Annotated in this window: 51 protein-coding genes and 2 riboswitches (1 of these 53 cut by a window edge); of the genes, 37 read left to right on the top strand and 14 right to left on the bottom strand. The window is 36.0% G+C overall.

Annotation, left to right across the window (positions count from 1 at the left end):
- Positions 1-33: 33 nt before the first annotated feature.
- The 7 genes from MKX78_RS12430 (at position 34) to MKX78_RS12400 (ending at position 4237) form a co-directional block, all read left to right on the top strand.
- Positions 34-921, top strand: a complete 888-nt coding sequence (locus MKX78_RS12430; RefSeq protein ID WP_307313800.1) for a hypothetical protein — start codon at positions 34-36, stop codon at positions 919-921.
- Positions 922-949: 28 nt separating this feature from the next.
- Positions 950-1726: a hypothetical protein gene (locus MKX78_RS12425; RefSeq protein WP_307313802.1), complete on the top strand. Its 777-nt coding sequence runs from the start codon at positions 950-952 to the stop codon at positions 1724-1726.
- Positions 1727-1748: 22 nt separating this feature from the next.
- Positions 1749-2228: an NUDIX domain-containing protein gene (locus tag MKX78_RS12420; protein ID WP_307313803.1), complete on the top strand. Its 480-nt coding sequence runs from the start codon at positions 1749-1751 to the stop codon at positions 2226-2228.
- A 15-nt stretch (positions 2229-2243) separates the two neighbouring features.
- Positions 2244-2870 (top strand): NUDIX hydrolase, encoded by a 627-nt coding sequence (locus MKX78_RS12415; protein WP_307313804.1) that lies wholly within the window; start codon positions 2244-2246, stop codon positions 2868-2870.
- A gap of 12 nt (positions 2871-2882) precedes the next feature.
- Positions 2883-3257, top strand: a complete 375-nt coding sequence (locus MKX78_RS12410) for a VOC family protein (RefSeq protein ID WP_307313806.1) — start codon at positions 2883-2885, stop codon at positions 3255-3257.
- A gap of 54 nt (positions 3258-3311) precedes the next feature.
- Positions 3312-3770 carry a DinB family protein gene (locus MKX78_RS12405; RefSeq protein WP_307313808.1) on the top strand — a complete coding sequence of 153 codons (459 nt, stop codon included), beginning with the start codon at positions 3312-3314 and terminating at the stop codon, positions 3768-3770.
- Positions 3771-4084: 314 nt separating this feature from the next.
- A complete protein-coding gene (locus MKX78_RS12400) occupies positions 4085-4237 on the top strand; it encodes a hypothetical protein (RefSeq protein WP_307313809.1) in 153 nt (50 codons plus the stop codon).
- An 876-nt stretch (positions 4238-5113) separates the two neighbouring features.
- Here MKX78_RS12400 and MKX78_RS12395 read toward each other — a convergent pair.
- The 3 genes from MKX78_RS12395 to MKX78_RS12385 form a co-directional block, all read right to left on the bottom strand.
- On the bottom strand, positions 5114-5389 hold the full coding sequence (locus MKX78_RS12395) for a DUF3784 domain-containing protein (RefSeq protein ID WP_180213936.1): 276 nt from the start codon (positions 5387-5389) through the stop codon (positions 5114-5116).
- Positions 5390-5439: 50 nt separating this feature from the next.
- Positions 5440-5613: a hypothetical protein gene (locus MKX78_RS12390; RefSeq protein ID WP_163170603.1), complete on the bottom strand. Its 174-nt coding sequence runs from the start codon at positions 5611-5613 to the stop codon at positions 5440-5442.
- Positions 5614-5724: 111 nt separating this feature from the next.
- Positions 5725-6045 carry a hypothetical protein gene (locus MKX78_RS12385; RefSeq protein ID WP_307313810.1) on the bottom strand — a complete coding sequence of 107 codons (321 nt, stop codon included), beginning with the start codon at positions 6043-6045 and terminating at the stop codon, positions 5725-5727.
- Between the two features lie 838 nt (positions 6046-6883).
- Here MKX78_RS12385 and MKX78_RS12380 point away from each other — a divergent pair.
- The 3 genes from MKX78_RS12380 to MKX78_RS12370 are packed head-to-tail and all read left to right on the top strand — an operon-like array spanning position 6884 to position 10600.
- Complete coding sequence (locus MKX78_RS12380; RefSeq protein ID WP_307313815.1) at positions 6884-8365, top strand: spore germination protein; 1482 nt, start codon at positions 6884-6886, stop codon at positions 8363-8365.
- An 8-nt stretch (positions 8366-8373) separates the two neighbouring features.
- Positions 8374-9468, top strand: coding sequence for a GerAB/ArcD/ProY family transporter (locus tag MKX78_RS12375; RefSeq protein WP_307313818.1), 1095 nt, complete (start codon positions 8374-8376; stop codon positions 9466-9468).
- Positions 9469-9472: 4 nt separating this feature from the next.
- Complete coding sequence (locus MKX78_RS12370) at positions 9473-10600, top strand: Ger(x)C family spore germination protein (protein ID WP_307313820.1); 1128 nt, start codon at positions 9473-9475, stop codon at positions 10598-10600.
- 231 nt (positions 10601-10831) lie between these two features.
- On the opposite strand, the gene MKX78_RS12365 is transcribed toward MKX78_RS12370, so the two are convergent.
- Positions 10832-11254: a hypothetical protein gene (locus MKX78_RS12365; RefSeq protein ID WP_000061269.1), complete on the bottom strand. Its 423-nt coding sequence runs from the start codon at positions 11252-11254 to the stop codon at positions 10832-10834.
- 319 nt (positions 11255-11573) lie between these two features.
- On the opposite strand from MKX78_RS12365, the gene MKX78_RS12360 reads away from it, so the two are divergent.
- From MKX78_RS12360 to MKX78_RS12345, 4 genes are all read left to right on the top strand, one after another.
- A complete protein-coding gene (locus tag MKX78_RS12360; RefSeq protein ID WP_000668444.1) occupies positions 11574-12143 on the top strand; it encodes a recombinase family protein in 570 nt (189 codons plus the stop codon).
- A 1-nt stretch (position 12144) separates the two neighbouring features.
- Complete coding sequence (locus MKX78_RS12355; RefSeq protein ID WP_077210409.1) at positions 12145-15120, top strand: Tn3 family transposase; 2976 nt, start codon at positions 12145-12147, stop codon at positions 15118-15120.
- Positions 15121-15354: 234 nt separating this feature from the next.
- Positions 15355-15615 carry a hypothetical protein gene (locus tag MKX78_RS12350; protein WP_341051143.1) on the top strand — a complete coding sequence of 87 codons (261 nt, stop codon included), beginning with the start codon at positions 15355-15357 and terminating at the stop codon, positions 15613-15615.
- 474 nt (positions 15616-16089) lie between these two features.
- Positions 16090-17433 (top strand): FAD-binding oxidoreductase, encoded by a 1344-nt coding sequence (locus MKX78_RS12345; RefSeq protein WP_307313827.1) that lies wholly within the window; start codon positions 16090-16092, stop codon positions 17431-17433.
- A gap of 161 nt (positions 17434-17594) precedes the next feature.
- Here MKX78_RS12345 and MKX78_RS12340 read toward each other — a convergent pair whose 3' ends face one another.
- Entirely contained in the window at positions 17595-18137 is a 543-nt protein-coding gene (locus MKX78_RS12340; protein WP_341052750.1) for a cysteine hydrolase family protein, read from the bottom strand.
- Positions 18138-18734: 597 nt separating this feature from the next.
- On the bottom strand, positions 18735-19190 hold the full coding sequence (locus tag MKX78_RS12335) for a VOC family protein (protein ID WP_307313830.1): 456 nt from the start codon (positions 19188-19190) through the stop codon (positions 18735-18737).
- A gap of 76 nt (positions 19191-19266) precedes the next feature.
- Between MKX78_RS12335 and MKX78_RS12330 the strand changes: the two genes are divergently transcribed.
- Positions 19267-20175: a helix-turn-helix transcriptional regulator gene (locus tag MKX78_RS12330; RefSeq protein ID WP_341051141.1), complete on the top strand. Its 909-nt coding sequence runs from the start codon at positions 19267-19269 to the stop codon at positions 20173-20175.
- Between the two features lie 244 nt (positions 20176-20419).
- On the opposite strand, the gene pdxT is transcribed toward MKX78_RS12330, so the two are convergent.
- Positions 20420-21010, bottom strand: a complete 591-nt coding sequence (gene pdxT, locus MKX78_RS12325) for a pyridoxal 5'-phosphate synthase glutaminase subunit PdxT (RefSeq protein WP_341052749.1) — start codon at positions 21008-21010, stop codon at positions 20420-20422.
- Positions 21011-21012: 2 nt separating this feature from the next.
- The gene (pdxS, locus tag MKX78_RS12320) at positions 21013-21900 is read right to left on the bottom strand and encodes a pyridoxal 5'-phosphate synthase lyase subunit PdxS (RefSeq protein ID WP_322909365.1); all 888 of its coding nucleotides are present in this window, start codon (positions 21898-21900) and stop codon (positions 21013-21015) included.
- Between the two features lie 114 nt (positions 21901-22014).
- On the opposite strand from pdxS, the gene pdxR reads away from it, so the two are divergent.
- Positions 22015-23430, top strand: a complete 1416-nt coding sequence (pdxR, locus tag MKX78_RS12315; protein WP_340974981.1) for a MocR-like pyridoxine biosynthesis transcription factor PdxR — start codon at positions 22015-22017, stop codon at positions 23428-23430.
- A gap of 136 nt (positions 23431-23566) precedes the next feature.
- On the opposite strand, the gene MKX78_RS12310 is transcribed toward pdxR, so the two are convergent.
- The 5 genes from MKX78_RS12310 to MKX78_RS12290 form a co-directional block, all read right to left on the bottom strand.
- Positions 23567-24352 carry an energy-coupling factor transporter transmembrane component T family protein gene (locus MKX78_RS12310; protein WP_340974980.1) on the bottom strand — a complete coding sequence of 262 codons (786 nt, stop codon included), beginning with the start codon at positions 24350-24352 and terminating at the stop codon, positions 23567-23569.
- Positions 24349-25914, bottom strand: a complete 1566-nt coding sequence (locus MKX78_RS12305) for an ABC transporter ATP-binding protein (RefSeq protein WP_341051139.1) — start codon at positions 25912-25914, stop codon at positions 24349-24351. Before MKX78_RS12305 ends, MKX78_RS12310 begins: the two co-directional genes overlap by 4 nt.
- Positions 25889-26500, bottom strand: coding sequence for an ECF transporter S component (locus MKX78_RS12300; protein ID WP_095373259.1), 612 nt, complete (start codon positions 26498-26500; stop codon positions 25889-25891). Before MKX78_RS12300 ends, MKX78_RS12305 begins: the two co-directional genes overlap by 26 nt.
- On the bottom strand, positions 26497-27105 hold the full coding sequence (locus MKX78_RS12295; RefSeq protein ID WP_095373260.1) for a YkoF family thiamine/hydroxymethylpyrimidine-binding protein: 609 nt from the start codon (positions 27103-27105) through the stop codon (positions 26497-26499). Before MKX78_RS12295 ends, MKX78_RS12300 begins: the two co-directional genes overlap by 4 nt.
- An 87-nt stretch (positions 27106-27192) precedes the next feature.
- Positions 27193-27296: riboswitch (TPP riboswitch) on the bottom strand.
- A 206-nt stretch (positions 27297-27502) separates the two neighbouring features.
- Positions 27503-28072, bottom strand: a complete 570-nt coding sequence (locus tag MKX78_RS12290; protein WP_307313847.1) for a TetR/AcrR family transcriptional regulator — start codon at positions 28070-28072, stop codon at positions 27503-27505.
- 157 nt (positions 28073-28229) lie between these two features.
- On the opposite strand from MKX78_RS12290, the gene MKX78_RS12285 reads away from it, so the two are divergent.
- The 13 genes from MKX78_RS12285 (at position 28230) to MKX78_RS12225 (ending at position 44986) form a co-directional block, all read left to right on the top strand.
- Complete coding sequence (locus MKX78_RS12285) at positions 28230-30296, top strand: efflux RND transporter permease subunit (RefSeq protein WP_341051136.1); 2067 nt, start codon at positions 28230-28232, stop codon at positions 30294-30296.
- Positions 30283-32094, top strand: coding sequence for a YhgE/Pip domain-containing protein (locus MKX78_RS12280; protein ID WP_341051135.1), 1812 nt, complete (start codon positions 30283-30285; stop codon positions 32092-32094). The genes MKX78_RS12285 and MKX78_RS12280 overlap by 14 nt, the downstream gene beginning before the upstream one ends.
- A gap of 284 nt (positions 32095-32378) precedes the next feature.
- A riboswitch (cobalamin riboswitch) is annotated at positions 32379-32563 on the top strand.
- Positions 32564-32764: 201 nt separating this feature from the next.
- On the top strand, positions 32765-34447 hold the full coding sequence (locus MKX78_RS12275; protein ID WP_307313856.1) for an acyl-CoA dehydrogenase family protein: 1683 nt from the start codon (positions 32765-32767) through the stop codon (positions 34445-34447).
- Positions 34447-35358, top strand: coding sequence for an NAD(P)-dependent oxidoreductase (locus MKX78_RS12270; RefSeq protein ID WP_341052748.1), 912 nt, complete (start codon positions 34447-34449; stop codon positions 35356-35358). The genes MKX78_RS12275 and MKX78_RS12270 overlap by 1 nt, the downstream gene beginning before the upstream one ends.
- Complete coding sequence (locus MKX78_RS12265) at positions 35355-36812, top strand: CoA-acylating methylmalonate-semialdehyde dehydrogenase (protein WP_341051132.1); 1458 nt, start codon at positions 35355-35357, stop codon at positions 36810-36812. The genes MKX78_RS12270 and MKX78_RS12265 overlap by 4 nt, the downstream gene beginning before the upstream one ends.
- A 21-nt stretch (positions 36813-36833) precedes the next feature.
- The gene (locus MKX78_RS12260) at positions 36834-37880 is read left to right on the top strand and encodes an enoyl-CoA hydratase/isomerase family protein (protein WP_341051129.1); all 1047 of its coding nucleotides are present in this window, start codon (positions 36834-36836) and stop codon (positions 37878-37880) included.
- 362 nt (positions 37881-38242) lie between these two features.
- Positions 38243-38590: a DUF2294 domain-containing protein gene (locus MKX78_RS12255; RefSeq protein WP_341051127.1), complete on the top strand. Its 348-nt coding sequence runs from the start codon at positions 38243-38245 to the stop codon at positions 38588-38590.
- A gap of 38 nt (positions 38591-38628) precedes the next feature.
- Positions 38629-39003, top strand: coding sequence for a hypothetical protein (locus tag MKX78_RS12250; RefSeq protein WP_224936479.1), 375 nt, complete (start codon positions 38629-38631; stop codon positions 39001-39003).
- Between the two features lie 139 nt (positions 39004-39142).
- Complete coding sequence (locus MKX78_RS12245) at positions 39143-40267, top strand: NADH:flavin oxidoreductase (RefSeq protein ID WP_328199438.1); 1125 nt, start codon at positions 39143-39145, stop codon at positions 40265-40267.
- Between the two features lie 402 nt (positions 40268-40669).
- Complete coding sequence (locus MKX78_RS12240; RefSeq protein WP_340974964.1) at positions 40670-41572, top strand: sulfurtransferase; 903 nt, start codon at positions 40670-40672, stop codon at positions 41570-41572.
- A gap of 119 nt (positions 41573-41691) precedes the next feature.
- On the top strand, positions 41692-42366 hold the full coding sequence (locus tag MKX78_RS12235; protein ID WP_224936463.1) for a FadR/GntR family transcriptional regulator: 675 nt from the start codon (positions 41692-41694) through the stop codon (positions 42364-42366).
- Between the two features lie 134 nt (positions 42367-42500).
- Entirely contained in the window at positions 42501-44174 is a 1674-nt protein-coding gene (gene ilvD, locus MKX78_RS12230; RefSeq protein ID WP_224936462.1) for a dihydroxy-acid dehydratase, read from the top strand.
- A 656-nt stretch (positions 44175-44830) separates the two neighbouring features.
- Positions 44831-44986, top strand: a complete 156-nt coding sequence (locus tag MKX78_RS12225) for a hypothetical protein (protein WP_341051124.1) — start codon at positions 44831-44833, stop codon at positions 44984-44986.
- A 532-nt stretch (positions 44987-45518) separates the two neighbouring features.
- On the opposite strand, the gene MKX78_RS12220 is transcribed toward MKX78_RS12225, so the two are convergent.
- Positions 45519-46718: a nitrate/nitrite transporter gene (locus tag MKX78_RS12220; RefSeq protein ID WP_341051122.1), complete on the bottom strand. Its 1200-nt coding sequence runs from the start codon at positions 46716-46718 to the stop codon at positions 45519-45521.
- A 330-nt stretch (positions 46719-47048) separates the two neighbouring features.
- Between MKX78_RS12220 and nirB (MKX78_RS12215) the strand changes: the two genes are divergently transcribed.
- The 8 genes in view from nirB (MKX78_RS12215) to MKX78_RS12180 are tightly spaced (at most 60 nt apart) and all read left to right on the top strand, a layout consistent with a single transcriptional unit that may run on beyond the window.
- Positions 47049-49403, top strand: coding sequence for a nitrite reductase large subunit NirB (gene nirB, locus MKX78_RS12215; RefSeq protein WP_341051120.1), 2355 nt, complete (start codon positions 47049-47051; stop codon positions 49401-49403).
- 60 nt (positions 49404-49463) lie between these two features.
- Entirely contained in the window at positions 49464-51599 is a 2136-nt protein-coding gene (nasC, locus tag MKX78_RS12210) for an assimilatory nitrate reductase catalytic subunit NasC (RefSeq protein WP_341051118.1), read from the top strand.
- Positions 51600-51630: 31 nt separating this feature from the next.
- Entirely contained in the window at positions 51631-54045 is a 2415-nt protein-coding gene (nirB, locus tag MKX78_RS12205; protein ID WP_341051116.1) for a nitrite reductase large subunit NirB, read from the top strand.
- A 20-nt stretch (positions 54046-54065) separates the two neighbouring features.
- Positions 54066-54404, top strand: coding sequence for a nitrite reductase small subunit NirD (gene nirD, locus MKX78_RS12200; RefSeq protein ID WP_341051114.1), 339 nt, complete (start codon positions 54066-54068; stop codon positions 54402-54404).
- 34 nt (positions 54405-54438) lie between these two features.
- Positions 54439-55254 carry a uroporphyrinogen-III synthase gene (locus MKX78_RS12195; protein WP_341051112.1) on the top strand — a complete coding sequence of 272 codons (816 nt, stop codon included), beginning with the start codon at positions 54439-54441 and terminating at the stop codon, positions 55252-55254.
- Between the two features lie 22 nt (positions 55255-55276).
- On the top strand, positions 55277-56749 hold the full coding sequence (gene cobA, locus MKX78_RS12190; RefSeq protein ID WP_341051110.1) for a uroporphyrinogen-III C-methyltransferase: 1473 nt from the start codon (positions 55277-55279) through the stop codon (positions 56747-56749).
- Between the two features lie 20 nt (positions 56750-56769).
- Positions 56770-57513, top strand: coding sequence for a sirohydrochlorin chelatase (locus MKX78_RS12185; protein WP_341052747.1), 744 nt, complete (start codon positions 56770-56772; stop codon positions 57511-57513).
- A protein-coding gene (locus tag MKX78_RS12180; RefSeq protein ID WP_341051108.1) for a precorrin-2 dehydrogenase/sirohydrochlorin ferrochelatase family protein crosses the window boundary here: on the top strand, positions 57494-57671 show its beginning. The gene runs 428 nt beyond the window's last position; 178 of the gene's 606 nt are visible here — the first part of the coding sequence; its start codon is at positions 57494-57496; its stop codon lies off the right edge, out of view. Before MKX78_RS12185 ends, MKX78_RS12180 begins: the two co-directional genes overlap by 20 nt.

Raw genomic sequence — 57671 nt, 5'->3', positions numbered from 1 at the left:
TATTCAAGACGCTAAGATTAAGGAGGAGACAGGATGAATAAAAAAACGAAGATTTGGATGCAGCGTAATGCTCGTCCACTTGAATTGGCACGATGGGAATACCTATTTGATGGAGGGTCACGAGAAAGGGTCATTCAGTATTTAGCGTCCTACCAAAACGAAGATGGAGGTTTCGGCAATGGATTGGAACCCGATTTCTGGCTGCCAGATTCTTCGGCTATTGCTACATGGTCAGCGTGCCAACAATTAATAGAAGTGAATGCGACTAAGGATGAAAAGATGGTAAGGAATCTCGTCAACTATTTATTACTTTCTTATAATAGAGAAGCGGAACTTTGGCTCACAGTAACACCAGAACATAACCTTTATCCCCATGCCCCTCATTGGCAATATACAAAAGATGTTCAATCTAGGTGGATGTATAATCCATCAGTTGAATTAGCTGCCTATTTGATACATTGGTCGAACGAGGAGAGTGAAGCAAATAAGTTGGGATGGCAAGTAATTGCAAAAGCCTTCACCTATCTGCAGCAAGCGGAAGACATGGGGTTTCATGAGATTAATAATTATCAGAAGGCAGCTAACTTATTACAGGACAAAATGGGTGATTCCAAAAAAGTGCTTGCTAAAATCCATCAACTAGCAGAGGGAGCGATGAACAAATTACCAGATACATGGGGGAAAAGTTATGGCGCACTACCACTAGATTTAATTCATAATAAAGAGGACCTTCTATATCATCAATATCGCAATCTTGTAGAAGAAAATATTGTTTACCTACATAAAACAATTACAACGGAGGGGGTATGGAACCCTTCTTGGGATTGGGGAGACGATCAGTTGAATTTTGCTGTAGCTAAACAACAATGGATAGGCATTATTGCCATTAATAATCAGCAGAAATTACAGATTTTTCAATAAAATCTTTTGCTTCATAGGGGTTGTACATATGAACACGGATAAAAACCAATCCATTCTATCATATATTATGAATCTATTAACTACACTCACTTGCTTACTTATTCTACTAAATGTTTTCCTTCTAAGTAGTGTTGGTTTTGATTTATACGCATGGAAGCAGTCATATCAGTCATGGGTTTATCTTTACTGCATCATTTATGCTCTACTTGTTGCTGTGGTCATTGACGGGTTTTCGATTAAATTATCTTTATCCATATCAGCTCAGACCATCTTTTATACAGTCGCTGGCTTTATAGCTTTCTTTCCTCTTACGGGAATCAGCTTTTTTACCTTTTTCGCAGGTGTTTTCGCTGCATTTATAGCTGTTATCTTTTTCTTTTGCTATAAAATCGTGAAACACTATCATAAAAAGCTATGGGTAATTGTTCTACTTTTTCCCATGTTAGTTGCATTATCCACCATAGATTATACAGAGAAGAAAGACTGGCATGAACAAACGTCAGAAAACTCATTTTCTGCTCAATTTACTCATTTTAATGGTATGCACCCTATTCCTATTTCACTTGCCCGTGGTGAGATAGTCTACATAACCATTCAATTTTTACCTGAAAATGAGGGTGGCTATGGTTATTATATTTTAGACGAAAAAAATCAAGATGTGTCTTATCAGATGATAGAGGCAATCGATCAAGACGTGAACAATTTTCAAATCTATCTTACAGCAGATACAACAGGTCAATATCGTGTTTTCGTAACCGGTTCAGATTTAAAAGGGAGAATAAAAGTCAATTGGGAAGTGAAGTGATTACTGAGTGAGGTTAAGGCAAATGGCCGTTGCGTTTTTAACCAATCGAAATGGTGAAGTTTTACTATTACAAAAACCTTCCACGCACGCATTTCTTCCAGGGAAACTCGTTCCAATCGGTGGTCATATGGAGCCAGATGAGCTAAATGACCCAGAACGAGCGATTATAAGAGAAGTGCAGGAAGAGACTGGACTTATTTTAGAAAAACTACAGTTAAGGTATATTGTCCATAGATTAAAAGCAGATGAAAATGAGATAAGGGTTCAATATGTCTTTTTTGCAAGCTTAAAGGAGAATGGACCAATTATTTCAGGTGAGGAGGGAGAATTGTGCTGGATCAGGATGAAAAATTTGGAAAGAGAAAACGTTTCTGAAACGTCGAGGGCCATTGCCAGTCATTATAATGAACACCTGGAAAATGAATTAATCTATACCGGCACAATGAAATCAGACAACGGCAAACCCACTATTACTTGGAGTGTACTAGAAGATTGGTTGTAGGAAAGGACGGCATACATGACTAAAGAATTCTTGAAAATCTTTGATGAACATTATAACGAAATTGGTATAGCAACAAGAGACGACGCGCACGACAATGGCTATTGGCATGAAGTCTTTCATTGTTGGCTACTAAGTCAGGAAGGAGAAACAGACTACCTCATTTTACAGATCAGAAGTGCGCAAAAGAAAGATTATCCTAATTTGCTAGATATTACTGCTGCAGGGCATTTATTAGCGGATGAAACCATTGAAGATGGAGTTAGGGAAGTAGAGGAAGAGCTAGGCATCAATGTCTCTATAAAACAACTTTCCTCAATTGGTATGCTTCGCTATGCCATTGAAACCGAAAAGATGAAAGATAGAGAGCATGCACATGTTTTTTTATATCGTGGATTATTCAACTGGGATCAATTTTCTCTTCAAGAAGAAGAAGTAGCCGGCTTGGTTAAAGTAAAATGGACTGATTTTTGCCGATTATGGGTGGGGGAACAAGATACGATTCCCATTATAGACCGATCTATCTTAGATCCTAGGCAAAGTGATGAGCTGAACACTAATATCACTCAAGCACACTTTGTTCCGCATCCGCCTTCGTTTTATCAAGATGTCATCAGACTGATTCAACCATTACTAGTAAAATAAAGGAGGTAGTTGATGGCTTTCAAAATTGAATTATTTGTAATAGACTTGCACCAGTCGATTCATTTTTATCAAGAAATATTAGGATGTAGCCTTATGAAACAAGGGGAGAATAGTGCCTTGTTTAAGAATGAGGATACTTTTCTCTTACTCACAGGAGAATCCATTCTAGACGAGGACCATTACTTCAGAAAAAGGAATTTAGCAAATAAGGGAGTGGGCGTTGAGTTGATTCTAAGTGTGGATGACGTCAATGATTATTACGAGCAAATCACAAAAGTCGCACCAAAAGTCATAGAAACTCCTATTAAACACCAAAGTTGGGGGGCAACTGATTTTAGAGTCATTGACCCAGATGGATATTATATACGGGTAACTTCAAAAGGATAGACCTCTAGTACAGTTGAATATTCGTCTTATAAAAATTTTAGAGGGAAGAGAAACATGCAAAAAGTAGTTGAGGGGATCAATCATTGGATAAAAACATTACCAGATGAGTATAATTCTATGTCAGAATTAGAAATTTCTAATCGACCATTACCAAATAAATGGTCTAAAAAAGAAATTTTAGGACATTTATGTGACTCTGCGATAAATAATATTCAAAGGTTTATAAAAATTCAGTATGAAGAACAAGTGTATGTTATTCAATCATATAATCAAGATCAATGGGTAAAGGTTCAGAATTATCAAGATAGACCGCTGGGTGAAATAGTAAACCTTTTTCAGACATTAAATAAGCAAATTCTCACTATTGTTAAAAATGTTCCTAGCGAAAGCCTATCTAAACTTTGTGACATAGGCAATAATCAACATGAGACACTCGAGTGGCTTATTCAAGATTATCTTTCGCATATGGAACACCATATTCACAATCAAATTTTAATTAAAAATAACAATTGATAAATTTAGTTCTTATTAGAGAATAGGGCGCATTTTCGGAGGAAGGAGTGTGCTCCTTTTACATCTATGTATTTATAACAAAATCCAGCTAATGTACTGTCTAGGGATTAGCTGGTTTTTACTATTAATTGAAATAATGATTTAAGAGACTTTTAATAGGTAGTCGCTAACCCATATCAAGTTCAAAAGTTCCGTATGTATTTTTTTTATGGTTATTCCCTTATGAATGAATTATTTTTTATAATAAACTCGTTTTAATCCAATTTGAGTAGAATAAAATGAATAATATTATTATTCTATAGGAGGAACTATTTTTGGATTCTACATTTAAACAAAGTCGTTTACCCATGATATTAGGAGTAACGTCTATATTATTACCATATATCGGGATTATAGTTGGAGTATTCGGGATTTTGACTTCTTCAAAGGTAATGAAAGACAGGGAATACATTGAAGAAACTAAATGAGCATCAAGGGGTAGAATCCTTAGTATAATTGGAGTTTGCATTCAAATTATCCTTATTATTTTATTATGTTTATCGATTATATTTTATTACATTTTACATAGCATCTGATTCTAATAAAACAAGAGTATTTCTTGACAAATAAATATACAGCACCTATACAATCTAGTAGACATAACGTCACAATATTGGCAGTTACAAAAACCAGAACCCATGTGGAATTTGGCTTTTTCTTTGTGCTTTTGTTGGCCTAGTATATTATACATGTTAAGAAACAGTGATAAGGCACGGACGATTCGTTCTTTTTAAAGAACGAATGAAAACATGAATAAAACTTTCGTCACCTCCCGCTTTTGCTGCCTTTTTCTTAAGAAAAAAGCCACCTTAAGGTGGTTAATCAACGTTTGGGGTGATTTTCACTAAATACAAATGAAAATTTCTATTAATTGTTATGCACCCGTTTTTTTATCATTTTTATTCAACCTTTTTCTTTTTGTCTTCTTTCCAACCTATCCAAATAGCTACGGCTAAAGCAAATGCCACTCCAATATAAGCCATTCACTAACCCTCCTTTTTGGAAAATGCCCTGTTTGTTTACTAATTTTCAGCAAAGCTGTTGAAAAATCTACATTTTAACAGTAACACACCTTTCATAAATATTACGAAACAATTGTAGGAAAGGTTTCATTAAAGGGGTACTGCCGACAAAACGCAGATATTATACGCTAAGACATTTTTTGGATATAAAAACCCTGATTTTTCTACGCTAAGCAGAAGGATCAGGGTTTAATATTTTTCTTCGTATTCTTTTGGTTTCACATTTTCCAAATAATGTAATGTTAAACTAACGAGCAGTTTGTTTAATAAGCCATCTATATTTTATTTATAGTACCTTTTTCCAAATAACAACAAAAGCCAAATCAAAAGAAACCATATAAATATAAAAGGAAAATTATCAAAAAAGGCTTTAATTATTGACGTTGTTCCAAATAATAGAGAAAATACCCCGATGTGACGAACAAATTTTTGTTTATCTACTACTCTTTCTTCTTTAAATGACGGAATTAAATAATACAAATTTCTGTTCCAAATTAAATAAGAGAATACGTAGAACATTACTCCCAAAAATAAATGAACAAATTGTGGCAGTTCCATCCCATCCTCCTAAACAATAATTTCTTCATGAGCCCCAGTTAGTGATACCATCATAAATTTTTCTTCCTTTTATCAACCTTATCCATAATAAAGTATGAAGAATAGAAAAATATAAAGTAAATAGCGAGTTTTGCTATCTTATTCTCTACCTTAAATATATCAATTAAAAACATAGCAATAACAGCAACTATTCCAGCAACTAAAGCTCTTATGATAATGTTCAATACAGAAAATCTCCTTTCTCAACCCTAAATTCCATTTAAATTTTACGGTTGAAAAGAATACAAGCCCCTATTACTTCAATTTAACCATTTATCTAAATGTAAAAATCTTTGTTATGGAGTAGTACCACCTTTTATTACATAATAAAATCCAAAGTCAGTTTTTTTTAAGTACCACATGTTCCCGTACATTCCTCTCAATACTTCGGGCTTAAGCCATTCGTGAGGTGAATATCCATCTACCTCGTACATATAACTATCGTATTGTTGGTCATATCCACGTTCGTCAATGTCAGCAATTAAAGTTTGTATTGGATGAAACCGTAATAAGAGATTTCCGCGTATCAATAATTCTGGCGAAAAACTTGTAGGAATAAAAAGTGCCAGTACGCAAATTAGGAAATAATAACGTCTTTTTAAAATTTTCCTCTTCATTAAAACAACCCCCAAAACTCACTAACCCCTTAACTTTACCATAAAAATCCAAATACTCCTTCTACCAAACTGCTCTGATCTTTAACAAAAACAAAACGACCAGCTCCGCCACTGATCGTAAACCTTGTTGAATATTCGCCGGATATTGTTCACTAACGAAATCCCGCAATCTGGCTACTGAATATTTCAGGATATTGTTCACCAACTCAACTGTTCAAATTTTAAAAGTCACAAAGAAACGTCGCTTTCTTAACAGATAAGAAAACGACGTTTTTATTATCAGCTACTTCAACTTATCTGTTGAATAGTATATTTGTACTGCGCAGCAAATAACTTTGTCTTACAGAAGTACATCTAATTTACTTGGCATTAACTAACTACTTTCCAATTCGCTGTTTGCCTTTTTCAGTTACCGCACTTTTCTAGTCATCTTCTTATTATTATTAACGGATTTGAAACGCAATACTGACCAATCCTCATCAATAGCTAAATATCCGTGTTGAACATTCGCATCCGTGGCCATCCTACTAAGAGTAATCCAACAAATACTATTACTATTCTTTTCATGAACTATTACCATTTCTGGACTATTCTTCCGAAATGATAATCCCTTCTTCCACTAACTAGTTAGCGAAAGAAGCGACTGCTCTATTGAACAATCGCTCCCGTTGAATAAGGATGAAGCATTACTATATAAGTAAAATCAACTTAATCTAGACACGATAATGTTTAACGCTGTCCAAGATGATGTAATGATTCACTGACCCTCTGTCCATATTCTGTATAAATTAATTGTTTTTACAGACACTATTAAAAACGGTTAAAGGATATGTTACGAATGACAGAGCGTCATAATAATGATAACTTCCCAGGTTATGAAAAAATTAAATCCATTCTTAATGAATCACCCGATTTGATGTGTCGAAAGCTTGAAGTTGGACAAGAGGGGATTCATATTATTTTCATGAAGAATTTAATTAAGCCAGAGATTCTAAATGAATATGTCATTAAATATATTGAAGAACTTTCTATAGAATACTTACATTACACCTATTTAATGAAAAACATACCTATAGAAGAAATAAAGGTAAATTTAGAGGAACAAGAGGTAATCTCTTCCCTATTAAATGGATTTGCTTATATTTATTTTTTAGATGAGAAAAAGGCATTCATTGTGAACTGCGCAAACCCCATTGAACGCTCTATTGAGAAAGCAGAAACAGAATCGTTAGTATATGGACCTAAAATTTCGTTCACTGAATCATTAACTTCTAACGTTAAGATAATCAGACAAAATCTAAATGATTATAATTTGTGCACGGATGAAATAAAGATTGGGGAACGCGTTCAAAAGCAAATAAGAATTGTATATATAAAAGATATTGCGAACGATGACACTCTTCAGACACTTAAGGACAGGATTAAACAATTAAGTACGGATAATATAATTGACAGTTCCGTTTTGGCTCAATGCCTAGAAGATAATCATTACTCTTTATTTCCACAATTTATATTAACAGAGCTGCCCGATCGATTCATCTACTCGATTTTAAACGGGCGAATTGGTGTTTTTATAGATGGTAGCCCAGTAGGGATTATAGGTCCTGCTAATTTTTTCTCATTTTTCGAATCAACAGAAGATATCTATTTGAGATGGTCTTTAAGTACATTTATTCGTTTTATCCGATTATTTGCTATGGTAGGTTCTCTTTTTTTAACAGCCATTTATGTGGCTGCCATGACTTATCATTTTGAACTCATACCATCTAAATTGTTAATTATCATTGGACAATCACGTTCACAAGTTCCTTTTCCGCCCTTATTAGAAGCACTCTTACTAGAATTGTTAATTGAGTTACTTAGAGAAGCTGGTGCCCGCCTTCCTTCAAAAGTAGGACAAACAATGGGAATTGTAGGAGGTATTGTCATTGGCCAAGCAACGGTTGAGGCAGGGTTAACTAGCAATATTTTAATTATCATTGTTGCATTTAGTGCAATAGGGGCATTTTCGGCTCCTATTTATGAAATGGGCACTGCAGTCAGAATTGCTAGATTTCCAATCATTATTTTAGCAGGTGTTTGGGGGTTAAATGGAATCATTTTCGGTATATGTATTCTAATGGTTCACTTGTTAAAATTAACTTCTTTAAATAAACCTTATCTTGCACCTCTATATCCGCTAAGAATGAAAGATTTGCAATATTTTTTAATACGTCTCCCCCACCATTTTTATATGAGGCGGCCGTTAGTAAATCGACCAAAAGACTCCATTCGCCTAAAGGAGCGATTAAGAAATATAACAGATTTAGATGAATTTTGAGGTGCAAAATGAAATCAAATATACGTTTTGTTAACGCCTTTATGGCGTTTTATATTATACACACTTCGCAAATTGGTATGGGAATTCTTGGAGTTCCAAGAATTATGTATCTAGAATCAAAAAAAGATGCTTGGATATCCATTTTACTATCTGGTTTATTCGTTAGCTTGATTACATGGTTAATGATTTCTATCCTAAAAAAAAATGAAGGTGATACTCTTTTTGAAATTCATGAACATATATTCGGACGCTTGATTGGTAGTATTTTTAACTTCCTTATTGTCATTTACTTTATTGCCGTAAATTATTCGATCACCATTAGTTATGTCGAGTTGTCACTAACATGGGGATATGAAGGTGTCTATGAATGGGTCGGAGTATTGGCTTTATTAATATTATCCATTTATGCTGTATCCAGCGGATTTAGAGTAGTGACCGGTGTTTGTTTCTTATCCTTTTTATTGACTATATGGCTGCTATTTGTTGTGTACCAACCACTTCAAACCATAAACCTAACTAGGATTTTACCTATTATGACGACAACTCCTTCAGAAATTATGAAAGGAGTTTTCAAGAGCAGTTATACAATGTTAGGTTTCGAGACTTTACTTTTTATTTTTCCATTTATAAAGGAGAAAAATAAACTACAGCTGTTTAGTCAAATAGCTGTCTGGTTTACGACCATTCTTGTTTTAATAACAACTGTTGTTTCTATTTTATTTTTTAGCGCGAAAGAATTAGAGAAGAATGTATGGCCTGTTGTCAGCATGATTAGCACGGTCCATTTTCCATTTATTGAGCGCTTTGAATTTGTTGCGGTTCCATTATGGATTTTAGTTATTTTTCCAAACCTATGTATCACTCTATATATTTCTTCCAAGGGTATTAAACAGATTTTTTATATAAAACAGAAATATGGAATATGGCTCATCTCCATTATCCTTTTTATCTGCAGTTTTTTAATTACTAAAAGAGTAGATAATAATTATTTTTTTGATCAAATTGGCAAAATAGGATTTTTCCTGTGGTTTATCTATCCGATTTTCTTGTATGGAATAACCATTATAAAATCAAAAATCAATACTCGTTCCAGACGGAGTTGAAAGAATGAAAAAAATTGTTATTCTGCTGTGTTCTCTTCTTTGTACTGCATGTATGGCCCCTGAAAAAATAATAGAAATGCAAGGGATTTCAACGATTATTGGTTTTGACTTGCTTGATGACAATACATACAAAGGCACTATCAGTTTGTTACAATTTGACCGAAAAGAAGAAAAGACGAGTGTAACCCTTTCTGCTGACGGAACGACTAGTAAACAAATCAGACAAAAACTAGAGGAACAGACAAGCCATGACATTACGTCTGGTCAATTAAGGACCATACTGTTTAATAAAAATATGGCAGAAACAGGAATTTCTTCTTTTCTGGATACAATGCAACGAGATAGCATTATCAGTTCTTTAATCTTTTTGGCCATTACTGATAATGCTGAGGAGACGATTAACAATACAAACTATGAAGAATATCCCGAAATGGGATCCTATATTTATCAACTATTGGATAAACACGAAAAGAAAGAAATGTTAGTCAACTCCAACTTACATGATTTTATAACCACACAATATGAAATTGGTATCGATCCTACCCTACCCATTATAAAAAATGCAAATGGGGTAGCACCTTCTATAGATAGTGTTGCATTATTCAAAGAAGATAAAATTGTTGGGTCTATTTCGTTGATAAACACCCTTTACATAAAATTATTCACAAATAATAAGGCATTTTTAGGTGATATAACTGTAGAGATTGCTGCTGAAGAACTAGAGAAAAGGGGGATGGCCGAACTCAACCTTCCTAAAAGTGATATTTATAAGATTACACTTCATCCAATAAAGTACAAAGGAAACATTGAAATAAAGAACGAAGAATTGGTTCATTTAAATGCAACGATTTCCGTTTCAACATTAGAATTTCAACCATCTATTTCTGTGAAAAATAAAGATTCACTAAACAAAATGGAGCAACTAATTGGTGAAGCCCTAAACAAAGAATTTGGATATATACTTGAGGAATTAAAAAATTTAAATACGGATCCCATTGGCATCGGAAGAAAAATAAGAAGTGTTAGAAAATATTCCCATTTAACTGAGGGAGATTTAAGACAAAAATATTCAGCACTAAAGATAAAACCAAATATAAAGGTAGAAATTAAGCGAACTGGATCAGTTGATTAACATGTTTTTAGGAACAAAATCGCTAACTCGACTTAACCACGACCCAAGTGTTGATTATTCACTGGGTCTTTTTTGTCGCATGGTACCATTGCAAAAAGGACAGACTACTTCCACTTCTTCATTTTCTTCCAAGTCAAAATGAAATTCTTCTACAACATAATCTGGAAACGTAATCAATACATCTAAAATAATAAATTCTATTTCTTCATTTAAGCCGAATGAGATGAGCCTTTAGTTTTCTATTCGGATAAAGCATTTTTCATAAATATCTATTGTTTCAATTTGTAGATTATTTAAATCAATTTTCAACTCATCCTCACGCTCTTCATCTTCTTCACCCAACCAACAAATATAGATTTCACAATAATCACCTTGTGGAAGTAACTCTTTTAGTAGGTTACATAAATAGAGAAAAGTCTTTTTGGATTTTTCGTAGTTATGTGGTGAATGAATCTTTTGAAATTCATTCATTTGCCAAATAGGATGACCATTTTCAGAAACTTCATAAATATAGGGCGTAGTAAAATGCTTCTGCTTAACTACATTACGACTTTCTTCATCTGAAAAAACATAACCAATTTCAACTTCATCCTCTGTATAATATTTATTAAGTTTTAATGCAAAATTTAAACCAATATAGGTTGCCATACTCATTTTCATAAACTCCTTGTTATTGGGTGACTTTCATATATTCCCTCATTGTTTATTCAAAGCTTCTTCAAGTAACGTCTGTCCGTTAGTGTAAGTACACCTTTTCACAATCTCCTATATATCTTAACATAAATATCCATTTCCTCTATATAAAAAAATACCAAAAACGACCGTTTTTGGTTGTAGAAAAGAGATTATCTAAAAATATTCAAAAACTACTTAAAACACATAACCAAAAATATAACCAAAATCAAATTACTAATATATCTATTTAAATACCCTTTTTGGTATAGTAAATGTATTAAGTAAGGGGGGATTTGTGTTGAAATTTGGATATGCACGGGTAAGTACGCAAGATCAGTCATTGTCATTACAACTGGATGCTTTGAACCATTATGAAGTGGAACAGATTTTTGAAGAAAAAGAATCAGGTAAGAGGAAAAACCGTCCTCAATTGGACGAGCTACTTAAAGTTCTGCGTAAGGGCGACACAGTAGTTGTCTACAAATTAGATCGTATCAGTCGAAGTACCAAACATTTAATTGAACTCATGGAGCAGTTTGAAGCTAAGGGAATTCATTTCGTGTCTATTCAAGATAAAATTGACACAACAACAGCTATGGGGCGATTCTTTTTCAGAATGTTAGCCAGCATAGCCGAATTAGAACGGGACATCATTAGTGAACGAACTAAAGATGGACTGGTAGCTGCTAGAGCTAGGGGAAGAAATGGAGGTAGACCGAAGGTTGAACCTAAAAAAATCATGCTTGCCATGAAGATGTATGAAAGTAAAGACTACTCCTTATCTCAAATTAAAGAAGCCACAGGAATAGGAGCAACAACGTTATATCGTTACTTAGGAACGAAAGAAAAATCTGGCAAGGAGGTATAACATGAGAGGGAAAGAACTGTTAACCTCCGATCAGCGAAATATGTTTGTGTCTATTCCCGATGATATGAATGAGCATGACATAGAAATGCACTATACTTTTACCTCAGAAGATCTTGGATTTATTAATAAGCACCGAAGAGACCATAATCGCTTAGGGGTTGCTTTACAGCTCGCTGTCCTTCGGTATCCGGGTTGGACTTTATTTCAGATTAAAGACATTCCCAGCCCAATACTCGATTATATTGCAAAACAAATTGATGTCTCCCCTCAAGAATATACCCAGTATGCAAAACGGGTAGCAACTCGAAATGAACATCTAGAGGAACTTCGGCAACATTATGGCTACCAAAACTTATCCTTTGGGGCATATCGAATAATTGCACAATTTACTCTTAAACTCGCTCTTGAGAACGGAAATACAGACTACTTGATTCGCTCAACAATTGAAGAATTGCGAAGACAAAAAGTAATTTTGCCAGCACTGACAACAATAGAAAGGATTGTATGGGAAGCTCGTCAACGGGCAGAAGAACGAATTTTTAAATCTATCATCTCTACATTAAGTGAATCTCAAAAACAAAAGTTAGATCACTTACTTGATGTAAGTTCCACCAATTCAAAGACACCCCTTGCTTGGTTGCGAGAAGTTCCCGGTCAATCTTCTCCAGATGCCTTCTTAAAGGTTATAAAACGTCTTCAAGTCATACGAACTTTGCAACTTAATGTGGATATTAAAGAAATTCATCCAAATAGGGTCTTACAGCTAGCACGATTGGGTTCCAAATATGAACCCCGTTCATTCCGTAGATTTAAAGAGAATAAGAAATTTGCGCTTTTAGTTTTACACCTCCTACAACTTAGCCAAAACCTTACTGATCATGCCTTTGAGATACATGATCGGCAAATTAGCCTATTGTTATCAAAAGGACGTAAAGCTCAAGAAGAGATTCAGAGGTTAAATGGTAAATCAGTTAATGAAAAGGTTATTCACTTTGCAGATTTGGGAACAGCATTGATTCAAGCAAAAGAACAAGGGAAGGACCCATTTGAAGCCTTAGAAGCTATTATGCCTTGGGAGGACTTCGTAAACTCAATAGAAGAGGCGAAGCAATTATCACGCCCAATGGATTACGATTACTTAGACTTACTAAAATTTCGCTTTAACTACTTACGTAAATATACTCCAACATTGTTAGAAGCCCTAGAATTCACTTCTACAAAATCAGGAGAGCCATTGCTTCAAGCTATTGAGACCATTAAAGAGATGAACAAAAATAATAAACGAAAAATTCCAGAAGGAGCTCCTTTGGACTTTATCTCGAATCGCTGGCAAAAGCACGTTTATGATGATGATGGTAATATAAATCGCCAATATTATGAGATGTCTGTTCTTACCGAGTTAAGAAATCTTGTACGCTCAGGTAACGTTTCTATTAAAGGAAGTCGTCAGCATCAAGATTTTGATAATTATTTAGTGACAAAAGAAGCATGGGAGCAAAACAAGCACCTTAATGGACTTACCGCACCACCTTCTGTTGATGAATACTTAAAATTGAAAATAGATGCATTACATAATCGGCTTGAATGGATTAAAGCGAATATCACAGAATTAGATGGGGTTAATTTTGAAGACGGACGGCTGCATCTCCATCGTTTGGAGAAAAACGTTCCAGAAACAGCACGAGAATATAGTTTATCTCTATATCAACTGATACCTCGTGTGAAGTTGACAGATTTGCTTATGGAAGTAGCAAGTTGGACGGGATTCGAAAAGCAGTTCCTCCATGCTTCTACGCTGAATCCACCGAAAGAAGAAGAAAAGCCTGCGATCATGGCAGCGATTATGGCTATGGGAACAAACATCGGTCTTACTAAGATGGCAGAAGCGACACAAGGGGTTTCTTACCGGCAAATGTCCACAGCCTCACAATGGCGTTTATATGAAGATGCTATGAATAAAGCACAAGCCGTTATGGTGAATTTTCAACACCAGTTAAACTTGTCGTCGTACTGGGGCGATGGTACAACTTCTTCTTCAGATGGAATGCGTGTTCAAGTAGGAGTTTCATCCTTACACGCTGATGCAAATCCACATTACGGCACAGGGAAAGGAACAACCATTTATCGGTTTGTTAGTGACCAATTTTCTAGCTTCTATACGAAAGTGATTAATACAAACGCAAGAGACGCTGTTCATGTTATAGATGGTTTATTGCATCATGAAACCGACTTGCATATTGAAGAACATTATACAGATACGGCTGGTTATACGGATCAAGTATTCGGATTAACTAATTTGTTAGGATTTCGATTTGCCCCAAGACTACGAGACCTTGCAGATTCAAAACTTTATTCATTTGAAAAACCAGACCAATATCCAGAAATGGAGAAGTTGCTTCGTGGAAGAATTAACACCAAGATCATTCAGGAAAATTATGATGATGTATTAAGGTTGGCACATTCCATTCGTAAAGGAACGGTCTCTGCTTCTCTCATTATGGGGAAATTAGGTTCTTATTCTCGTCAAAATAGCCTTGCGACAACTTTAAGAGAGATGGGTCGCATAGATAAAACCTTGTTTATATTAGATTATATTTCTAGCGAAACATTGCGTCGGCGAATTCAACGTGGATTAAATAAAGGAGAAGCTATGAATGCATTGGCACGAGCTATTTTCTTTGGGAAACATGGGGAACTTAGAGAAAGAGCATTACAAGATCAATTACAGCGTGCCAGCGCCTTAAACTTAATTATTAATGCTATTAGTATTTGGAATACCGTGTATCTATCACAAGCAATTGAACATTTTAAAAATACAGGAAAGTATCAAGAGGAATTGCTCCCACACATATCACCATTAGGATGGGAACATATAAACTTTCTAGGAGAATATTCATTTATACCTGAGATTTTGAACTCAATACATTCCCTACGTCCACTTAGGGTTTTCATATCCAAAAAATGTCTTAGCGTATAATATCCGCGTTTTGTCGGCAGTACCCCTTAAAGGGGTATTAACAGAAAAAAACTACCTTAAAGCGACGGTCATTCCGCTTCTTATTTGGTCAATTTTATTCAGCTTTTCCTCCCCAAATCTCTTTCACTAAAAGTTTGGCCATCAATGAATCTGTTTAAACATACCTCTTCTCTATCTCTCTAAGACACTATAACACTGTCTTAAAGCAAACGGACGAAATGTGAGGGGGTTGTTTTGATTAAAGAAGAGGAGAAAAAGAAAAACTCGTTAAAAAAAGAGAAATCAAACCAACAATTTTCATTGAATAAAAAATTGTTTTTTCCGATTGTCTTACTTCACCAATCAATTAGTAAAAGATATTGTAGAAATACTTTGCGAAACAGATTGCATTCAAGAAAAATAATGGAATATTTATCGGAATTTTTTAAAGGAGATTACCAATTTTCTTATACAACCTTCTTTGGACACCTTAAAAGAGAGTCTCTACATGCATAATGAATCTGTTCATATTGCTGCCTAATAAGATCCCATTTAATTGATCTACTGCAGAAGAATCACTTCCTCTATTGATGTTATTCACGATAATTTACGGGTCCGACTGGATCGCAACAGTCCCACTCACCATCAATATAAAAAGGATTGTTTTTGGCCTTGAGAAAAGTATCCTTATTTAAGGTTGGATACCTGCTGCACACCAAGGAGGTGCAGGAGTCGCTGTTATTGTCATCTTTGAGCAAACTTGCTCCTATACCAATGCATTACTTGGAGCAGGAAGACTATCCTTTTTAGTTAGCCTTTTTGTGATTGTGATAAAAAAACAACAGCGCCTTTTAAGAGCCACTTAATAAATATTTATTTTCATCAACAGAAACAAAAAATAGGAAGGTTATGTTTTACTTTTTCACATACCAACGTTCATCTACTCATACAATTAAAAATGTTCAACAGTATATAATGGGAGTGGTGTGCATGGGGGCGAGTGAGTTAACAGGGCGAGTGATTTTTAAAGGTGAACCAGGTTACGACAAAGCTGTTTTGAATTGGAATCCTTATGTTGATACTTTTCCACTTGTATTTGTTTTTGCACAAAATGCAAGAGACGTAAGCCATGCGATAAAATGGGCGCGAGAAAAAAATGTTCCATTACGTGTGAGAAGTGGGCGTCATGCATTAGATAAGAGCCTTTCAGTTGTGAAGGGAGGCATCGTAATTGATGTCAGTGACATGCAAAAGGTGCATTTGAATAAGACAAAGGGTATAGCGACAGTGCAAACGGGTGTTCATGTTGGTCCACTTGTAAAAGGCTTGGCTCGCAATGGCTTTGTTGCTCCCTTTGGAGATAGTCCGACTGTTGGTATTGGTGGCATTACAATGGGTGGTGGGTTTGGTGTACTATCACGATCAATTGGGCTAATTAGCGATAATCTTCTTTCGTTGAAAACGGTTGATGCAAATGGAAATATCATTACTGCCAATAAAAAGGAGAATACGGACTTATTTTGGGCTTCCAGAGGGGGTGGTGGCGGTAATTTTGGCTACAATACTGAGTACACATTTAGTGTACGACGTGCACCTAAAGCCACTACTGTATTTAATATCGTTTGGCCATGGGAACAATTTGAAACAGTTGTGAAAGCATGGCAAAAATGGGCACCATTCGTAGATGAAAGGTTAGGCTGCTTATTAGAGGTCTATAGTAAAATCAATGGTTTATGTCATGCAGAAGGAATATTTCAAGGTTCGAAAAGCGAACTGACAAAATTGCTACAACCTTTAACTAGCGCCGGAACACCTTCGAGAATCGTGATTGAGACCTTACCATATCCAGATGCAATCGATTTCTTAGATCCTGACGAACCCATTCCAGGTCGTTCTGATAAAAGTGTGAAATTTTCTTCAGCTTGGGGTCTAGATATATGGCCAAATGAACCGTATGCGATTATGAGAAAGTTTTTGGAAGAAGCAACAGGTACAGAAGCTAATTTCTTTTTTATCAACTGGGGTGGTGCATTGGGAAGAGTACCAACTGACAAAACAGCTTTCTATTGGCGAGATCCTTTATTTTATGTGGAATGGAATGCAAGTTGGGGACATAAATCACAAGAAGCAGTTAGTATTGCATCTGTTGAAAGAGTAAGAAAGCTTATCAAGCCATATGTAACAGGTTCATATGTAAACGTGCCAGATCAAAATATAAAAAATTTCGGAGAAGCATATTACGGTCATAATTTTGCAAGGTTACGGGAAGTAAAAACGAAATACGATCCAGAAAACTTCTTTCATTTCCCGCAGAGTATACCGCCTTATGATTAATATCAGTTAAAAAACAGCTTACTATGAAGAGCCTTGCTATATCTGAAATAGTAAGGCTTTTCATAGGGATGACTAAAATCATCAATACTTCTGTATGCTGTTCATCTTTTTACATATTGAGGTTGTTTTAACTCTCCAATAAATATTCCGCATAAATGATTCTATTTGATTGCTTTTATCAATTGTTCAGTTGTAAGTATAGTAGCGAACTCTTCATTTAAAGTTGCAAGAGAAATGTTATGTATCGTCTCAGCATCGTAACAGTTATTGTGATGGTCTTTTAAGGCAAATGCTGCCGTTGCATCTGAGATAAGGTAAGTGTTGAAACCTAAGTTCCCACTCATTCTTGTAGTCGTTGATACACAATGGGGAGTAGTTAAACCCACTATTACGACAGATTTTAATTCATTAGACTTGAGAAAGCCCTCCAAGTTGGTACCGATAAAACTACTATTCACCTTCTTAGTTATTACTTCTTCACCTGAAATAGGTTCAACACATTCTTTTATCGAGAACCCTTCATTAGCAGGATGAAAAAGCGAAGGCGGTTGATCAGATTTGTGTTGAATATGTATGACTTGCCACCCTTTTTTTCTCCAAATCGTTAGTATTTTACTCATATTTTCCTCTGCATTTAAGTTGTTACGTTCTCCCCATTTATTATCATCAAACGCTTTCTGGACATCTACAATTATCAAACCCATATTCCCTTGCTCCATGAAAATCCCCCTTGATTCATTAATACTCATTTAATTTTTACATCAGCCAACATGATAAGACAGGCTTTACCTTGTTTCCCCTTTTTAGTTTACATTAACACCAAGTTACATTTATAACAAAACCTAGTAATAAAATATATATTAGCTTGGAGTGTCCATCTGTTTCCAACTATTAAAAAACAAACCAGACCATGCTGCAATGTTTGATTGAAAATATTTACACAATTGTTGAAATGAAAGAGATAACTACACCATTTAGCAGGGAAATAAAGGCTATAAATGATGATGGAGACATTGGGAAAAGTTCCATATATGTATGAAAAAGCTCAATACAGCATTTCTACACAGTCTATTCATTTAGTAAACTTCTTTTATAGTATAGCGTTTAGTATTCTTTACCAAAAATAAAAAAATATCCTTTATCCATTTATATCAATATTTCTTATTAAATATCTAATCATAGAAATAAAACAAGCCCCGAAATTTCCAAATAATATAGGAAATCTCAGAGGCTAGTTTGTCTATTCTGTTTAGTCTGGGTGTTACGCCAAAAAGGTTGGACAAATCCCCAATAATAGAAGATTAATCTACATAACCATCTATAAATTTACTTGCCTCACTATTAAACTTCCACATTACCCCAAATCTATCGACTAACATTCCAAAACTTGCTGACCATGGCGTAGAAGAAATCGGCATAATCACAGTACCACCTTCTGAAAGGCTTTCGAAATATTGTTCATTTATTTCGGGATCAGCGTCAATAATACTAATTAAGAGGGTATTACCATTTGTGATATCACCTGTGACAGCTTGCATAAAAGGCGGAACATCAGAGATCATTAAAATATTCTCCGAAAACTCCATACGAGATTCCATAATCATATTTTGTTCTTTTTTTGTTAATGGGGCATTGGGATTTTGACCGAAGTCGCCAAATTTTACTATTTTTTTGCTAGTTGCTGATAATGCCTTTTCATAAAAGGCCAATGCTTCTTCTGCTTTTCCATCAAATTGTAGATAATTTATTGCTTTCATATTTTATTCCTCCTTTTCATATTTGAAGTATAATAGTACATAAGCGACATATGTTTGTCGTATATCGGAGGAGAATATGAAAAAAATTGAGCGACTTATCTCGATAGTAATGATTTTGTTACAAAAGGAAGTTGTATCGGCTTCAGAATTTAGTCAGCTTTTTCATGTGACGAGAAGAACGATTCAACGTGATATGGAAACATTAAGTTATGCAAAAATCCCTATTTATGCGAAATATGGTGTTGAAGGGGGATATGCGCTAATGGAAGAGTATAAATTTGATAAACGTTTACTAAATCACAAGGATATAGAAAATATACTTATAGCTTTAGCAGGCTTTGAGGGACTGATTACAAATCAAGAAATTCAAACGACTATTCAAAAAATTAGAGGAATGACCAGCACAGATATTTCTCCAAATCTTAATCTATCTTTCTATGATTGGGTTGGGAGAAGGCAATCTAAAGCAGATATTTTATTTATTGAGCAAGCAATTAATAATAATCGGTTATTAAAGTTTGAGTATGTTGACCAAATAGGAAACATAACTTATAGGGTGGTAGAACCTTATAGACTACATTTAAGTGAAATGCATTGGTATCTATTTGGCTATAACTTAGAACGGAAAGACAATCGAACATTTAAGTTGACGAGGATATTAAATATCCAAAAAGGCGGTTATTTTGATGCAAGAATTAATCAGGAATACAAACATGAAAGACAACACAATAAAGAAAAAACAATGGTTAATGTACATCTATCAATAGATGTTGCTGTAAGGGATCAATTTATCGATAGATATGGGAAAGATGCCGTTAAGAAAGAAGCTGGAACAAGTTACGTTGCAACAATTGAATTGCCTGAGAATCAATATGCTTATCAATTTTTGGCTGGATTTGGTAATAAAGTTAAGATTTTAGAACCAAAAGCATTTATTGTGAAATATGTAAAGTTTTTGGAGGGGGCAGTGAAACTTTATAAATAAAATGGTTACTGCTGTTCTTCTAAACAGCTAAACGGACTCGAAGAAGGAGCGTATTTTTACCGAAGTAAGCAAGTGTGTTTCGTCATCTTGCCATATATAACTTCTCGCGATAAGAAATAGATTTGCAGGTTAGGAAAAGGAGAGTAAATAAATACATAGAGAACCCGGAAAAATTCCTATTAGGAAACAGCTCTTTTCCGGGCATTTCTTTTTAACTTATCTGTAGCAAGGCTCTTTTTGTGATTTAATGAATGGTAGACATTTGCTGTGCCTGTTTTACCATCTCGATAAATAATTTCATCCAACGATTATCCTCTGTTAATTCAGGGTGGAAGGAGGTAACAAGTAGATGACCTTGTTTGGCAGCTACAATTTGGTTATCATATGTAGCTAACACTTCCACATGCTCTGTTACTTCTGTAATAATTGGGGCTCTAATAAATACTGCTGGAACATTGTCTGTGAATCCCTTTACTTGTAACATTGTTTCAAAACTATCTTTTTGTCGACCGAAGGCATTTCGCTTTACACTTATATCCATTAACCGTAAATGCGCTTCACTACCATCGGCTAACTCATTAGCTAGTAATACTAAACCCGCACAAGTGCCAAAAATTGGTTTCTTTTCTGCTGAAAACTGTTGAATTGGTGCTTTGAATTCATAATAATCAATTAGTTTTCTTATTGCCGTACTTTCTCCACCAGGAATAATTAAAGCATCAAGTGATGATAGTTCACTTGCTTTTTTTACGGCTACAGCGGCTTGCCCGGCTGACTCGATTTGTTTTATGTGCTCAGAAACGGCTCCTTGCAAGGCGAGTACGCCAATTTTCAACATTACCAACCACGCTCCTGCATTCTTTCTTCTAAGGATAATTTAGAAATATCTAATCCTTTCATAGCAGCACCGAGTTCTTGCGAAAGCTTCCCGATTAAATCGTAGTCTTTATAATGCGTTGTTGCTTGCACAATGCTATGAGCAAACTTTTCTGGATTTTCAGATTTAAAAATACCCGATCCTACAAAGACACCGTCAGAACCAAGTTCCATCATAAGAGCAGCGTCTGCTGGTGTTGCAATCCCTCCAGCAGCAAAGTTTACTACTGGTAATTTGCCATTTTTCTTAATTTCACGAAGGATATCATATGGTGCACCTAAGAGTTTAGCTTCTGTCATGAGTTCATCATCATTCATTAAAGTGATTTTCCGAATTTGTGCTTGAACTTTTCTCATATGTCTTACTGCTTCAACAATATTACCTGTGCCCGGTTCACCTTTCGTTCTTAACATGGATGCACCTTCACCAATTCTTCTTGCTGCTTCACCTAAATCACGACATCCACACACAAATGGAACCGTAAACTCACTTTTTAAAATATGGTACTCTTCATCTGCAGGGGTTAATACTTCACTCTCATCTATGTAATCAACACCCATTGCTTCTAACACTCGTGCCTCAACAATATGTCCAATTCTAGCTTTGGCCATGACAGGAATAGACACTGCCTGCATCACTTCTTCTACAATTCTTGGATCGGCCATGCGAGCGACTCCTCCAGCTGCACGAATATCCGAAGGCACGCGCTCTAATGCCATAACAGCAACTGCGCCTGCTGCTTCAGCGACCTTTGCTTGCTCAGCATTGACGACATCCATAATGACACCGCCTTTTTGCATTTGTGCCATCCCGCGTTTTACTGTTTCTGTACCTACTAATTGACTCATTTTCATTCCTCCATTGCATTTTTCAGATTTGTTTATTAGTATAAAAAGGAACTGATATGATTGTAAGTATCAGTTTTTGATAATTTTATAGTATCAGTTAGAGGGGGCAGTTAGATGGATTACTTAGCTTGTGAGTTGTTAAGAGACAGTGATGTACCTTTATATGAGCAATTATATGACTATATTAAAGGCGAAATAACAGTGGGAAGATTATTAGAAGGAGATAAGCTTCCATCTAAACGAAAATTAGCCACCTTGTTAAAAATAAGTCAAAATACTATTCAAACAGCGTATGAACAGCTTGAAGCGGAAGGTTATATTGAAGTACAAGCGCGCAGAGGCTACTTTATATTACCATTAACAGACTTAGAATATATCGAAAGTAAAATGAAGAATGAAGGTTCAACAGTTGGTGTTTATCCTAAAGAACAAACCGCGATTTATGATTTTCACCCGAGCCAAATTGATACTGTTCACTTTCCATATGATAAATGGCGAAAGTATGTGAAACAACATATTGAACCGGTTCATCAGTCCTCATTACTGCTTGGTGAAAACCAAGGGGAACTTGATTTAAGGCAGGAAATTGCGCAGTACTTATATCATTCCCGTGGCGTAACTTGCAAGTCTGAACAAATAGTAATTGGTGCAGGTGTAGAAGTTCTTTTACAACAGCTGATTTTTCTATTTGATAAAAATACAGTCTATGGGGTGGAAGACCCAGGTTACCATTTAATGATGAAGATACTACATAATTACGGATATGAAGTGTATCCACTTTTAGTGGATAGACAAGGAGTCGACATTCACGCCATAAAAAAATCACCTATAGATATCCTGTATACGACACCTTCACACCATTTCCCTTATGGAACCGTTTTACCGATTCAACGAAGACAACAATTGTTGAATTGGGCAGCAGAGAAGGATGATCGCTACATTATTGAAGATGATTATGACAGCGAGTTTCGCTATAACGGAAAAACGATACCGTCTCTGCAAAGTATGGACAGAGGGGAAAAGGTTATTTATTTAGGCTCTTTTTCTAAATCTTTTATTCCATCATTGCGAATTAGTTATATGGTTTTGCCAAAACCCCTTGTTAAATCTTATAAAGAAAAATTATCTTTTTATCATTGCACGGTTTCGAGAATAGACCAAAATGCTTTAAGTGGATTTATGAAAGACGGGGAGTTTGAAAAGCATTTAAACCGGATGAAAAAAGTTTATAGAAGAAAGGTCGAAATAGTTCTAAACGTACTCAAGTCCTTTCCGCAATTAGAAGTTATGGGAGAAAGCTCTGGATTACATGTCGTATTGATTGTCAAGAACGGAATGAATGAAAGCGAACTCGTAGCACGCGCAAAAAGAGAGCGCTTGAAAATTTATCCTTTATCTAATTACTCCATAATTAGAAGAGATGATAAAGAACCGCAAATTATATTAGGCTTTGCAGGTATTCGTGAAGAGCAATTGGAACACAGCTTGAAAGCATTGTTCAAAGCGTGGGGGATGGATGAGATTGATTAAATAAATCTCTCTTTGCTTGATTCAATAAAAAAATTAGAATTAAGTACTTTAAGATAATCAACAACGAACAAATTCTTATCATATAACTGAACTTGTTCGTTGTTAATTTTACTTAGAAAGGTTTTAGCGAGTAAAGTTAGGGCATAATCCGATGGCCAAATATATTAAGTGTACCCAATCGATAGGAGACGTAATAGGCGATTATTAATATGATAAGCATGATGATAAAAAATAGGTAATCAGTCGCTTTGATTTTCATTACAGTATAATAGGTTCGATCTTTTGACCCTGTAAAACCTTTTGATTCCATTGCAATTGCGACTCTTTCAGCCTTCCGAATGGCGCCAGCTAATAGGGGGATAAAATATTGTCTCGTATGTTCCACGCGATTTCTCCATCCTTTTGCACGACCAAGGCCCCGAACACGATGAGCTTTCTTTAACAGGTCTAATTCGTGCTTGAAGGTTGGAACAAAGCGATACCCTGCCAAAATACCATAAGTTAACTTAGGTGAAAGGCGAACTTGCTGCATTAAACTTAACATAAATTTTGTTGGATCAGTTGTAAAAGCAAAGAGTAAAGATAACCCTATAAAACACAATGACCTTAGTGCTAAACTCATACTAACTATAATGCTACCCATCCTAATATCAAAAGAAAAGAACGAAAAAACAATAGGACCAGTTGCGTACTTATCATCCGTATACAGCATTGTCATCCAAGCTAACCCGAGCGTAAAAAAGGACATCGGTATAAAGTAAAACAACCATTTCTTTATGTTCAGTTTACTGAAGAAAAAGGTAAGTATCAGGATATAAATAAACATAATCGCTGGTGTAATAATATCAAAGGAAAAGCTCAACAAAATGGCAGGTAAGATAACCGTAATAGCTTTTATGGTTGGATTTAATGAGTGTATCATATCGTCATCTCTTCATTTATCAACCGTAAGCGGTAAGGTATCCTTAATCTGGCTCTTTCTAAAAGGTCAGTTTTTCGCCAAAGTGCTTTAGGTGTACCATCATAAACGATCTTTCCTTGTTGCATAACCAAGACATTATTACAGTATGAATCAACTAAATCCATGTCATGTGTAACGAAAACGATGGTGGCCCCTTTATCATTTAGGTGCATGACTTTACGCATAAATTGAGAGGTCGTATAGGCATCTTGTCCAAATGTTGGTTCATCGAATAGAAGTAAATCAGGTTTGGAATGTAACATCGTTGCTACACTTAGCCTTCTTTTTTGGCCACCACTTAAGGAAAATGGATTTTTCCACTTATCAGATAAGAGATCAAAATCGGTTAATAAATGATGAACCATTCTTTCTGTTTCTTCTGTAGAATAGCCACTTAGCTTGATACCAAAACACACTTCATCGTATACAGTTTGGTTAATAAATTGATGCTCAGGATTTTGAAATACATAGCCCATATTCTTATACAATTCGTTTTCATGCCAATTACTTAATGGAGTGTTTAAAAAATCGATTGAGCCTGATACGGGCTTAATTAATTTGGCTATTAACTGTAATAAAGTAGATTTACCAGCACCATTTTCGCCAACTATTGCGCAAAAGTCCCCTTCTTTGATTGAAAAGGAAAGTTCATTTAGGATTTGCTTATTTTTATAGTTAAATTGTATATCTTTAAGATTGACGATTACTTCTGTACTTTCTTTCTCACTTGATGGTCGACTAGGCATTTTCCTATTTTCATACCTTTTAGGAACTCTTATACGATTCTTCGTCAACTTATGTAAATGATTTTGAAAACCTTCCTTCGGCGTACTATCTAAAAGTATTTCTCCTTTTTTATTAAGCGCAACCAACCGATGAGCGTATGGTTCCCAGTCATCGATTTCGTGTTCAATTACAAGCAAACCAAATCTTTGTTGTTTTTGAATCTTAATAATTGTCTCGATAAACTCGAGGCTAGATATCGGATCTAAATTTGCTGTAGGTTCATCTAAAATTAAGTATTGAGGGTCCATTAAAAGGATAGAAGCTAGCGCAACCTTTTGTTTTTGTCCTCCTGAAAGATGGTGAATGTTATGTTTCATATATTGTGATAATCCTACAATATCTAGCACATGTTCTATTCTTTGTTTCATTTGGCATCTGGGAATAGACAAGTTTTCTAACACAAATGCTAATTCATCTTCTACACGAACCATGCAAAACTGACTTTCTGGATCTTGAAAGACAATGCCTATTTCTTGGTTTATTACTCCTTTGGGGTAGGAGGAGATATTTCTCCCTTTATATAAAAGGTCCCCTGAAGTAAAACCTTCAACCGCCTCAGGATATAGACCATTTAAACATAGTGTCAGTGTACTTTTGCCAGAACCACTTGCTCCAAGTAATAAAGTCACTTCCTCTGCATATAACTTACAGCTTACATTATTTACAGAAGGTTCATCGTGTTTATCAAAGGAAAATGAGAAAGAGTCTAATTCAAAAATTGGTTGATGATTTTCCATGCCTTGCTAGTACCTCCTTCCCAATAGGGTACCCATTTAAAACACCAGTTTTCGCTAGTTGATCTGCTAATATTTTTCCTAAATAACCAGCAATGATAGCTCCACTTAAGAGACGTATAACAAACATTGTCATAATAAGCCAGGATTCATAGGCATGAAAACCTGATACAAAGAAATGGTAAGGAAAACTAATAAATGCAGCGCTGACACCTGAAAAAACGAGAATACGAGGTTGATAATTTTTCCATTTTGTCAGAGCAAAAGCGATTTCCGCCCCTAATCCTTGCACCATCCCTGAAAGAATTAAAGTGGGTCCAGATGTTGAGCCGACAAGTACTTCGGTAATAGCAGCAATGGTTTCTGCTGTAAAAGCAACGCCTGGCTTTCTGATAATGTAAGCAGCTATTATGGATACAATAAACCATATGCCATAAATCAATTCATAACCAATGGGTCCAAACCCAAACGGGGTAAGGATGGCAACAAGAACTTTACCGACCCCAAAAAACCCTAAATAAATAAAGCCAAATACGACACCCAGGACTGACATGAGAACAATATCTTTCAGACGCCATGATTTTATCATGAGACTTTCACTTCTTTAGCTTTTCCAGTAGGGCTGTTAGCTGATAATGTGAATGTCATTGTCACATGAGATACATCTTGCTTGGTCTGATCGAAAACGTTCTGTAACAAGTTAAAAATATCATTCACCTTGCCATCAAGCCTTGTGGCATAATGGCTATGGCTAACGTTTACTTCAGTCTCCTTGGACCAATCAATTTGCTCATAAATTTTTTCCATATAATCTTCCCTCCCTAAGGGATAGAGGGCAAATTTACAACCTGCAAGCTGGTCTATTTCTTTTGTATCATCCTTGTTCAAGGCAATGTCAGATTCGTCCATGTATACATCTGCTGCTGAATCTCCTGGACAACCAATCGAAAAGGTACCACTCATAGCGATGTGTTCTCCTGTTTTAGCTGCGTGTAAAAAGATTGCCCTCACTACATCAAAAACATGAATTTGCTTACCACGGATACAAGTAGATACATCATCAGTTTCTGACCACACCTTTGACATGTTCACTTCTTTAAGGGCAAATAAGATGATGTCCACATACCTCTCACTCATTGGAGAAAGCGTAAACTGACAACCTACGATACTACTTGTTCCACATAATTGATTCATACAAAAATCTCCTTTTAACATTTTTTGAACAAAAAAAACTGCACCCCGATGGAATGCAGTTTGGCTATGCAGAAAAAAAAGAGAATACACTGACCAACTGCACTTCCCCACGCTAGTATTATCTAGATCGGGTTATAAGGGTCAGGCAATTGCCTTCTCAGCCATTAAATATAGCTCCCCTAGCGCATTCGATATATTTTATTTGTTCGTCTATCCTATCATAAGCAAAAAATCATTATCTGTAAACCAATACTTGTCAATTGATAATGTAGTAGAGATAAATACAATTTACTAATTGATACGTAAATGATGCAAAAGAGTAAGGAATACAGTTTAAATCGCAATATAGTAGAGGTGAATAAAATATTGATGTGAAGAATGTTGATATATTCGCATACTATTTAGAATGAAGAATAACCCGATTACTAATTTCAGTAATAATGGTTGTCATTTCTTCCGGAGATTCTTTCATCCCATTCATTAACCATTTTTCAATTACATAAATACATCCACTAATTACAAAGTAAATCATATATTTTGATTTATCTATATTTATGACCTGCGGATCTTCCTTTAAACTATTAATAATGATTGATTGTGCAGTATCAATCACTCTCGTTTGAAAAGCTTTGTTACCATGGTCACTAAATAAAACAAGAAAATCAGCACTTCGTTTATAAACATAATCTAATAAATACTTCGTCATTGCAAAAGTTTCATTTGTCTCATTATGGTTGTACTGTTTTAAAGTGACTTGTAATTCTAACAAAATCTCATCTTCAATATGCTGGAGTAAATCAAATTGATCACGATAATGGCTATAAAAAGTAGAACGATTGATATCTGCTTTTTGACATAATTCTTTAATGGTAATGGATGAAATTATCTTTTCTCTTAATAATTCCATTAAACTTTCCTTTAACACCATACGAGTATATTGTTTCCGACGATCCAATTTTTTGTTCATCATGCCACCCTCACTTTTTTAGAGAAATCCAACAAAGTACGCTTAAATGTTGGATGTTAAACATTTTTTACACAACTGTTTGTTGTTTATCTAACACAGTGGTATGTATAATGTTACTGTAAAAGAATTTCAACATCAAGAAGTGGGGAAACCAATAATGATTGAGTTTATTATTCGTTATAAAAAATCTGTAACAATCATTTTCTTTTTGTTATCAGTGCTTTCTGCTATTGGATTTCTGTTTGTGAATGTTAATTATAATATGAAAGATTATATCCCAGCAGAAGCTGAATCTACCGTTGCTTTAGAAGTGATGGAAGATGAGTTTACTAGTGGCATTCCAAATACAAGCGTAATGGTTGAGAATGTAACAATCCAAGAAGCGCTCGTTATTAAAGAGAAATTAAATAAGGTTCAAGGTGTAACTGATGTGATGTGGTTAGATGATGCGATGGACATAAGAACACCAATAGAAACCGGAGACCAAGGCACAATAGAAAATTACTACAAAAATAATCACGCTCTTTATTCTGTCACCATTGAGAGTGGCAAAGAGGTCGAAGCAACAGAAGATATATATCAAATAATTGGTGAGAAGGGATCACTTATTGGCGAAGCTGCAAATACAGCTACGCAGCAGAAAATGACAGGGCAAGAAACGTTACTCGCTGCAGGGATACTTATTCCCATTATTATCATTATACTAGTTCTCTCGACAAACTCTTGGGTCGAACCGCTCTTTTTCTTAACGGCTATCGGTGTATCGGTAATTATTAATTTAGGGAGTAATGTTTTTATAGGAGAAGTGTCCTTTGTGACACAATCAGTCGCACCAATTTTGCAGTTAGCTGTTTCCTTGGATTACGCTATCTTTTTATTACATAGTTTTCAAGATTATCGTAAACAAGGGCATGAGCCAAATCTAGCTATGAAACTAGCTATGAAAGAATCGTTTAGTGTCATTGCCTCGAGCGCATCTACAACTCTATTTGGATTTATTGCATTATTGTTTATGGATTTTGAGATTGGATCAGACCTAGGTTTAAACCTTGTTAAAGGAATAATTTTAAGTTTTATAAGTGTGATGGTATTCCTTCCAGCACTTACATTATTATTCCATCATTGGATTGAAAAAACACAGCACAAATCATTAATACCAAATTTTGAAGGTATTGGAAAAAAAACATTAAAGTTAAGGTTTCCAGTCTTGATTTTCGTCTTACTTCTCATTATACCTAGCTTTTTAGCACAAAAAGAAACCTCATTTACTTATGGAATGGGGGATCAACCTGATAGTACTAGATTAGGGCAAGACATCCAAAAAGTAGAAGAAATATTTGGCGAATCAACCGCTGTAGTATTATTGGTACCTAATAATGAAATAGGTAAAGAAAAAGAAATGATTGAATCTATTGAAGAGGTTGACCATGTCTCAAATGTAATTGGATACGCGAATATGGTTGGCTCGACTATTCCGCAAGAATATTTGGAGGAGGAAGCAAAGGAACAATTCTTATCTAATAATTACAGTCGAATCATCATTAATACTGATGCAGGAACAGAAGGAGATATTCCTTTTCAATTAGTAGAAGAGGTAAGGGAAATAGGTACTAACTATTTTGGTAATCAAGCGTTAACTTTAGGCGAAAGTGTTGCACTTTATGATATGAAATCAACTGTTACAGAAGATAATTCTTTAGTAAATACTTTAACCGTTATCGCGGTTGGACTCGTGTTACTTGTCACATTCAAATCATTATCATTACCGATTATCTTATTATTAACAATACAATCTTCTGTTTGGATTAATCTCGCCATACCCTATTTTACCGATACGTCATTAGTATTTATTGGTTATCTCATCGTTAGCACTGTACAGCTTGCAGCAACGGTCGATTATGCCATTTTATTAACAGAGACTTATAAGCATAATCGTGGAAAGTTATCTCCAAAACAAGCGATGAGAAAAACAATTGATGAGAAATTATTTTCCATTATCGTTTCAGCGTCCATATTATCAAGTGTCGGATTTATATTATGGCTAACTTCCTCAAATCCAATCGTCGGTTCTATAGGATTATTATTAGGTAGAGGAGCATTGCTCGCGTTTTTACTCGTTATACTTTTTCTACCTGGATTATTATTACTATGTGATAAATTGATTCAAAAAACATCTCTTCAAATGGACTTTAGTAACAAGGAGGAAAAACATGAAGATCATTAAATGGATGCTTATCACTGCTTCTCTATTTTTCTTTCCTGTGATGAATATACATGCAGAATCACAACCTGTTAAAGATGGAATGAGTAAAGGGAAAGTAGCAAACAAAAATGAAGTGATTTATGCTAACTTGCTAGCAGACGGTAACCTAACCGAATTATATGTTGTCAATTCTTTTGAAATGATAGAACCTGGTGTGATTGAGGATTTTGGAAATTACGAAAAAGTTAAAAATCTAACTGACACATCAAAAATTAGCAAAGAAAATAATCAGATCACATTACAAGCAAGAGAAGAAAATTATTATTATCAAGGAAACTTACCAAATAACTCTGAGTTACCTTGGCGTTTTACAATTAATTATTACCTTAATAATAAAAAGATTAATCCAGAAAATTTAGCTGGTAAATCTGGCGATATAAAAATGGAAATTGCTGTAGAAGCGAATGAAGGTAAGCGTTCTTCATTCTCTGAAAATTATATGCTGCAAATTAGCGTACCGCTGAACACTGAAAAATTTAAGGATATAAAAGCTGAGAATGCCACTGTTGCACAATCCGGCAAAGATAAGCAGCTCACTTTTACCGTTATGCCTGAGCAGGAAGAAGTATTTACGATTGAGGCAGAAACAAATCATTTTGAAACAGAAGGTGTGCAAATATCTGCTTTACCTGCTTCACTTGCCATTGATAGCCCAGATACTGAAGAATTGACGAGTGAATTTCACTCATTAACTGAGGCAATTGGTGACATTCATCATGGTGTCGGAGACTTAGAAATAGGAATGAATGAACTTTCATCAGGCTTACGGTCATTAGAGGGTGGGTCTGCACAATATAAAAAAGGACTAAATGAATTAAGTCAGTCTGGTGACCGATTAACTGAAGGATCAGCACAAATAAATAATACTTTATCATTGATTAAAGATGAGATTAAACAAGCCAGTGGCGTGAGTGGTATTGGGGAACTCGAGAATGTAACAATCGATCTGCCTGAGGTGGCGGATAATCTAGAACAAGCAGCTAATGATGTAGACCAAGTAGTTGTTAATTACAATGAGGTAAAAACACAAATCAACCGTGCTCTGGAGCAGATACCAGATAACCAAATTTCAGATAAAGAGATAAATAAATTATATGAAAGTAATGCGGATAAAGAGGTAATTGACCAATTGGTAGAAACCTATAGAGGGACAAAAGCTACTCAAGAAGTTCTACTACTAGCCAAAGATAACCTTACAGACATGGTTGAACCTATATCAACCTTTAGTCAATCAATGAGAGAAGCAGCAGGTAACCTTCGTGCAATATCATCTAATATAGACGAATCTATTCTTCAAATTGACATTGATGAAGGGTTAAAACAATTGACATCTGGTGTTGAAGAAATGGTATCTAACTATAATCAATTCCACCAAGGGTTACTTGCTTATACAGGCGGTGTTTCTGAATTAAGTACATCATATAGTGACATCCATGAAGGAATTAGCGGTTCTCTATCTGGAGCTCGGCAACTAACCAAAGGAGCTGGCTCGCTTCATAATGGAACTGGACAATTACATGATGCAACTAAAGACATTCCTGATGAGGTGACAAAAGAAGTTGATGAAATGATATCGCAATATGATAAATCTGATTATGAGCCAATTTCTTTTGTATCAGATAAAAATAATGAAAAGTTGGAACTAGTCCAATTTGTCATCCAAACAGATAAGATTAAAACAAAAGATAACAAAGAAGATGTAAAAGAAACAAAAGATAAAGTAGGATTCTTCGAGAAACTTCTTAACTTATTTAAGTAAACTTGAAAAACACGCTTCTGCATTCTAGGAGGCGTGTTTCTCTTTTTGGTGGTAAATTTATATAAACCTTTCATGTTACATCAAACGATCAGTCAAAATGAAGAATTAGGCTTTCTTCTACTCGGGTTATAGGAGTGGATTTAATCAATGACTCTAGCTTATATTGTGGTTGGAAGAAAAATGATAAAGAGCCTAACTTTTTCATCATTTTAAGCTGAGAATACATATTCTAAAAAATAAATTGTAAATTTTCCGAAAAATTGATATATTGTTAGTGTGAAAACTAAATAGCTAACTAAACAGGTGCTTGTTCATCAAGCTTAAAAGGGAAACCGGTTAGACTCCGGTGCTGTCCCGCAACTGTATTTGCGAGCGGATTGTACATAACCACTTATTCATTATTGAATGGGGAAGGAGCAAATCCGCCACGACCATAAGCCAGGAGACCTGCCTGTTTTAGCCAACATCATTACCTACGCGGATAGGGGGTGTTAAGTGCGGATAGAAGAACATGTATATTACTCAACACATGTTTATTTGTTTGTCCACTCGTTACTTAACAACTTCTTTTAACAGGAGTTGTTATTTGTTTGAAGGTGGTTTGCTTCTTGCTACTGATTTGAGCAAGCGCTCAATCAAAGGAGATAGAAAGATGTAAAGGGAGTGCACGATGGCGAAGCTAAAAAAAACGCTAGAAGAAAAGGGAGATATTTTTTCTCCTGAAGATTTTCTTGAAGAGGAACAACTCATTGCACAAACGGCAGAATTATTTATTAAGAATGAAGTGTTGCCCCAAATAGATTCATTAGAAAAAAAGAACTATGAAGTGGCTAAGAATCTGTTTCAAAAATCAGGGGAACTAGGTCTACTAGCTATTGATGTACCTGAGGATTATGGCGGGTTTGCACTTGGTAAAAAATTATCCGGGCTTATAGCTGAAAAGATAGGATACGGTGGGGCTTTTAGTGTTTCGTATAATATTCATGTAGGTGTTGGCACATTACCGTATGTTTATTTTGGTTCAGAAGCACAAAAACAAAAGTATTTACCACAACTCATCTCCGGGGATTGGATTGGTGCTTATGCCTTAACGGAAGCAGGAGCTGGATCGGACGCACTTTCACCGAAAACAAGAGCTATTTACAACAGCAAGAGTGATAGTTGGATAATAAATGGGGAAAAACAATGGATTACCAATGCTCACATAGCAAATGTGTTTGTTGTATTTTGCCAAACAAATGACGGGATGACTGCTTTTAGTGTTGAAAAAGACATAGCAGGCGTATCTATTGGTGCAGAAGAAGAAAAGATGGGTATTCATGGATCATCAACAGCTACACTTATACTGGAAGATGTCGTTGTGCCATCCGCTAATATACTAGGAGAAAAAGGAAAAGGTCATCAAGTTGCCATGAATATATTAAATCTTGCTAGATTGAAGCTAGCTTTCTCGAATATTGGCACAGCTAAACAAGCCTTCAACTTTTCTCTAAACTATGCGAAAGAGAGGCAACAATTTAATAGAACGCTGGTTGAATTTACTTTGATACAAGAAAAATTAGCTGATATGGTGACATCTATTTATGCAAGTGAAAGTGCCGCTTATCGCACAGCAGATATGATTGATCAAGCTCCAACGGATGAAGGAATCACCTCTTTAAAAGCATTCGCAATGGAATGTGCCATAAACAAAGTGCGATGCTCTGAAATGCTTGGGCATGTAACAGATGAGGCCGTTCAAATTCATGGTGGATACGGTTATATGAGAGATTACGATGTTGAGCGACTATATAGGGATGCTCGAATCAGTCGTATCTTTGAAGGAACAAACGAAATCAATCGCTTAACCATAGCAAAAAACTTACTTCACAAACACTCATCTAAAGATATCACAATCAATACCCCTACACCATTACACCAAGATAGAAACAGCCAATTTATTGAGTTAGGAAAAGAACTGTTATCGCTGTCTTTGGAAGCGGTTTCAAATGCAAAGATTGATATAAATAGGGAACAGCAGTATGCACGTCTTTTAGCTAATATCATCACAGAACTATACACAATGGAATCGACTTATATGCGGACATTAAAACTGCAACATCGAAAACAAAATCAAAAGTGGAAAGATTTAGCGACTGATATTATATGCGAACAATGCTTTCAATATTTGAAACAACAAACGATTAGCCTGATTTCAGCAGCGATACTTGATGAAAAAGAACGATTCGTTGCATTCGCAAACATTGAAAATTACCAAATCCCACTCTACAGCAATCTGTTATTGAAAAAAAGGCAATTAGCACAAATACTTATTGATCAACCAAAATTACTGAAAGGAAGGGAGCTTAAATGATGGGTGAGAAAATCGGTTTTATTGGTTTAGGGAATATGGGTTTACCGATGGCGCAAAGCTTATTATCAGAAGGCAATGAAGTGTACGGCGTCGACCTCAACAAAGATGCTGAAGCAGCATTGCTAAGGTCGGGAGGTGTGATTGGATTATCTATCAATAATATCATAAAGCAAGTAAATTTTATTTTCACAAGCTTACCTTCAATGAAAGCGGTGGAAGAAATCTATTTAGGTGAGGAAGGATTGATTACAAAAGGACGGGAAGGCATTGTCCTGATTGATACAAGTACGGTTGCTCCTAGCTTGAATCAAAAATTAGCAGAAGAAGCAAAAAAGAAGAGCATTCATTTTCTTGCTGCTCCTGTCAGTGGGGGTGTAATCGGTGCTGAAAATCGTACTTTAACCATTATGGTCGGTGGTCCTAAACAAGCTTTCGAGCAATCCCAACCATTGTTAAATATTCTTGGAGAGAATATTTTTCATGTGAATGAACGAATTGAAAGCGGAACTGCAGTCAAATTAATCAATAACTTACTTATCGGTTTTTATACTGCTGGTGTAAGCGAAGCCTTAAATCTGGCAGAAAAAAGCAACATTCATTTAGCACAATTATTTGAGATGTTGAATGTGAGCTACGGCCAAAGTCGGATATATGAAAGAAACTATAAAAGTTTTATCGCGAACGAAGATTATCGTCCTGGTTTTACCTTGCAGCTATTAAATAAAGATCTTGGTTTCGCGCTTGATTTAGCCAAGGAACACGAATTGCAATTGCCAGTTAGTGAATTACTATTAAATATATACAAACATGCTGAAAACGAGGGTTATGGAAGCCAAGATATGGCTGTTCTTTATGAAAAAGTGAAAAATGATCAAACAAAAAATGCGAAAGAAACGGGGATGAAGGAATGATTAAAACAGAAATTCCAACAATGAAAAACCATATTAATGGTGAATGGGTTGATTCAAGCAGTAAGGAAGTGGAAGCCGTACCGAACCCGGCGAATGGGACAATTATTGCTTACGTCCCCCTTTCTGGTAAAGAAGATGTTGATTTAGCTGTCAAAGCTGCTGCTGCGGTCTATCCTAAGTGGGCTGAAGTACCCGTCCCAAATAGAGCGCGTCTGCTTTACCAATATCTTCATTTGTTAAAGGAGGAAAAAGAAAACCTCGCTCAAATTATTACAGAGGAAAATGGAAAAACATTAAAGGATGCGCGTGGTGAGGTACAAAGAGGAATTGAAGTCGTTGAACTCGCAACCTCCACTCCTAATTTAATGATGGGAGATGCCCTTCCTAGTATTGCCGAAGGGATAGATGGCTCAATTTGGCGCTATCCGCTTGGTGTTGTTGCTGGGATTTCCCCTTTTAACTTTCCAATGATGGTTCCTTTATGGATGTTTCCTCTGGCAATCGCCTGTGGGAATACATTTATACTGAAAGCTTCAGAAAGAACGCCGATCTTGGCTGGTAGACTCGTCGAGTTATTCTATGAGGCAGGTTTTCCTAAAGGGGTACTAAACCTTGTACATGGAGGAAAAGACGTGGTTAATCGCTTATTAGATCATCCAGAAATTCGTGCAATTTCTTTTGTTGGGTCAGAACCGGTCGCCAAACATGTTTATCAAACTGGCACCGCTCACGGAAAGAGAGTACAAGCATTAGCTGGTGCGAAAAATCACGCAGTTGTAACATCTAGTTGTCATCTAGAAAAAACGGTTCAAGGTGTTATTGGCGCAGCGTTTGGAAGTAGTGGGGAACGATGTATGGCTTGTTCTGTGGTAGCCGTTGTAGAAGATATAGCAGATGATTTTATGAACCTACTTGTAGCAGAAACGAAAAAACTTACTGTCGGGGATGGTCGGTTTGAAGAGCATTTTGTTGGACCACTCATTCGTGACACTCATAAATCCCGTGTGTTACAATATATCGCCTCAGGGGTATCAGAGGGAGCCAATTTAATCGTAGATGGTAGGGATACAGAGACGACAGAAGATGGTTATTATGTAGGTGCAACAATATTTGACAATGTAACATCCGATATGAAAATTTGGCAAGATGAGATTTTTGCACCGGTCTTAAGTGTCGTTAGAGTAAAAACATTTGAAGAAGGTATCGCCTTAACGAACCAATCAAAATTTGCCAACGGAGCTGTTATTTATACATCTAGTGGTAAAGAAGCACAAATTTTCAGGGAGAAGATTGATGCAGGCATGATTGGTGTAAATGTGAATGTACCTGCTCCTATGGCCTTTTTCTCTTTTGCTGGTAACAAATCATCCTTTTATGGAGATTTAGGAACTAACGGAAAAGATGGTGTTCAATTTTATACAAGAAAGAAAGTCGTAACTGAACGTTGGTTTTAAAAAAATGGAAGGAGAGATTGTATGACAGATGAAGTACTCTTCACAGTAAATGATAAAGGGTTAGGTGTGATTACACTCAACCGTCCGAAAGCGCTAAACTCTCTTTCTTTAGCAATGGTGCAACCACTTAAAGAAAAGTTACAGCGATGGAAAAACAATAATCACATACAGATAATTCTGATTAAAGGAGCAGGAGAAAAAGGCTTGTGTGCAGGTGGAGATATAAAAGCTTTATACGATGCCCGCTTGAATGAAAAAAATAAAAGTCTGGCAATGCAATTTTTCAAAGAGGAGTATGAATTAGATCAATTAATTTATGACTATCCAAAGCCCATTATCGCTTATCTTGATGGTATTGTAATGGGAGGGGGAGTTGGGCTGACTTATGGGGCAAACTATCGTATCGTAACTGAACGGACGAAGTGGGCCATGCCTGAGATGAATATTGGCTTCTTCCCTGATGTAGGTGCTGCCTATTTCCTTAACAAAGCTCCAGGCTATATTGGCCGTTATTTAGCGTTGACGGCAGGGACGATACATGCATCTGATGTTCTCTACATAGGAGGAGCTGATTATTTCATCAAGAGTGAACAATTTAACTCCCTCTTAGAAAATCTAGAGAATATGAATTGGTTAGATGTAAATCTTGATTATAACTTGAATGATTTCCTCAATCAGTACGCCAACAACGAAAGCGGAGAAAGTAAGTTATCACAATTACAAGAAGAAATTGATTTGCACTTTTCTTTTCAAACATTAGAAGAGATTCTACACTCTCTTCGTGAACACCCTAGTGATTTCGCTACAACGACAAGTGATATCTTATTATCTAAATCACCTTCATCACTTAAAGTCACACTTAAGCAACTGATTGACGGTGAAGAACAATCTCTCACAACTTGCTTAGAAACAGACTTAATACTTGCTAGAAATTTTTTAAACCATAGTGACTTTTATGAAGGTGTACGGTCAGTGGTCATTGACAAAGACCGCAATCCCCAATATGACTTTGCACAATTATCCGATTTTACACCTCAACATGTTGAGGGATTCTTTCAAAAAAAGTAAGCTAACTCTTAACGAAAATCAAATGAAACAGCAAGGGCATGAGTTTATTACCATATCAGAAATATTGATATTTTTCGAGAAAGAAATTATAATTATATAAGTAATATATGGCTAATAGGTAAAGAGATTGCCTATTACTATATAATAATAGATGAATGGTGAGATGGATAACGAGTAGCGTCTGCTGCTTTGCTATTAGCCCGCCATAAAATAGTTTGTGAAAACAAACTATTTTATGGCGGGCTAATTTTATGCATAGAGAAATAGGTTTAACAAATGGTCACATGAGGACCATAAGATTACATTTTCACTATACACTTACCTTGGAAAAACTGTGACTTTATTATTGGAGGACGCTTTTAATGAATATCGAACATCAATTCAATATGATTATAAGAGAAATTCGAAAAAAACATGTAGGCAATGGGCCAAGAGAAATGACTACAAAATTTACAGGCTGTTGGGCGATTACGGAAATGAAAGGGAACTTAACAAATGTCGAGAAGTTCATGATTGAATCAACGAAAGGCTACCAAGTAGTCCATGAAGCTCGAACAACCCTTATCAAACAATTATATAGCGATACAGTAAAGGTTGAAAAACTTGAAGGACTCGTTGGTGCTCAATTAATCAATATTTTTACTGATATTGATTTGGAAAAAGATATTGCGATGACGATTTATGTTTTTGATAAACCTTTGCAAGTATAACTCTCCACTCGTTAAGATGATTAAAATTGGAAAAATAGGTGATTAAAATCGATATAAAAGAAATGTTAAATCAAGTTCCTGTTGTGAATGAAGAAGAAGGACGGTTATTATTAACTAACTTAAATACGCAAATGATTAAACTATTTCAGGAAAAGGAAATCGCAATCTATTATTCACTATTAGAGGATGTTTTGAAGATTGCAAAACATTTAAATTTAGATACGGTAATTAAATATTTCGGAATCACCCCCGTGGTGAAGGCAAATGAAAGCATGCAGTTCCAAGAGATCTTTCGTTGTCTTCACACAAAGGAAAGGAATAATAATTGGTTCTTGGATTTCTTTTCGTTGTATTTAGGTGTTTCTGTCATTTATGGCTTTAAACCTGAAGAAATTAAAAGAGCTGATTCCTAATAAAGAGAAAACATTTCAATCCCTTTTGTTGAAATGTTTTTTTATGCAGTGACAAATGAATAAAATATTCTGTTAATTGAAAGCATTTTACTTGTATTTGTTAGCATTCTTTGTAAAATGAAAGCAAGGAGTGATAAAGATGGTAGAAAAAATTGCAGGGCATAGTTTATTGGAAAAGGTGTCATTTGGAAATGGGCAATTAAAAAGCAGGGTAGTAATGGCACCAATGACAAGAGGATTCTCACCAAATGGTGTACCAGATGAAAAAGTAGCACAATATTATCGCAGGAGAGCAGAAAATGGTGTGGGCCTTATTATTACTGAAGGCACAGCGATTGATCATCCATCAGCAGTTGCTGGTGAAACAATTCCCCTTTTTTATGGCGAGGATGCATTAAAAGGTTGGGCAAATGTAGTAGCTCAAGTACATGAAGCCGGCGGGAAGATTATTCCACAATTATGGCATGTTGGTGCAGCAAGAAAAGCCGGGAGTCTACCTAACATCGATTCACCGCCTGTCAGTCCTTCAGGCATCACGTTAAAAGGAAAGAAAATTGATCAAATTAAGGTACTTACAGAAGAAGATATACATGACCTAGTTGATGCGTATGCAAAGGCTGCTAAATCTGCCAAAGAGATTGGATTTGATGGCATCGAATTACACGGAGCTCACGGTTATTTAATTGATCAATTTTTCTGGGAACTGACTAATAAACGGACAGATCAGTATGGTGGAGACCTACAGGAACGCTCTACTTTTGCAGCAGAGGTCGTTAAGGCATGCAGACAAAGTGTTGGGCCCGATTTTCCAATTGTTTTCCGCTATTCTCAATGGAAAGGTACAGATTACAAAGCCAAGTTAGCGAATAATAGTAAGGAGCTTGAGACCATATTATTACCTTTAGTTGAAGCGGGTGTCGATATTTTTCATTGTTCAACAAGACGCATATGGGAACCAGAATTTGTAGATGAACACCCTACATATAACTTAGCTGCTTGGACAAAGAAAATCACACAAAAACCAACAATAGCAGTTGGATCCATTGGCATTAATCGCGCATATTTAAGTAGTGAAGATAATGCACAAATCACCATTGAAAAAAATCTTAAAATTGTCGATGAAAAAATAAATGCTGGTGAATATGATTACGTGGCAATCGGCCGTGCCCTACTTGCAGATCCAGAATGGGTAACCAAGTTAAAAGATGGGGCACTTGATCAGGTGAAGATTTATACAAAAGAAGCAGAAAGCACCCTCTATTAATGGTAAACTATTTTAAAAACCGATTGATAAGAATCGGTTTTTTCCAGTTGTTTCTTCCCGCCATAGAGGAGGACCTTATGTAGCAAGATTGAATTGTAATGAAGAGACGAATCGAAAAGATATTTTCTTATAATTATTGGTATGAATGTCGAATGTCTTTACTTAATTTCATTCTCTCTATTCAATGAACAGGTTTCGGGAGATTGTTTTTTTTACTCGAAAGCTTTCATAAGATAATGATTTCTATAATTATGCTTTTATCAATGTTTCTGTCCTTTGTAAATAGGGAATATTGAAAGTATAATAGCTTGTAGCAGAAAAATGAATACCGCAAACCTAATTCCTTGTAAACAGATGGGTATAATGTTATATTAATCAAAAATCGAAAGAGGAGAGAAGAGTATGACCAAAACGATTCCACCAATTGTTTCAACCCAATGGTTAGAGGAACATTTAAATGATGAAAATATCCGCATACTAGACGCGACGACTTTCTTAAAGTTACCAGATGGTGATGGACTTTACTCTGTAACGAACGGACGAGACGCATATAAAGAAGAGCATATTCCAGGTGCTGTGCATGCAGATGTAGTAAACGAATTAGCAAACCCAGATGATCCAAAAGCATTTACATTGCCATCTCGAGAAAGGTTCGTAGAAGGGATTGAAAAATTGGGTGTCGGTGATGGTACGCATGTAATTATTTATGACAAAATCGCTGAAGTCGGCTCCCCAAATGCCGCGTCTGATTGGGCATCACGTGTTTGGTGGCAACTTCGCTTCGAAGGATTTGATAATGTCTCAATCTTAAACGGCGGGTTTAGAAAATGGAAAGAAGAAGGTAGAGAAATTAAGTCTGGAATTGAATATTATCCAAAAGCAACTTTTAATGGTAGAAGAAGACGGGAATTATTAGCTACAAAAGAAGATGTCAAAAAAGCGATTGATGATCCCAACATGATTATTATGAATTGTTTATCACCAGATGTCTTTAGTGGTAAGAAAAACACTTACGGCCGTCCCGGTCATATCCCTAATAGTAAAAATGTCTTCTTTGCCGACTTATCAGATGATGAATCACTTCTCATTAAAGATGAAGAAAAATTACGTGAAATTTTTGAGCCGACCGGTGTATTTGATCAGTCTAAAAAAGTCATCACTTATTGTGGCGGTGGGATTGCTGCTACATGGAATGCTTTCATTCTATATACACTAGGCCGTAAAGATGTTGCTGTATACGATGGTTCCATGACAGAATGGGTGCAAGACGAAAACGCGCCACTAGTAACAACCAATAATGAATAAATTCTTTCCACGAATGTTCTCGCATTCGTGGTTTTTTATTTCTCAAAAAATAAGCATTTACATAAATGATTGTTTACACTATATTCTATATTAATACTAAATAAGGTGTGGACAAATATATGACTCAAAAAAGATTATCCGATTCCATCGCTGATGACATTATCTCTATGATTGTCATTGAGAAACGTTTTCAACCTGGAGATAAGCTACCTAACGAAAATGTATTATCGGAAGAATTGAATATTAGTCGAACTACTTTAAGAGAAGCGATTAGAATCCTTGTTACAAATGGCATTGTCGAAATCAAAAGAGGTAGAGGGACTTTTATAAAAGAAGCTTTGGATATTGACCATATGCAACATTTCGGATTGCTTACAGATGCAAAAATTAATGCGAAAGATTTGTATGAAATGCGCTTAATATTTGAACCAGAAGCTGCATACTATGCGACCATTCGTGCAAGTGACCAAGAAATGAAAAGAATTATCGATTATGGATTACAAATTGAAGAGAAGATTAAAAAGAAGCAAGATCGAACGGCTGAAGAGCAGAAATTTCATCAATCAATTGTTAAAGCGACGCATAATGAGTTTATGGAAAAGCTCATGCCTGTCATTTATCAAGCCATCGATAAAGGTGTGATTTTATCAGTCGAAAAAGAAGTTGCAATTAAAGATACATTGAATGATCATCAAATGATTATGGATTTTATGAAGAATCGTAACCCTGAGGGAGCAAGAAGTGCGATGAAAATTCATATATTACATGCAATGAGTGAATTAGGAATTGAATAAAAAAGCAAAAAAGAGCATCTTTTTATAAAAGATGCTCTTTTTTGTCTAACAACGTTATTGACAGCAGACAACATACGTTTTACAATACATTATACAAATAATCAAAATAATGAAAATTGAAGGTGTGGTTGTAAATGAGAAGAAGCGATACGATTAAACTTGGAGTAGATAGAGCTCCTCACCGTAGTCTTTTATATGCGACAGGAAAAGTAAAAGCAAAAGATTTAGAGAAACCATTTATTGGTGTATGTAATTCATATATTGATATTATTCCTGGACATGTTCATTTACGAGAATTTGCAGATGTGGTTAAAGAAGCAATCATTGAAGCAGGTGGCATTCCCTTTGAATTTAATACAATCGGTGTTGATGATGGAATAGCCATGGGGCATATTGGTATGCGTTATTCCTTACCTAGCAGAGAGCTAATTGCTGATAGTGCGGAAACCGTTATTAATGCCCACTGGTTTGATGGCGTCTTTTATATTCCAAACTGTGACAAGATCACTCCTGGTATGTTAATGGCAGCCGCGCGTACAAATGTCCCTTCCGTCTTTGTTTCAGGTGGGCCGATGGAAGCAGGAACGAGTGCAAGCGGAAAACAACTTTCATTAACATCTGTTTTCGAAGGAGTAGGAGCTTTTAAGTCAGGAAAAATGACAGAAGAAGAGTTCAATGATATTGAAAATAATGCGTGTCCAACATGTGGGTCTTGTTCAGGGATGTTTACAGCTAATTCAATGAACTGCTTAATGGAAATGCTAGGTGTCGCTCTTCCCGGTAACGGATCGATTGTCGCAACAAGTGCGAAACGAAAAGAGTTAATCTATGAAGCTGCTAAACATTTAGTTCGCATGATTGAAGAAGATGTGAAACCACGTGACATCATTACGAAAGAAGCCATTGATGATGCCTTTGCTTTAGATATGGCGATGGGTGGTTCGACTAATACAGTGCTTCACACTTTGGCAATCGCAAATGAAGCTGGTATTGATTATAATCTTGAAGATATTAATAAAATCGCTACCCGTGTTCCATATTTAGCAAAAATTATGCCAGCGTCAGATTATTCAATGGATGATATTAATAAAGCTGGGGGCATTAGTGCAATCATTAATGAATTAACGAAAATTCCAAATGCCATTCATCCAGAGAGAATAACGATTACAGGTAAAACAATGGGTGAGTTGGTAAGTGGACATGACATTACTAATGAACAGGTTATACGTCCTAAAGATAATCCCTATAGCCCAGTTGGTGGCCTTTCCATCTTATATGGAAATATCGCCCCTGAAGGTGCTGTCATCAAAGTCGGCGCAGTGGACCCAACGATTCAAGAGTTCGAAGGAGAAGCAATTGTTTTTGAGTCACAAGAAGAAGCACAACAAGCAATCGATAATGGAGCTGTAAGAGAAGGCCATGTTGTTGTCATCAGGTATGAGGGACCTAAAGGTGGTCCAGGAATGCCGGAAATGCTAGCACCAACTTCAGCCATTATGGGTCGAGGATTAGGTAGTTCAGTTGCTTTGCTAACAGACGGTCGTTTTTCCGGAGCATCACGCGGAATTTCCATTGGTCATATTTCTCCAGAAGCTGCTGAGGGTGGTCCAATCGCACTTATTGAAAATGGAGATATCATTGTGATCGACTTACCTAACAGAACGATGAACGTAAAATTATCTGATGAAGAATTAGCTAACCGAAAAAAATCATTACAACCATTTGAACCAAAGATTAAAAATGGCTGGTTAGGAAGGTACTCCAAACTGGTAACAAATGCATCAAAAGGTGGCGTAATGAGCATTTAAGTATAGTAAAGTAAAGAAACTTCATTTTAGATAATGAGGTTTCTTACTTATTATTTTCAAGACTATTACTATAATTGATTTAGTAATGGACGAACAAAGTAATTGGCAAGCCCAACATTTTAAAAATATTAAAAGCACGGGTTATAAAAAATGATACAACTTTCACACATCCCTGAGATTGGAGATGTGTGAAAGTTATTTTTGATCATTACGAAACAGTCGAATAAAATCAATAAACTCTATTAACTACGTGGAATCTAGCATTCCAGGTAGTTTTTAAATAATTACTTAACACGCTTATTCCAGCAATAATTTCGTCTACTTTGTAAGTAATATACATTTTTTCTCTACTATAATTATAAATTTCGCTTAATTTTCAAAAATATTTGTAGCTGTATGATAAAAGTAAGTCTCTTATTCCATCTTAGAACTTGTATTTTATGTGTTTCTTCCTTTATGAAAATTCAAAATACCTTTTAAGTTTACCAAATAATCTCATCAATCACCTCAAAACTAGAGGGAATATGTTTTCTATTTGTCTAAATATATATATAACCTAAGTTAAAATGAGATTCATTTGATCGGGCTAAATCCTACAAAAGAACATATTTAGTATGTTAAGGTCTGACGTAGAATTTATATTTAAAGGAGGATATATGGAAAAAGAGTACCTTGGTATATGTAGTAGTTGTGGTGAGGGGATTTATTGTCATGGTGGTTTTTTAGGTGGTGTTCTTGAAGATGATGGTAAAATGATTTGTTTTTCTTGCTTTGAGGAAGAAATCACTGGCTATCATTCAAAAGAAAAATAGACCAATAATAAAAACTAAATACAGTTTTTGCTCGTAAATAAAATGATTTGAAAATCCGTATGTAGATTACGAGGGGAGAACAGGCAATCGAGTAGGAGATATTCATTCATTAAATATCCGACCTATCACACTACCATACATACGGATCAATCTTTTAAGTATTGTCTGTAATAAATTCTTCCAAATATGCACGCATCCTTTGGCGACGTATCGTATCAAAATAGCTTTTCAAGTTACAGTCTACCACTACTCGATAGTCTTCTTGGATGTATTTCTCTGCAATTTTTCTTCCTTGATGAGCGTTTCTATCTTTGCGTAAACCAAAGCTTTTCATTTCAACTAAAGAATTCTTGAAAGTTAACAATTATAATTAAATGGGGATATTATTTGGGTTGTAGAAGCTATCTATTTGGTTACTTGGCAGTAATATTTTCACTTGAAAAGATTGATACTTATAGATGTCCCAAAAGCTATGTTCCAGGGCGTTTCATCAATGATTATGAACTTAACCAACGTTTGCAGTTTCTTATGGTTAAACCGTTTCTCCTTTCATATTCCAATTTTTCCTCCAGGAGACATTTGCTATTAATAGTATGACAAAAGCCAAAATCGCTATAGTTGCAAATATAAGAAAACCTGTAGCATATGTGCCGGTCACTTGTTTTAATGTACCTAATATATTTGGGAGAAAGAACCCGCCAATGCCACCTGCTGCGCCGACAATTCCAGTCACCATGCCGATTTCTTTTTGAAAACGTTGAGGGACTAATTGGAAAACCGCACCATTTCCCATTCCTAAAGCCATCATCCCTATAAATAAGAGAGCAATTGTAAGAACCATTGCTGGAAGCTGGCTAACTCCAACCATACAAATCGAACTGATAATAAATAAAACTAATAGTAGACGAACGCCACCGATACGATCCGCAATATATCCTCCTACTGGACGGAAAAAACTTCCTGCAGCCACACAAAGGGTTACAAAATCCCCAGCTTGTATACTAGACAGGTTATATTGATCAACAAAGAAAATGCTTAGAAAACTAGTTAATCCAACAAACCCTCCAAACGTTACACTATACATGAAACAAAAATACCATGTATCTCTATATTTAAATACTTTAAAGTAATTAGCTAACGGTTGTGGTTTAGGTTGTGAAGGGGCATCCTTGGCGAGAATTAAGAAAAGTGTAAATACAATTACTAAAGGGATAAGGGCGATCCCCATTACACCGTGCCACCCGAAATGTTCTGCTAAACGAGGGCCGAATAATGTAGCTAAAAGTGTACCACTGTTCCCAGCTCCTGCAATTCCCATCGCTAAGCCTTGGAGATGTGGAGGATACCAACGGCTTGCCATTGGAAGGGCAACAGAAAAACTTGCTCCGGCAACGCCTAAAAGCACCCCAATAGCATATATTTCAGGCAGTGAATTTCCTGCTATTAATCCCCATGTTAATGGGATCGTTGTTATCAGCATACCGATTGTTGCTGTTTTTTTAGGTCCTATTCTATCTGTCAAGACACCCATGATAATGCGAAAAAATGACCCGGCCAACACCGGTATAGCGACGATAAGACCTTTTTGTGCAGGTGATAGATCGAAGTCTTGAGAAATAAAAACCCCGAGTGCGCCGAGCAAAACCCAAATCATAAAACTAATATCAAAATATAAGAAAGAAGATAAAAGTGTTTTTGGGTGCCCGCTTGTTTTTAATTCTGATAGCTTCATAATAAATTTCCCCTTTCATAGTGAATTGATGTAGTGACGTCTATAAGCAAACCTCATTCTATTATTTTCAGTCTCTAAAAAACTGAATAATCATTGAAAACATAATTGCATACTTGTTCAAGTTTTTAAAGCAATGTGTAAGGTATTCTTACATGGTTTTTCTATTAATAAAGAAATTTATTTTAATCATCATGAAACTAAATAATTAAAAAGGATTAATAAACAGAAAAAAATAAATTTTTAAAAAGTTATGTTTTTTGCCACTATTGTGTGATATTATCTAACATATGAATATTCAGAAATTTTTTATGTATGGATTGGGGGGGGAGAATGCATAAGGAGAAAATAGTTTTGGTAGGTAACGGCATGGCTGGAGTCAGATGTATTGAAGAAATAATAAAAAATGAACCCGAACGATTTTCGATCACCATTTTCGGTAGTGAAAAGCATGTGAACTATAATCGAATATTGCTGTCTTCTGTAATACAAGGTGAAACACCGATAAAAGATATCTTCATCCACCCTTTTGAATGGTATCAACATAACAATATTCAATTATTTACTGGGGAAACAGTAGTACATATCGATACCAACATTCAAATGGTTTCAACGGACAAAGCTCGTAAAGTTACTTATGATAAATTGATTTTAGCGACGGGATCGAATCCTTTTATTCTTCCGATACCTGGCTCTAATAAGGAAGGAGTGATGACTTTAAGGACCATTGAGGATTGCCAAAAAATCTTAATTCATTCTAACAAATATAAGAAAGCTGTTGTTATTGGAGGAGGATTATTAGGATTAGAGGCAGCGCGTGGTCTTCTCCATCTAGGAATGGAAGTAAAAGTTGTACACCTTTCTCATTCTATAATGGAGAGACAGCTAGATACAACTGCTTCTAAGTATTTACAGAAAGAGCTAGAAAATCAGGGCATAAGCTTTCTATTGAAAAAGGAAACAAAGCATATAGTAGGTGAAGATCGAGTTGAAAAGGTCGTCTTTAAGGATGGGACCGAAATAGAGGCGGATATCGTTATTATGGCAGTAGGAGTGCGTCCTAACTGCAAATTAGCGAAAGAAAACGGTATATTGACCAATCGAGCAATTATTGTGAATGATCTTATGGAAACGAATATACCTAATATTTATGCTATAGGAGAATGTGCGGAACATCGCGGGACTGTATATGGCATTATTAAGCCCCTGTATGAACAAGGAGAGGTATTAGCTAAACATATTTGTGGCAAGCCGACAAAGGGATTTAGAGGATCGGTCTTTTCGACGAAGCTAAAGATATCAAGTGTAGATGTCTTTTCAGCTGGCGATCTCAATGAAAAGCCATTTTCACAGACTTTAACACTTTTTGATGAATTAGATCAAGTCTATAAAAAATTTGTCTTTTTGCATAATAGAATTGTAGGGGCAGTATTATATGGTGACATAAGTGACCATACCAGGTTACTAGATATGATTGTCAAGAAAACAGATTTTACTGAAACAGAAAAAGCACTTTTACTTGATTCTTCAAATGAAAATAAATCGTCGATTACGGAGATGTCCCATAGCAGTATAGTTTGTAACTGTAATAATGTGACAAAAGAAACAATTATGCAAGCAGTCACATTAAAAAGTTTATCAAGTGTCGAAGAAGTAAAACAATGTACAAGAGCTTCCGGTTCTTGTGGAGGCTGTCAGCCGCTTGTAGAAGAATTATTAACATATACGAATAGTGATGATTTTAGTGAAGACATATTACCTCAAGCGATGTGTTCGTGTACAACATTAACTGAGGACGAAGTGGTTGAGGAAATACAAAACCGTGGATTAAAATCCATAGCAGAAGTTATGGCTGTTCTAGACTGGAAGAAAAAAGAGGGGTGTCAAACATGTTTTGCCGCACTTAATTATTATTTGGTAATGATTCATCTCGATTATGAGCAATCTGAGAGTACGATTTATGTAAACGAGATGATGAATGCTACCGTCCAAGAAGATGGTACATATTCAATTGTGCCACAAATGTATGGTGGAATGACCAATGGTAAGCAACTGAGGAGAATTGCAGATGTTGCTGAGAAATATCAAGTTTCAACAATTATGATGACTGCTGACCAACGAATTCAATTGAGGGGGATAAGGAAGGAGTCTCTGATTAACATCTGTAAAGATTTAAACATGAAATTAATGCCGTTTCAAGGGAATAACTTTGCCAGTATTACAGCTTATGAAGATGATGATGATGGCCATGCTGAAAAAGAAAAACTTTTAAATTTTTCGATTCAACTTGAAAAGAATGTTGAATTTTTGATGACCCCCTATCGGATGGAAATAGGGGTCGCTCCTTATAAACACAATCGTTCGAGTTTCGCATCAAAGGATATTAAAATCATAAAACAGGACGCTAGCTGGGAAATTTATATAAGCGGAAATGAGGGGAAAAATACGATAGAAGAATTACTAACAGCAGCGCAACCAGATGATGAGGCACTTAGTATTCTTTGTGCATTTTTCCAATATTATCGAGAAACTGCTAGGTATGCAGAACGGACGTTAAAATGGGCAGAACGAATTGGTTTCATCCATATCAGAGAAGTATTGTTTGATCAAGAATTAAGGAGGACGTTGCTTCAACGATTAGCGGATGACAAATTAAAAATAAAAAAAATGGAAAGTCTACATGCGTAATGGTGAAACATGGAGTAATTAGATGATTGACTTTTGAAACAGCCTAAGTGAGGGATGTGTATGACTGAACTATTACTAAAATATTTTCGTTCGAAACAGCAAGAGAGTCAAATGGAAAAAATTTATGATACTCAATGTCCATTTTGTAGTATGCAGTGCAAAATGAAGTTAATAGAGCAATCAATCGTTAAGAGAAAACAGTATAGAGCAGTTGGTGTGGATAACCCGACGTCACAAGGGAGGCTTTGTATAAAAGGGTTGAATGCTCATCAACATGCATTGCATACGGAACGAATCAAATATCCACTGTTGAAAATGAATGGTGAATTTAAAAGAGTTTCATGGAACCATGCGCTAAACATAGTGAAGGAAAAGTTTCTTAACATTCAATCTGAATATAGTAGTGATGCATTGTCTGTTTACGGTGGAGGCTCTTTAACAAATGAGGCAAGTTATTTATTAGGGAAATTTGCAAGAGTGGCACTAGGAACCAGATATATTGATTATAATGGAAGATTTTGTATGTCTTCAGCTGCATCGGCTGCTAATCAAACATTCGGTATCGATCGTGGAATGACGAATAGCTTACTTGAAATTCCATCGGCAGAATGTATTATACTTATCGGAACTAATATTGCAGAATGCCAACCGACTATATTACCTTATTTTGAGAAAGCAAAGGAAAATGGAGCCATTATAATTGTGATTGATCCAAGAAGTACTTTAACTACGAAAATGGCAGATTTGCATTTGAAAGTAAAGCCGGGGATGGATGCCGCACTCGCGAACGGAATTATTAAAATAATAATAGAAGAAAATTTTATCGATCATGCATTTATTGCACAAAGAACACATGGGTACGAAGAAGTGAAAGACAATGTATCGGGTTTGCAATTAAAGGAGATAGAAGAGTTAACAGATGTACCAATTAATCAAATGAGAAAAGTAGCAATGTTGTTTGGGATGGCGAAAACAGGGATGATTTTTACTGCTAGAGGTATTGAGCAGCAAACAGACGGATATAAGGCTGTCAGGAATTTTCTGAACATTCTTTTGTTAACAGGGAAAGTTGGCAAACCAAGTTGTGGTTATGGGGCCATAACTGGGCAAGGAAATGGACAGGGAGGAAGAGAGCATGGTCAAAAAGCAGATCAGCTGCCTGGATACCGTTCAATTGAAAATCCAGAACATCGCCATTATATCGCAAAAGTATGGGGAGTTTCTGAAAGGGAATTGCCTAACAAGGGTGTCTCCGCTTACGAGATGATGAAAAAAATAGATCAAGGCGAGATCAAAGGAATGCTCCTGATGGCGTCGAATCCGATCGTCTCTAACCCGAATGCAAATATGGTTAAAAAGGCTTTGGTAAAACTGGACTTTCTTGTTGTAGCAGATATGTTTATTTCGGAAACAGCAGAGCTTGCCGATTTAATTTTACCAGTATCATCTTATTTGGAAAATGAAGGGTCCATTACAAATTTAGAGGGAAGAGTGATGCATCGCAAAGGAAGCCGAGTTGTTTCAAGTGAAGTGAAGCATGACTGGCAAATACTTTGTGAACTTGCTCAGTTATTAGGTAAGGGTAAGCACTTCAAATTTTCGTCACCAGAAGAAATCTTTAATGAGCTGAGGATTGCGAGTAAAGGCGGAGCGGCAGACTACTATGGCATCACGTATGAGCGTATAAAGCAGGAAGGGGGTATCTTATGGCCTTGTCCTGATATTAGACATCAAGGAACAGAGCGTTTATTTGAAGAAGCATTTGCTCATCAGGATAAAAAGGCCGTTATGCTTGCGGTGCCTAACCATCCAGAAGTACCGAAAGAAAAAACGGATAAAGAATTTCCCTTGTATTTAACTACTGGGAGAGTGATGTCTCATTATTTAACGGGTGTTCAAACGAGGAAAAGTCCTGCGCTTTCTGCAAGAGAATTTGAGTCCTTTATGGAAATTCATCCGCAAACTGCTCAAAGATATAGCATACAAGATAAATCTTTAATAAAAATTGAATCCAAAAGAGGGAGTATAGTTGTGAGAAGCAGATGGACGGAGGGCATCAGGCAAGATACTGTTTTCGTGCCTTTTCACTGGGCAGAAAGCCAAAATGTCAATCGTTTAATATCAGAAGAACTTGACCCAACATGTCGAATGCCAGGATTTAAATCATGTGCAGTAAAAATTAGCTCATTATCATAATTGTAATAGATTAAGAGGAGGTACACGCGACATGAATAAAAAGAAATTAGTTTTAGTAGGAAATGGAATGGCTGGTGTAAGAGCAATTGAAGAAATATTAAATATAGCACCTGAAATGTTTGAGATTACTATTTTTGGAAGTGAACCACACCCGAATTATAATAGGATTCTTTTGTCTAAAGTTCTACAAGGGGACACGGATGTAAATGATATTACCTTAAATGATTGGGATTGGTATAGAAGTAATAACATTACTTTATACACTGGAGAAACAATCATTAGAGTGGACACTTCAAAGAAAGAAGTTATATCGGATATAGGCAGAGTAGAACCATATGATGAATTAATTTTAGCAACAGGCTCGGTCCCATTCATCCTTCCACTTCCGGGAGCAGATAAATGTGGAGTTACAGCCTTTCGTGATATTAGTGACACTGACAAAATGCTAGAAGCTTCAAAAAAATATAATAAGGCCGCTGTAATTGGCGGTGGTTTACTGGGACTAGAGGCTGCAAGAGGATTGTTAAATTTAGGTATGGATGTTTCAGTCATTCACATTGCTCCTTATTTAATGGAACGCCAATTAGATGAAACGGCTGGGAAAATGTTAAAAAAGGAATTAGAAAAACAGGGGATGAAGTTTTTATTAGAAAAATATACAGAAGAGATTCTCGGAAGTGATCGTGTCGAAGGTCTTTCATTCAAAGATGGAACAACTTTGGAAACGGACTTAGTTGTCATGGCCGTTGGGATAAAGCCAAATATACAACTAGCCAAAGACAGTGGTATAGAGGTGAATCGAGGAATTATTGTCAATGATTATCTACAAACAAATAAGGCGAATATATATTCAGTCGGTGAATGTGCTGAGCATAACGGGATTCCATATGGACTTGTTGCTCCTTTATATGAACAAGGAAAAGTCCTTGCGCGTCATATTTGTGAAGTAGAGACAGAATCATATAAAGGCTCGATTTTGTCAACCCAATTGAAAATATCAGGTGTAGAGGTCTTTTCAGCTGGTGACTTTACAGAAGAAAAAGATAAAAAGGCATTAAAAGTATTCGATGATCAAGAAGGCATTTATAAGAAATTAGTCTTTAGAGGAAATCACATAGTTGGAGCTGTTCTTTTCGGTGATAGTCAAGAAGGAAATCGGTTGTTCTCGATGATTAAAAAGGAGGCCGATGTATCTGATACGGCTAAAGTATCCATTTTACAACCACTTGGACAATCGAATGGGGAAAGTCTAGTTGCAAGTATGAGTCCTGATGAAATTATTTGCGGTTGTAATGGTGTATCAAAAGAAACAATTGTTGAAGCTATTCAAGGCCAAGGATGCACGTCAGTTGATCAAATTAAAGCATGTACAAGTGCTTCACGCTCTTGTGGAGGGTGTAAACCACTTATTACTGATTTACTGCACGATTCTCTTGGTGGAGATTTCGACGAAAGTGCACAGAAGGAACCGATATGCAGTTGTACGACCTTATCAAGAGATGAAGTAGTCGAAGAAATTCGTTTAAAAGGATTGACTCATGTTAAAGAAGTAATGTTCGTGCTAGGATGGGCTTCTGATGAAGGTTGCTCAAAATGTCGTCCTGCCATTAATTATTATTTAGGCATGGTTAGTCCAACACAATATAAGGATGAAAGGGAGTCTCGTTATGTAAATGAACGCATGCATGCCAATATTCAAAAAGATGGTACATACTCAGTCGTACCAAGAATGTATGGCGGGGTAACAAATGCGAATGATTTACGGAAAATTGCTGATGCCGTTGATAAATACGAAATTCCTTTAGTCAAGGTGACAGGTGGACAGCGAATCGACTTATTAGGTGTCAAGAAGGAAGATTTACCAAAGGTTTGGAATGATCTGGATATGCCTTCTGGCTCTGCTTACGGAAAATCGCTGCGAACAGTTAAAACATGTGTGGGTGAACAATTTTGCCGTTTTGGAACACAAGATTCGATTGGTGTTGGGATTGCATTAGAGAAAAAATTTGAAGGGTTGCAAACTCCACATAAAGTAAAAATGGCCGTATCTGCTTGTCCAAGAAGTTGTGCTGAATCAGGATTTAAGGATATTGGATTTATCGGAATAGACGGAGGATGGGAGATTTATGTTGGAGGTAACGGTGGGACTCATGTACGAGAAGGGGATTTACTGTACAAAGTAAAAACAGATGAAGAGCTAATGGAGATTACGGGGGCTTACCTTCAATATTACCGTGAAACAGCCCATTATTTAGAAAGGACTTCAGCTTGGGTGGATCGTGTTGGCTTCGCTCATATCCAATCGGTATTAAATGATAAAGTGAAGCGAGAAGCATTAAATGCCCGTATGAATGAAGCGTTATCTGTATACAAAGATCCTTGGAAAGAAATTATAAAAAACAATCAAACGAAAAAAGAATTATTTGAAAATATTGTAAGGTCCTAATTAAAATGGAGGCGAAGCATATGGGAAGTAACGGTTTGTCGAAAAGTATAACTAAGATTTTGATCAGTCCCATCAGTGAATTGCCAAAAAAAATTGGTAAAACAGTGAGAATAGGTGAAAAGGAAATTGCTGTTTTTAAATTATCAAGTGGAAAAATCCTTGCAGTGGAGAACCGTTGTCCCCATAAAGGCGGTGTTCTTTCCGAAGGGATTGTCAGTGGTGAATTTGTATTTTGCCCTATGCATGATTGGAAAATTTGTTTAGAAGATGGAAAGGTGCAAGAGCCGGATACAGGCTGCATTAAATCCTATAAAACAATAACTGAAGGAGAAAATGCTTATCTTTTAATAGAAGAATAACTATTTTTTAATCATTCTAAGGAGGTTATGATCGATGAGAAAGCTGGAAGGAAAACGAATAGCTTTACTAGGCTCTCGAAAAGTAGCTGAAGTAAGTAAAATCGTCGAAAACTTTGGTGGTACTCCTTTTAGCAGGCCGGCACAGGGAACTGTCTTTTTAGATGAGTTAAAATTAGAAAATTATATCACGCGGATTGTAAATGGCAAATATGATTGGATCATTATTACAACTGGTATTGGTCTAGAAACCTTATATCATTGCGCTGAAAAAATGGAAATGAAGGAAAAGTTTATATCTGCCCTTCAAAATATGAAAATAGCGGCAAGGGGCTATAAAGCTGTCAATATGCTGAAAAAACTCGGATGCACTCCTCTCGTTCGAGATGATGATGGAAGTACTGCTGGTTTAATTCGTGGCCTTTCAGCATTTACTCTGAATCAGTCAAAGGTAGCCATCCAACTACATGGAAATCCTATCCCAGCTTTAGTCCAATGGCTTCAAAGTCAAAATGCCACATTTGAGGAGATTTTACCATATATTCATATTTCACCAGATAAACAGGTGATGGAAAAACTGTTGGAAGAAATACTTAATGGTAAAGTTGATGCAGCTATTTTTACAAGTACACCGCAAGTACGCAATCTTTTCCATCACGCAGAACAAAATAGTATTGTCAACGAATTGCAGCACGCTTTTTCGCAACAAACAATCGCTTTAGCCATTGGAAAAATTACAGCTGAGGCGTTATATACGAAAGGACTCAATCGGGTCATTTTCCCGCAAAAAGAAAGGATCGGAAGTGCCATTGTTGAGTTGAGCAATTATTATCAACAGCTTGCAAAAATCTAAGAAAAAACAAAGGGGTGGGATTTTGGAAGGAAAAGTTTATCTAGTCGGTGCTGGACCTGGAGATGAAGGTTTAATTACACTCAAAGGATTAAAAGCGATACAACAGGCAGATGTCATTTTATATGACAGATTAATTAATCCTAAGCTTCTTGAGTCAGCTCCCTCTCATTGTGAGTTTATTTTTTGCGGAAAGCTTCCAAAAAAACATCTCCTTAAACAGGAACTAATTACCGAAATACTCGTCCAAAAGGCGTTGGAAGGTAGCACAGTCGTTCGTCTGAAGGGAGGGGATCCCGGTGTTTTTGGTAGAGTGGGAGAGGAGGCCGAAGCACTCGTTTCATATGATATCCCATTTGAAATTGTCCCAGGGATTACTTCGGGTATAGCCGCTTCTCTTTATGCAGGGATACCAGTCACTCATCGAGAATACGGTGTATCTTTCGCGATGATTACTGCTCATGACAAAACCAAGGACGGGAAACCTACGATTGATTTTGCTGGATTAGTCAACAGTGTTGACACAGTAGCATTCTATATGGGCATTGCAAATATTTCTTATATTAGTGAAAACTTGGTTTGCTATGGTAAACCTGCTGAAACACCAGTGATTCTCATTCAATGGGGAACTTACGGCAGGCAGAAAACTTTACAAGGAACTTTAGCGGATATTTCAGATAAAGTAAAAGCTGCAAAGTTTACTAATCCAGCGATAGCATTAGTGGGGGATATTGTTTCACTTCGTGAGAAATTAAAATGGTTTGAAAAAAAACCTCTCCATGGGAAGCAGATTCTTTTAACACGTACTGGTACGGGAGAAAGTGCTATTGCAGAAACTTTAAAGGAGCAGGGAGCAGATGTAATTGAATTCCCGAAATGGGTGAAAAAAGATGTGCCGATTAATGAAGGGATTATCAATAAATTATATTTATATGACCGTATTTTATTTACTGCTACAGAGAGCATCAATGATTTTTTTGATTTATTAAGTGCAAAAAGGATAGATGTTAGAAATATTACGGCACAATTTTATGTCATGTCGAAAAAATCTTTGCTTGTTTTAAATAAACGAGGGCTGACGGGTCTTGAAGAAGAGAAAATGGAACGCCATGGAAAGCTTCTTATTATCGGAAACCGAAGAAATCCTTCTAATTTAGTTCAATACGGCCGTCATGATTTTTTGCAAACGAGTGAGATCTGTCTTGATGAAAAATTCATGCCGGTAATTAGACAAATGCTGGATGAAGCTGTTATTGATACTATTCTTTTTCCAAGCAGTTATTCTGTCGACGTATTAATAGAAAATGCAAATTTCATTAACCTAAATATAGTTGGGTTTTTAAAAGAAACTCAAAAATACTGCATGGGACAAAAAACTCGGAAACGGATGGAGGAGTATGGATTTCAGCCTGATTTTATGGCTAGTGAGCCAACTATAGATAAATTGATTAGTGCATTAACAGGAAAAGCTGAAAAAGTTCGTGCTGTGGAAGTATAAAACAATAGGGGTGTTTATAAATAGAAGCAATTCTTTATATATGTCATGGCAGCAGACTGCCAGAAGCAGCTGAAGAGGCTACTTCCTTTATTAAAAGTTTTATAAAAAAGGATAATACAATTATTCAAGAGTATGGATTTCTTGAACTGGCAACACCATCCATTGAGGATGCCTTTCGTAAGTGTGTTGAACGAGGTGCTACGCTTATAAAGGTGATACCTATTTTATTGCTGACAGCAGTTCATGCTAAAAAAGATATACCTGAGAAACTTCTTCAGCTACAAGGAAAATATCCTACCGTTGAAGTTAGATACGGTCGTCCAATTGGCGTTCATCCTTACATGGTTGATATCCTTTCAGAACATTTATATAATAACTGCAGCAACCTCAATCCACAATCCATGGTCATTATAGTTGGAAGAGGAAGCAGTGATCCAGATGTGAAAAGGGATTTAAAAATAATAGCTGAAATGTTACGGAAAAGGCTAAACTTAAAAAGAGTCAGTGATTGTTATTTAACTGGTGTTGGTCCTAGCTTTGAACAAGTATTGTATAGTGCAAAAGAGTCCGAAATAAAAGAAATATATATTATTCCATACCTTTTGTTTACAGGCGTCTTAATGAACGGTATGAAAAAAACAATTCGTTGCCTATTTGCGAATTCAGATAAAAATCCTGTACTATGTCATTACTTAGGTTACCATCCCTCTATAGAGCTAATACTGAGGGAGCGCGTGATAGAACTTGAACAGAGAGGAAAATGAAATGCTTCCACTTATGGTGAATGTAAAAAATAAGAAATGTGTTGTCATCGGCGGAGGAAAAATCGCTTATCGAAAAACACGTTCATTGCTTGATGGTGAAGCAAGCGTTACAATTATCAGTCCAATCATATGTCAAGAATTGCAAGTGCTTGAAATAG

This window comes from Cytobacillus sp. FSL R5-0569, assembly GCF_038007265.1.
Lineage (GTDB): Bacteria > Bacillota > Bacilli > Bacillales > Cytobacillaceae > Cytobacillus > Cytobacillus kochii.
The sequence above is the reverse complement of the archived record's forward strand: the minus strand, read 5'-3'. Positions and strand labels throughout refer to the sequence as shown.

What these genes read in the sequence shown, in the direction of transcription:
- MKX78_RS12430 (WP_307313800.1), top strand. Translation starts at nt 34, where the DNA reads ATGAATAAAAAAACGAAGATTTGGATGCAGCGTAATGCTCGTCCACTT.
- MKX78_RS12425 (WP_307313802.1), top strand. Translation starts at nt 950, where the DNA reads ATGAACACGGATAAAAACCAATCCATTCTATCATATATTATGAATCTA.
- MKX78_RS12420 (WP_307313803.1), top strand. Translation starts at nt 1,749, where the DNA reads ATGGCCGTTGCGTTTTTAACCAATCGAAATGGTGAAGTTTTACTATTA.
- MKX78_RS12415 (WP_307313804.1), top strand. Translation starts at nt 2,244, where the DNA reads ATGACTAAAGAATTCTTGAAAATCTTTGATGAACATTATAACGAAATT.
- MKX78_RS12410 (WP_307313806.1), top strand. Translation starts at nt 2,883, where the DNA reads ATGGCTTTCAAAATTGAATTATTTGTAATAGACTTGCACCAGTCGATT.
- MKX78_RS12405 (WP_307313808.1), top strand. Translation starts at nt 3,312, where the DNA reads ATGCAAAAAGTAGTTGAGGGGATCAATCATTGGATAAAAACATTACCA.
- MKX78_RS12395 (WP_180213936.1), bottom strand. Translation starts at nt 5,389, where the DNA reads ATGGAACTGCCACAATTTGTTCATTTATTTTTGGGAGTAATGTTCTAC.
- MKX78_RS12385 (WP_307313810.1), bottom strand. Translation starts at nt 6,045, where the DNA reads ATGAAGAGGAAAATTTTAAAAAGACGTTATTATTTCCTAATTTGCGTA.
- MKX78_RS12380 (WP_307313815.1), top strand. Translation starts at nt 6,884, where the DNA reads ATGACAGAGCGTCATAATAATGATAACTTCCCAGGTTATGAAAAAATT.
- MKX78_RS12375 (WP_307313818.1), top strand. Translation starts at nt 8,374, where the DNA reads ATGAAATCAAATATACGTTTTGTTAACGCCTTTATGGCGTTTTATATT.
- MKX78_RS12370 (WP_307313820.1), top strand. Translation starts at nt 9,473, where the DNA reads ATGAAAAAAATTGTTATTCTGCTGTGTTCTCTTCTTTGTACTGCATGT.
- MKX78_RS12365 (WP_000061269.1), bottom strand. Translation starts at nt 11,254, where the DNA reads ATGAGTATGGCAACCTATATTGGTTTAAATTTTGCATTAAAACTTAAT.
- MKX78_RS12355 (WP_077210409.1), top strand. Translation starts at nt 12,145, where the DNA reads ATGAGAGGGAAAGAACTGTTAACCTCCGATCAGCGAAATATGTTTGTG.
- MKX78_RS12345 (WP_307313827.1), top strand. Translation starts at nt 16,090, where the DNA reads ATGGGGGCGAGTGAGTTAACAGGGCGAGTGATTTTTAAAGGTGAACCA.
- MKX78_RS12340 (WP_341052750.1), bottom strand. Translation starts at nt 18,137, where the DNA reads ATGGGTTTGATAATTGTAGATGTCCAGAAAGCGTTTGATGATAATAAA.
- MKX78_RS12335 (WP_307313830.1), bottom strand. Translation starts at nt 19,190, where the DNA reads ATGAAAGCAATAAATTATCTACAATTTGATGGAAAAGCAGAAGAAGCA.
- MKX78_RS12330 (WP_341051141.1), top strand. Translation starts at nt 19,267, where the DNA reads ATGAAAAAAATTGAGCGACTTATCTCGATAGTAATGATTTTGTTACAA.
- pdxS (WP_322909365.1), bottom strand. Translation starts at nt 21,900, where the DNA reads ATGAGTCAATTAGTAGGTACAGAAACAGTAAAACGCGGGATGGCACAA.
- pdxR (WP_340974981.1), top strand. Translation starts at nt 22,015, where the DNA reads ATGGATTACTTAGCTTGTGAGTTGTTAAGAGACAGTGATGTACCTTTA.
- MKX78_RS12310 (WP_340974980.1), bottom strand. Translation starts at nt 24,352, where the DNA reads ATGATACACTCATTAAATCCAACCATAAAAGCTATTACGGTTATCTTA.
- MKX78_RS12305 (WP_341051139.1), bottom strand. Translation starts at nt 25,914, where the DNA reads ATGGAAAATCATCAACCAATTTTTGAATTAGACTCTTTCTCATTTTCC.
- MKX78_RS12300 (WP_095373259.1), bottom strand. Translation starts at nt 26,500, where the DNA reads ATGATAAAATCATGGCGTCTGAAAGATATTGTTCTCATGTCAGTCCTG.
- MKX78_RS12295 (WP_095373260.1), bottom strand. Translation starts at nt 27,105, where the DNA reads ATGAATCAATTATGTGGAACAAGTAGTATCGTAGGTTGTCAGTTTACG.
- MKX78_RS12290 (WP_307313847.1), bottom strand. Translation starts at nt 28,072, where the DNA reads ATGAACAAAAAATTGGATCGTCGGAAACAATATACTCGTATGGTGTTA.
- MKX78_RS12285 (WP_341051136.1), top strand. Translation starts at nt 28,230, where the DNA reads ATGATTGAGTTTATTATTCGTTATAAAAAATCTGTAACAATCATTTTC.
- MKX78_RS12280 (WP_341051135.1), top strand. Translation starts at nt 30,283, where the DNA reads ATGAAGATCATTAAATGGATGCTTATCACTGCTTCTCTATTTTTCTTT.
- MKX78_RS12275 (WP_307313856.1), top strand. Translation starts at nt 32,765, where the DNA reads ATGGCGAAGCTAAAAAAAACGCTAGAAGAAAAGGGAGATATTTTTTCT.
- MKX78_RS12270 (WP_341052748.1), top strand. Translation starts at nt 34,447, where the DNA reads ATGGGTGAGAAAATCGGTTTTATTGGTTTAGGGAATATGGGTTTACCG.
- MKX78_RS12265 (WP_341051132.1), top strand. Translation starts at nt 35,355, where the DNA reads ATGATTAAAACAGAAATTCCAACAATGAAAAACCATATTAATGGTGAA.
- MKX78_RS12260 (WP_341051129.1), top strand. Translation starts at nt 36,834, where the DNA reads ATGACAGATGAAGTACTCTTCACAGTAAATGATAAAGGGTTAGGTGTG.
- MKX78_RS12255 (WP_341051127.1), top strand. Translation starts at nt 38,243, where the DNA reads ATGAATATCGAACATCAATTCAATATGATTATAAGAGAAATTCGAAAA.
- MKX78_RS12245 (WP_328199438.1), top strand. Translation starts at nt 39,143, where the DNA reads ATGGTAGAAAAAATTGCAGGGCATAGTTTATTGGAAAAGGTGTCATTT.
- MKX78_RS12240 (WP_340974964.1), top strand. Translation starts at nt 40,670, where the DNA reads ATGACCAAAACGATTCCACCAATTGTTTCAACCCAATGGTTAGAGGAA.
- MKX78_RS12235 (WP_224936463.1), top strand. Translation starts at nt 41,692, where the DNA reads ATGACTCAAAAAAGATTATCCGATTCCATCGCTGATGACATTATCTCT.
- ilvD (WP_224936462.1), top strand. Translation starts at nt 42,501, where the DNA reads ATGAGAAGAAGCGATACGATTAAACTTGGAGTAGATAGAGCTCCTCAC.
- MKX78_RS12225 (WP_341051124.1), top strand. Translation starts at nt 44,831, where the DNA reads ATGGAAAAAGAGTACCTTGGTATATGTAGTAGTTGTGGTGAGGGGATT.
- MKX78_RS12220 (WP_341051122.1), bottom strand. Translation starts at nt 46,718, where the DNA reads ATGAAGCTATCAGAATTAAAAACAAGCGGGCACCCAAAAACACTTTTA.
- nirB (WP_341051120.1), top strand. Translation starts at nt 47,049, where the DNA reads ATGCATAAGGAGAAAATAGTTTTGGTAGGTAACGGCATGGCTGGAGTC.
- nasC (WP_341051118.1), top strand. Translation starts at nt 49,464, where the DNA reads ATGACTGAACTATTACTAAAATATTTTCGTTCGAAACAGCAAGAGAGT.
- nirB (WP_341051116.1), top strand. Translation starts at nt 51,631, where the DNA reads ATGAATAAAAAGAAATTAGTTTTAGTAGGAAATGGAATGGCTGGTGTA.
- nirD (WP_341051114.1), top strand. Translation starts at nt 54,066, where the DNA reads ATGGGAAGTAACGGTTTGTCGAAAAGTATAACTAAGATTTTGATCAGT.
- MKX78_RS12195 (WP_341051112.1), top strand. Translation starts at nt 54,439, where the DNA reads ATGAGAAAGCTGGAAGGAAAACGAATAGCTTTACTAGGCTCTCGAAAA.